Annotated in this window: 45 protein-coding genes, 3 tRNA genes, 9 pseudogenes and 1 riboswitch (2 of these 58 only partly in view); of the genes and pseudogenes, 25 read left to right on the top strand and 32 right to left on the bottom strand. The window is 55.8% G+C overall.

Annotated elements, in window-relative coordinates:
* Positions 1–509: the 5' portion of a Yip1 family protein gene (locus HA45_RS04320; protein WP_100702473.1), read on the bottom strand. The gene continues 79 nt to the left of window position 1, outside the view; the window shows 509 of its 588 coding nt (coding positions 1–509); it begins with the start codon at positions 507–509; its stop codon lies beyond the left edge, outside the window.
* 167 nt (positions 510–676) lie between these two features.
* On the opposite strand from HA45_RS04320, the gene HA45_RS04315 reads away from it, so the two are divergent.
* The gene (locus HA45_RS04315) at positions 677–1,252 is read left to right on the top strand and encodes a DedA family protein (protein ID WP_100702472.1); all 576 of its coding nucleotides are present in this window, start codon (positions 677–679) and stop codon (positions 1,250–1,252) included.
* Here HA45_RS04315 and HA45_RS04310 read toward each other — a convergent pair.
* Positions 1,249–2,028 (bottom strand): SDR family oxidoreductase, encoded by a 780-nt coding sequence (locus HA45_RS04310; protein WP_100702471.1) that lies wholly within the window; start codon positions 2,026–2,028, stop codon positions 1,249–1,251. The two genes, HA45_RS04315 and HA45_RS04310, sit on opposite strands and share 4 nt — an antisense overlap.
* 118 nt (positions 2,029–2,146) lie before the next feature.
* Here HA45_RS04310 and HA45_RS04305 point away from each other — a divergent pair, with 118 nt between their 5' ends.
* Together HA45_RS04305 and HA45_RS04300 are read left to right on the top strand one after the other, a co-directional pair.
* On the top strand, positions 2,147–3,961 hold the full coding sequence (locus tag HA45_RS04305; RefSeq protein ID WP_100702470.1) for a glycoside hydrolase family 15 protein: 1,815 nt from the start codon (positions 2,147–2,149) through the stop codon (positions 3,959–3,961).
* A gap of 198 nt (positions 3,962–4,159) precedes the next feature.
* Positions 4,160–5,242, top strand: a complete 1,083-nt coding sequence (locus HA45_RS04300) for a L,D-transpeptidase family protein (protein WP_100702469.1) — start codon at positions 4,160–4,162, stop codon at positions 5,240–5,242.
* A gap of 154 nt (positions 5,243–5,396) precedes the next feature.
* On the opposite strand, the gene HA45_RS04295 is transcribed toward HA45_RS04300, so the two are convergent.
* On the bottom strand, positions 5,397–6,422 hold the full coding sequence (locus tag HA45_RS04295) for a transporter (protein WP_100702468.1): 1,026 nt from the start codon (positions 6,420–6,422) through the stop codon (positions 5,397–5,399).
* A 165-nt stretch (positions 6,423–6,587) separates the two neighbouring features.
* Between HA45_RS04295 and HA45_RS04290 the strand changes: the two genes are divergently transcribed.
* Positions 6,588–8,204 carry an inorganic phosphate transporter gene (locus tag HA45_RS04290; RefSeq protein ID WP_100702467.1) on the top strand — a complete coding sequence of 539 codons (1,617 nt, stop codon included), beginning with the start codon at positions 6,588–6,590 and terminating at the stop codon, positions 8,202–8,204.
* 12 nt (positions 8,205–8,216) lie between these two features.
* Positions 8,217–9,137, top strand: coding sequence for a polyphosphate kinase 2 (ppk2, locus tag HA45_RS04285; protein ID WP_100702466.1), 921 nt, complete (start codon positions 8,217–8,219; stop codon positions 9,135–9,137).
* Here ppk2 and HA45_RS04280 read toward each other — a convergent pair.
* Positions 9,134–10,339, bottom strand: coding sequence for an MFS transporter (locus tag HA45_RS04280; protein ID WP_100702465.1), 1,206 nt, complete (start codon positions 10,337–10,339; stop codon positions 9,134–9,136). The two genes, ppk2 and HA45_RS04280, sit on opposite strands and share 4 nt — an antisense overlap.
* Positions 10,340–11,029: 690 nt before the next feature.
* On the opposite strand from HA45_RS04280, the gene HA45_RS04275 reads away from it, so the two are divergent.
* Positions 11,030–12,016 carry a glycosyltransferase family 4 protein gene (locus HA45_RS04275; protein WP_338064367.1) on the top strand — a complete coding sequence of 329 codons (987 nt, stop codon included), beginning with the start codon at positions 11,030–11,032 and terminating at the stop codon, positions 12,014–12,016.
* A gap of 7 nt (positions 12,017–12,023) precedes the next feature.
* Here HA45_RS04275 and dusC read toward each other — a convergent pair whose 3' ends face one another.
* The 3 genes from dusC to HA45_RS04260 all read right to left on the bottom strand — a co-directional run bounded on the left by dusC (position 12,024) and on the right by HA45_RS04260 (position 14,996).
* Positions 12,024–12,980: a tRNA dihydrouridine(16) synthase DusC gene (gene dusC / locus HA45_RS04270; protein WP_100702463.1), complete on the bottom strand. Its 957-nt coding sequence runs from the start codon at positions 12,978–12,980 to the stop codon at positions 12,024–12,026.
* 4 nt (positions 12,981–12,984) lie between these two features.
* Positions 12,985–14,400 carry an ATP-dependent RNA helicase RhlE gene (gene rhlE / locus HA45_RS04265; protein ID WP_100702462.1) on the bottom strand — a complete coding sequence of 472 codons (1,416 nt, stop codon included), beginning with the start codon at positions 14,398–14,400 and terminating at the stop codon, positions 12,985–12,987.
* Between the two features lie 203 nt (positions 14,401–14,603).
* On the bottom strand, positions 14,604–14,996 hold the full coding sequence (locus HA45_RS04260) for a YbhQ family protein (RefSeq protein ID WP_100702461.1): 393 nt from the start codon (positions 14,994–14,996) through the stop codon (positions 14,604–14,606).
* Between the two features lie 178 nt (positions 14,997–15,174).
* On the opposite strand from HA45_RS04260, the gene HA45_RS04255 reads away from it, so the two are divergent.
* The 3 genes and pseudogenes from HA45_RS04255 (at position 15,175) to HA45_RS04245 (ending at position 18,143) form a co-directional block, all read left to right on the top strand.
* Entirely contained in the window at positions 15,175–15,936 is a 762-nt protein-coding gene (locus tag HA45_RS04255; RefSeq protein ID WP_100702460.1) for an endonuclease/exonuclease/phosphatase family protein, read from the top strand.
* Complete coding sequence (gene clsB / locus HA45_RS04250) at positions 15,933–17,177, top strand: cardiolipin synthase ClsB (RefSeq protein WP_100702459.1); 1,245 nt, start codon at positions 15,933–15,935, stop codon at positions 17,175–17,177. Before HA45_RS04255 ends, clsB begins: the two co-directional genes overlap by 4 nt.
* Positions 17,177–18,143: pseudogene (locus HA45_RS04245) on the top strand (lysylphosphatidylglycerol synthase domain-containing protein). The gene clsB and the pseudogene HA45_RS04245 overlap by 1 nt, the downstream one beginning before the upstream one ends.
* Positions 18,144–18,243: 100 nt before the next feature.
* Here the strand turns inward: HA45_RS04245 and HA45_RS04240 are convergent.
* From HA45_RS04240 to moaA, 7 genes and pseudogenes are all read right to left on the bottom strand, one after another.
* Positions 18,244–18,951, bottom strand: coding sequence for a Bax inhibitor-1/YccA family protein (locus HA45_RS04240; RefSeq protein WP_100702457.1), 708 nt, complete (start codon positions 18,949–18,951; stop codon positions 18,244–18,246).
* Between the two features lie 57 nt (positions 18,952–19,008).
* The gene (locus HA45_RS04235; RefSeq protein WP_100702456.1) at positions 19,009–20,103 is read right to left on the bottom strand and encodes a DUF1615 domain-containing protein; all 1,095 of its coding nucleotides are present in this window, start codon (positions 20,101–20,103) and stop codon (positions 19,009–19,011) included.
* Between the two features lie 83 nt (positions 20,104–20,186).
* A complete protein-coding gene (gene moaE, locus HA45_RS04230; protein ID WP_100702455.1) occupies positions 20,187–20,639 on the bottom strand; it encodes a molybdopterin synthase catalytic subunit MoaE in 453 nt (150 codons plus the stop codon).
* Positions 20,640–20,641: 2 nt separating this feature from the next.
* The gene (gene moaD / locus HA45_RS04225) at positions 20,642–20,887 is read right to left on the bottom strand and encodes a molybdopterin synthase sulfur carrier subunit (protein WP_100702454.1); all 246 of its coding nucleotides are present in this window, start codon (positions 20,885–20,887) and stop codon (positions 20,642–20,644) included.
* The gene (gene moaC, locus HA45_RS04220; RefSeq protein WP_100702453.1) at positions 20,880–21,365 is read right to left on the bottom strand and encodes a cyclic pyranopterin monophosphate synthase MoaC; all 486 of its coding nucleotides are present in this window, start codon (positions 21,363–21,365) and stop codon (positions 20,880–20,882) included. The genes moaD and moaC overlap by 8 nt, the downstream gene beginning before the upstream one ends.
* A 2-nt stretch (positions 21,366–21,367) precedes the next feature.
* On the bottom strand, positions 21,368–21,883 hold the full coding sequence (moaB, locus tag HA45_RS04215; protein ID WP_100702452.1) for a molybdenum cofactor biosynthesis protein B: 516 nt from the start codon (positions 21,881–21,883) through the stop codon (positions 21,368–21,370).
* 17 nt (positions 21,884–21,900) lie between these two features.
* Positions 21,901–22,886, bottom strand: a pseudogene (gene moaA / locus HA45_RS04210) (GTP 3',8-cyclase MoaA).
* Positions 22,875–23,009: riboswitch (molybdenum cofactor riboswitch) on the bottom strand. (Overlaps the previous pseudogene by 12 nt.)
* A 194-nt stretch (positions 23,010–23,203) precedes the next feature.
* On the opposite strand from moaA, the gene HA45_RS04205 reads away from it, so the two are divergent.
* Entirely contained in the window at positions 23,204–24,106 is a 903-nt protein-coding gene (locus HA45_RS04205) for a gluconeogenesis factor YvcK family protein (protein WP_100702451.1), read from the top strand.
* Positions 24,107–24,118: 12 nt separating this feature from the next.
* Here HA45_RS04205 and uvrB read toward each other — a convergent pair whose 3' ends face one another.
* Entirely contained in the window at positions 24,119–26,140 is a 2,022-nt protein-coding gene (gene uvrB, locus HA45_RS04200) for an excinuclease ABC subunit UvrB (protein WP_100702450.1), read from the bottom strand.
* A gap of 909 nt (positions 26,141–27,049) precedes the next feature.
* Between uvrB and HA45_RS04195 the strand changes: the two genes are divergently transcribed.
* On the top strand, positions 27,050–27,766 hold the full coding sequence (locus tag HA45_RS04195) for an ABC transporter ATP-binding protein (protein WP_100702449.1): 717 nt from the start codon (positions 27,050–27,052) through the stop codon (positions 27,764–27,766).
* Positions 27,767–28,070: 304 nt separating this feature from the next.
* On the opposite strand, the gene bioD is transcribed toward HA45_RS04195, so the two are convergent.
* From bioD to bioB, 4 genes are read right to left on the bottom strand one after another with little or no spacing between them, the layout of a single operon-like run.
* A complete protein-coding gene (gene bioD, locus HA45_RS04190; RefSeq protein ID WP_100702448.1) occupies positions 28,071–28,742 on the bottom strand; it encodes a dethiobiotin synthase in 672 nt (223 codons plus the stop codon).
* Positions 28,739–29,494 carry a malonyl-ACP O-methyltransferase BioC gene (gene bioC / locus HA45_RS04185; protein ID WP_100702447.1) on the bottom strand — a complete coding sequence of 252 codons (756 nt, stop codon included), beginning with the start codon at positions 29,492–29,494 and terminating at the stop codon, positions 28,739–28,741. Before bioC ends, bioD begins: the two co-directional genes overlap by 4 nt.
* Positions 29,478–30,629, bottom strand: a complete 1,152-nt coding sequence (gene bioF, locus HA45_RS04180; protein ID WP_100702446.1) for an 8-amino-7-oxononanoate synthase — start codon at positions 30,627–30,629, stop codon at positions 29,478–29,480. Before bioF ends, bioC begins: the two co-directional genes overlap by 17 nt.
* A complete protein-coding gene (gene bioB / locus HA45_RS04175; RefSeq protein WP_100702445.1) occupies positions 30,629–31,660 on the bottom strand; it encodes a biotin synthase BioB in 1,032 nt (343 codons plus the stop codon). The genes bioF and bioB overlap by 1 nt, the downstream gene beginning before the upstream one ends.
* A gap of 87 nt (positions 31,661–31,747) precedes the next feature.
* On the opposite strand from bioB, the gene bioA reads away from it, so the two are divergent.
* The gene (gene bioA, locus HA45_RS04170) at positions 31,748–33,040 is read left to right on the top strand and encodes an adenosylmethionine--8-amino-7-oxononanoate transaminase (RefSeq protein ID WP_100702444.1); all 1,293 of its coding nucleotides are present in this window, start codon (positions 31,748–31,750) and stop codon (positions 33,038–33,040) included.
* 70 nt (positions 33,041–33,110) lie between these two features.
* Positions 33,111–33,587: a kinase inhibitor gene (locus tag HA45_RS04165; RefSeq protein ID WP_100702443.1), complete on the top strand. Its 477-nt coding sequence runs from the start codon at positions 33,111–33,113 to the stop codon at positions 33,585–33,587.
* 46 nt (positions 33,588–33,633) lie between these two features.
* On the opposite strand, the gene pgl is transcribed toward HA45_RS04165, so the two are convergent.
* Complete coding sequence (pgl, locus tag HA45_RS04160) at positions 33,634–34,629, bottom strand: 6-phosphogluconolactonase (RefSeq protein WP_100702724.1); 996 nt, start codon at positions 34,627–34,629, stop codon at positions 33,634–33,636.
* Positions 34,630–34,777: 148 nt separating this feature from the next.
* Between pgl and HA45_RS04155 the strand changes: the two are divergent.
* Positions 34,778–35,595, top strand: a pseudogene (locus tag HA45_RS04155) (pyridoxal phosphatase).
* Between the two features lie 185 nt (positions 35,596–35,780).
* Here HA45_RS04155 and modC read toward each other — a convergent pair.
* The 4 genes from modC to HA45_RS04135 form a co-directional block, all read right to left on the bottom strand.
* Positions 35,781–36,839, bottom strand: coding sequence for a molybdenum ABC transporter ATP-binding protein ModC (gene modC, locus HA45_RS04150; protein WP_100702441.1), 1,059 nt, complete (start codon positions 36,837–36,839; stop codon positions 35,781–35,783).
* Positions 36,839–37,531, bottom strand: a complete 693-nt coding sequence (modB, locus tag HA45_RS04145) for a molybdate ABC transporter permease subunit (protein ID WP_100702440.1) — start codon at positions 37,529–37,531, stop codon at positions 36,839–36,841. The genes modC and modB overlap by 1 nt, the downstream gene beginning before the upstream one ends.
* Positions 37,528–38,301, bottom strand: coding sequence for a molybdate ABC transporter substrate-binding protein (gene modA, locus HA45_RS04140; protein WP_100702439.1), 774 nt, complete (start codon positions 38,299–38,301; stop codon positions 37,528–37,530). Before modA ends, modB begins: the two co-directional genes overlap by 4 nt.
* A gap of 129 nt (positions 38,302–38,430) precedes the next feature.
* Positions 38,431–38,589 (bottom strand): AcrZ family multidrug efflux pump-associated protein, encoded by a 159-nt coding sequence (locus tag HA45_RS04135; protein ID WP_013508338.1) that lies wholly within the window; start codon positions 38,587–38,589, stop codon positions 38,431–38,433.
* Between the two features lie 117 nt (positions 38,590–38,706).
* Here HA45_RS04135 and modE point away from each other — a divergent pair, with 117 nt between their 5' ends.
* The 6 genes and pseudogenes from modE to gpmA all read left to right on the top strand — a co-directional run bounded on the left by modE (position 38,707) and on the right by gpmA (position 45,519).
* Entirely contained in the window at positions 38,707–39,489 is a 783-nt protein-coding gene (modE, locus tag HA45_RS04130; protein ID WP_100702438.1) for a molybdenum-dependent transcriptional regulator, read from the top strand.
* A 76-nt stretch (positions 39,490–39,565) separates the two neighbouring features.
* Positions 39,566–41,038 (top strand): molybdate ABC transporter ATP-binding protein ModF, encoded by a 1,473-nt coding sequence (gene modF, locus HA45_RS04125; protein WP_100702437.1) that lies wholly within the window; start codon positions 39,566–39,568, stop codon positions 41,036–41,038.
* A 356-nt stretch (positions 41,039–41,394) separates the two neighbouring features.
* Positions 41,395–42,437: pseudogene (gene galT, locus HA45_RS04120) on the top strand (galactose-1-phosphate uridylyltransferase).
* On the top strand, positions 42,438–43,586 hold the full coding sequence (gene galK, locus HA45_RS04115; RefSeq protein WP_100702435.1) for a galactokinase: 1,149 nt from the start codon (positions 42,438–42,440) through the stop codon (positions 43,584–43,586).
* Positions 43,580–44,614, top strand: a pseudogene (galM, locus tag HA45_RS04110) (galactose-1-epimerase). Before galK ends, galM begins: the two are co-directional and overlap by 7 nt.
* A gap of 152 nt (positions 44,615–44,766) precedes the next feature.
* Positions 44,767–45,519: a 2,3-diphosphoglycerate-dependent phosphoglycerate mutase gene (gene gpmA / locus HA45_RS04105; RefSeq protein ID WP_100702433.1), complete on the top strand. Its 753-nt coding sequence runs from the start codon at positions 44,767–44,769 to the stop codon at positions 45,517–45,519.
* A 63-nt stretch (positions 45,520–45,582) separates the two neighbouring features.
* Here gpmA and aroG read toward each other — a convergent pair whose 3' ends face one another.
* Positions 45,583–46,635, bottom strand: coding sequence for a 3-deoxy-7-phosphoheptulonate synthase AroG (gene aroG, locus HA45_RS04100; RefSeq protein WP_100702432.1), 1,053 nt, complete (start codon positions 46,633–46,635; stop codon positions 45,583–45,585).
* Positions 46,636–46,932: 297 nt separating this feature from the next.
* On the opposite strand from aroG, the gene HA45_RS04095 reads away from it, so the two are divergent.
* The 4 genes and pseudogenes from HA45_RS04095 (at position 46,933) to zitB (ending at position 51,978) form a co-directional block, all read left to right on the top strand.
* A complete protein-coding gene (locus HA45_RS04095; RefSeq protein ID WP_205960958.1) occupies positions 46,933–47,289 on the top strand; it encodes a YbgS-like family protein in 357 nt (118 codons plus the stop codon).
* 102 nt (positions 47,290–47,391) lie between these two features.
* A pseudogene (locus HA45_RS04090) lies at positions 47,392–47,975 on the top strand (response regulator).
* A 20-nt stretch (positions 47,976–47,995) separates the two neighbouring features.
* A pseudogene (locus tag HA45_RS04085) lies at positions 47,996–51,032 on the top strand (ATP-binding protein).
* Complete coding sequence (gene zitB / locus HA45_RS04080) at positions 51,010–51,978, top strand: CDF family zinc transporter ZitB (protein ID WP_100702429.1); 969 nt, start codon at positions 51,010–51,012, stop codon at positions 51,976–51,978. The pseudogene HA45_RS04085 and the gene zitB overlap by 23 nt, the downstream one beginning before the upstream one ends.
* Here zitB and pnuC read toward each other — a convergent pair.
* From pnuC to HA45_RS04065, 3 genes and pseudogenes are all read right to left on the bottom strand, one after another.
* Positions 51,972–52,693 (bottom strand): annotated as a pseudogene (gene pnuC / locus HA45_RS04075) (nicotinamide riboside transporter PnuC). The gene zitB and the pseudogene pnuC overlap by 7 nt on opposite strands.
* A 25-nt stretch (positions 52,694–52,718) precedes the next feature.
* Positions 52,719–53,779: pseudogene (nadA, locus tag HA45_RS04070) on the bottom strand (quinolinate synthase NadA).
* A gap of 135 nt (positions 53,780–53,914) precedes the next feature.
* Positions 53,915–54,421 (bottom strand): methylated-DNA--[protein]-cysteine S-methyltransferase, encoded by a 507-nt coding sequence (locus tag HA45_RS04065; RefSeq protein ID WP_100702426.1) that lies wholly within the window; start codon positions 54,419–54,421, stop codon positions 53,915–53,917.
* A 273-nt stretch (positions 54,422–54,694) separates the two neighbouring features.
* On the opposite strand from HA45_RS04065, the gene HA45_RS04060 reads away from it, so the two are divergent.
* Positions 54,695–56,155, top strand: coding sequence for an AlkA N-terminal domain-containing protein (locus tag HA45_RS04060; RefSeq protein ID WP_100702425.1), 1,461 nt, complete (start codon positions 54,695–54,697; stop codon positions 56,153–56,155).
* A gap of 620 nt (positions 56,156–56,775) precedes the next feature.
* Here HA45_RS04060 and HA45_RS04055 read toward each other — a convergent pair.
* From HA45_RS04055 to cpoB, 4 genes are all read right to left on the bottom strand, one after another.
* Positions 56,776–56,851, bottom strand: a tRNA-Lys gene (locus HA45_RS04055).
* 32 nt (positions 56,852–56,883) lie between these two features.
* A tRNA-Lys gene (locus HA45_RS04050) sits at positions 56,884–56,959 on the bottom strand.
* Positions 56,960–57,011: 52 nt separating this feature from the next.
* Positions 57,012–57,087 (bottom strand) — tRNA-Lys (locus tag HA45_RS04045).
* A gap of 165 nt (positions 57,088–57,252) precedes the next feature.
* Positions 57,253–57,671, bottom strand: partial view of a cell division protein CpoB gene (gene cpoB, locus HA45_RS04040; protein WP_100702424.1) — the 3' portion only. Its footprint extends 385 nt past the window's final position; the window shows 419 of its 804 coding nt (coding positions 386–804); its start codon lies off the right edge, out of view; it ends in the stop codon at positions 57,253–57,255.

The raw sequence follows: 57,671 nt of genomic DNA, 5'->3' as shown, positions 1-57,671 counted from the left end.
AAAGTTGAACCGGAGAAGCGCATGCTCTCTTCACGGTCAATATTCAGGAACACCGGAATACCGACATACAGCAGATAACCGGTGTACAGCAAGGCCACTGCGCCCGCGAATACGCACAGCCACACCAGCGGATACAGTGCCACCAGGCCACTGATAAACAACGGCGTGGCCACATAACCGGCAAAAACAGTACAGCGTGGAATGCTCGGACGCTGCGGATAATCGCGCGCCATCCAGTGAATGACGCGGCCCATCACCGCCACGCCGCCTAAGATAATCAGGTAAAACAGAATGCCGAGACCGATGCCGGTCAGCAGGTTGAGTTGTACGAACTGCCCTTCGCCCAGATTCCAGCCCAGCTGTGTGGTACCGATAAAGGCGCAGATCACCGGGATCGCCGCCATCATCAAAACATGGTGGGTGTAATGGTGCGAAACGCTCTCGTTTTCTTGCTTGATATCGCGCATTTCCTGGTTAGGATGCGCCAGAAGACCCCAGACATGATTCATAAAATCACTCCTCTGATGCGACGGGCTGCCCCTTCAGCTTTCAGGCCTTACCACTCAGGCAGCTTCCCTTCAAGTATAATCGGCGCGGCTGTTTTTGCGGACAGCGGCACAAAAAAGCCGCAGGCGTATAAACTGTTACCTGATTCACTCGCGACAGGGAGGATAATTTGCATCTCGATATCAATGGATTAATTACCCAATACGGCTATCTGGCACTGCTGCTCGGCTGCATTGCCGAAGGGGAAACTTTTACGCTGCTGGGCGGCGTGGCGGCGCATGAAGGCTTGCTGCACTTTGGCGGCGTGGTGCTGGCCGCGATGATTGGCGGGATTATTGGCGATCAGCTGCTGTTTTGGCTCGGTCGTCGTTACGGCACGCGCATCCTGCGTCGATTCCGCAAACATGAGGATACGATTCGTAAAGCCAACCATCTGATTCAAAAGCACCCCAGTCTGTTTGTGATTGGCGTGCGCTTTATGTATGGCTTCCGAATCGTGGGTCCGATTATTATCGGCACCAGCCGGCTCAAACCGCTGCGCTTCTTTGTGCTCAACGTTATCGGTGCCGCACTGTGGTCGGTGATTTTCGTTACCCTGGGCTATTTTGCCGGGGAGATCATCACGCCGTGGCTGCATAAACTCGATCAGCACCTGAAGCATTTGCTATGGCTGGTGGCGGCGATTGTGTTCGGCATTGCATTGCGTTTCATCATTCGCCGCTGGAATCACCGCCGCGCCGGTTAGTGGTGATAACCTTTAAATTGTGGATTGGCGAGCATAAAGCCGCCGTCCACAATGAAAGACTGCCCAGTGGTGTAAGTCGCCCATTCTGAACACAACCACGCCACTAAGCTTGCCACTTCTCGCGTATCGCCCGGACGACCAATTGGGATTTCCGGCATGCGCGTGGTGCGCGCCTGATCGTTACTCAGATGATTCATCGCTGTGGCAATCGCCCCCGGCGCCACGGCATTCACCAGAATATGATGCGGCAACAAACTCAACGCCATCGATTTGGTGAGCCCGCCGAGCGCATGTTTCGCCGCGGTATACGCTGTCGCATCCGGTAGCGGCGTGTGCTCATGCACGGAGGTGATATTGATAATGCGTCCGCCATCGCCCTGATCGACCATGTGGCGCGCGGCAATTTGTCCGCAGACAAATGAGCCATCCACGTCCACGCTGAACGTCTTACGCCAGTCTTCAAACGTCACATCGAGAAAATCGGCTTTCAGCATCACGCCCGCATTGTTGACTAACACGTCAATGCGCCCCAGCGAATTAATCAGCTGTGATAGCTGCTGTCCACCGGCTTGCGGATCGGAGAGATCGAGCTGTCGCACCTGCGCGGTTTGCCCTTTGCTCTCCACCAGCCGCGCGGTTTCCTGCGCGCCCTCTTCGTCTGAACGCCAGGTGATCCCTAAGGTATAACCGGCTTCTGCCAGCATAACGGCGCAGCTGCGACCAATGCCGGAATCGGATGCGGTGACCACGGCCACTTTCTGTTTGCCCAGTGCCATAACATTCTCCTGCGTGATGGGTGTCTTCACAGTATAGAAGTTATCGAAATGTGCCTCGCGTCAGCCGAAAAAACCTTTTCGTCTATAGTTAACAATCAGATGCAGTCAAGGAGGCAGGATGAGCAAAATTAAACGCAGAATCGATGATCACGGGGTTATAGGCGATTTACGCACCTGTGCACTGATTGCCAATGACGGCACCATCGATTATCTCTGCTGGCCGGAACTGGATAGTCCATCGGTATTTGCCGCCCTGCTCGACGGCGATGAAGCGGGTTTGTTTTCACTGGCGCCTGACTGGAAAAATGTCCGTCAGCAACAGCTGTATCTGCCTGATACCAATATTCTGCAAACCCGCTGGCTGGGTGATGAAGGCGTGGCGGAAATCACCGATTACATGCCGATTTGCGATCAGCCCAACAAAGTGCCGCGCCTGGTGCGCCGGGTGAAAATGGTGCGCGGCTGTGCCACCTTTCATCTGCTGTGCGCGCCGCGTCATGATTACGCCCGCGCCGAAACCACCACCGAGCTGCGGCCCGGCGGCATCGCGTTTCTGGCGGAAGGGCAGCCTACGTTGCGTTTGAGCGCCACGGTGGTGATGACGCGGGAAAACCACAGCGCGGTGGCGGAATTTACCCTCAAAGCGGGCGAGTCGGCTGAGTTTGTGTTTGGCAGCGATGAAGACCCGTTCGTTGCCCACATCGCCACCGATCAATGCTTCAATGATACCCTGGCCTATTGGCGTCTCTGGAGCAGCCACAGCACCTATCGCGGACGCTGGCAGGAGATGGTGACGCGCTCTGCGCTGGCGCTAAAGCTGCTCACCTCCAAACAGCACGGCTCGATTGCCGCAGCGGCCACCTTCGGCTTACCGGAAGAGTTGGGCGGCGAGCGCAACTGGGACTATCGCGCGTCATGGATCCGAGACGCTTCCTTCAGCATGTATGCATTGATGCGACTGGGCTACGTGGAAGAAGCGCGCGATTTCACCCATTGGGTTGGGCGCTGCGTCGAGCACAGCCATGATGACACGCCGCATCTGCAAGTGATGTATCGCCTGGACAGCGGCACCGAGTTGCATGAGACCGAACTGCTGAATCTCTCCGGCTATGCCAACTCGCGTCCGGTGCGCATCGGCAATGATGCGTGGCGGCAAACCCAGCTGGATATTTACGGCGAATTGATGGACGCGATTTATCTTGCCAATAAATACGGTGAGGCCATTTCCCAACGCGGCTGGCGGCATGTTTCCGACATGATTGATTATGTTTGCGGCAACTGGAATCAGCCCGATGCCGGTATTTGGGAGATGCGCGGCGAGCCGGAACACTTCCTGCATTCACGTTTGATGTGCTGGGTGGCACTGGATCGCGCCCTGCGCCTTGGCCTGAAGCGCTCACTGCCGATGCCCTATGAGCGCTGGGATCGGGCACGCAGCGCTATCCGCGATGATATCTGGCAGAATTTCTGGAACCCGGAACTCGGCCACTTTACCGCCACGCGCGGCGGTCAATATCTGGATGCCTCAATGCTGCTGATGCCGCTGGTGCGTTTTGTCAGCTCCACCGATCCCGACTGGATCGCCACCCTCGACGCGATTAAAACGCATTTGGTGAGCGACGGTTTAGTGCGCCGCTATAACATTAGCGAGACGCCTGCCGATGCATTAACCGGTGGAGAAGGATCTTTTGCCGCCTGTTCATTTTGGTATGTGGAGTGCCTGGCACGTGCCGGACGCGTGCAAGAGGCCCACTTTGAATTTGAGAAATTGCTGAGTTATGCCAATCCATTGGGGCTGTACGCCGAGGAATTTACCACCCACGGCGAAGCATTGGGTAACATGCCGCAGGCGTTGTCGCACCTGGCATTGATCAGCGCTGCTTTTTTCCTCAATCGTAAATTAAGTAACGAAGTGACGCTGTGGCAACCTTAAGAAAATTCACTTTTTGGGCGGTACGGCAACGAGACAGGTCGGGAATTGACCACTATTTAAGTAAAGTATCATCAGCCATTGAAAATCATGATTCCCATCCTGGCGCCTATGCACATATAATGCGCAGCCGGTCATGCTGACCGAGATGGATTCGACACACTGACAAGCCTGAAACACGGCTATAACGACTTGTAAAACATGAAAAAGAGCATTCGCGCGTTCGCTTCACTCGCCCTGGTACTGGCGGCGTTCAGCCAGTCGGCATTCGCAGTAGTGTATCCGCTGCCAGCGGCTAACAGCCGTTTGATCGGCGAAAACCTTGAAATCACCGTGCCTGATGACAGCCGACTTCCGCTGGAAGCCTTTGCTGCACAGTACCAGATGGGCCTCAGCAACATGCTGGAAGCCAATCCGGGCGTTGATGTGTATCTGCCTAAAGCGGGCACCAAAATGGTGATCCCACAGCAGTTGATTCTGCCTGACGCACCGCGTGACGGCATCGTGATCAACAGCGCGGAAATGCGTCTTTACTATTACCCGAAAGGCACCAAAACCGTGGTTGTGCTGCCAATCGGTATTGGCGAGTTAGGTAAAGACACGCCGGTTAACTGGACCACCACCGTTCAGCGTAAGAAAGCCGGTCCAACCTGGACGCCGACCAAAGGCATGCACGCGGATTACGCGGCACGCGGCGAAACCATTCCGGCGGTGTTCCCTGCTGGTCCGGATAACCCAATGGGCCTGTATGCGCTGTACATCGGTCGTCTGTACGCGGTACACGGTACTAACGCCAACTTCGGTATCGGTCTGCGCGTAAGCCACGGTTGTGTGCGTCTGCGTGCTGACGACATCAAATGGCTGTTCGACAACGTGCCTGTCGGCACGCGCGTGCAGTTTATCGATCAGCCGGTGAAAGCCACCGTGGAGCCAGACGGTTCTCGCTATGTCGAAGTGCATAACCCACTCTCGACTACCGAAGAGCAGTTCAACTCACGTGAAGTGGTACCGATTACGCTGACCGCTGCGGTGACCAAAGTGATTGCCGATGGCAGCACCAACCAGGATGCGTTGAACAACGCCATCAAGGCGCGTGACGGTATGCCAACCAAAGTTAATGGTCCACAGGGTGAAGTGATGCCTGATCCGGTGCCGGTACAGGAATCTTCTGACGCAACGCCGAAAGAAGAGCCAATGACCCCGCAAGGCGCCAGCGCCGTTGCACCACAGGGTGATGTGGCACCGGTTGCTCAGCCTGCGCCAGCGACCGGCAACAGCCTGTAATCGCTGATTCGCATGCAGTAAAAAAGCCAGCCCATTGCGGCTGGCTTTTTTGTGGGCGCTATCCATCAATGACAACCCTACGATGACATTGCGCGGTGTTCGAAATGCGCGGCGCTGAAAGATGCACATTGATGCGCGCCTGGATACAGAGAGGTTATTCCCGCCGCCGTCTCAATGCCAGCCATCCCGCCACCAGGGTGAACACCAGCACCACTATCACCAATAACAAAAAACCGTGGGGATTACTCGCCAGCGGAATGCCGCCCACGTTCATCCCAAAGAAGCCGGCGATGATGTTAATCGGCAGCGCCAGCACGGTGATCACCGTCAGCAAAAACAGCGTGCGGTTACTCTCCTCCATCAAGCTGGCGGCAATCTCTTCCTGCAACAGCCGAATGCGCTCCATCAGTCCCGCCAGATCGTTCAGTGCCACACTGAACTCTTCGGTAAAAATCCGCAGTTCACTCAGTGGGTCGCGTTTTAGCCATTTCGGTGGCCGGTTTAACAAACGAAACAGTGCAGCGGGTTCCGGTGCCAGCAAACGCTGTACGCGCAGCAGCATGCGACGTAAATGCCCCAGTTCACTGCGGTTGGTTTTGATCGCCGCACTCAATAACCGTTCTTCAATGGCATCGACTGCCTGGCTGGAACGGCGCACCACCTGCTCAAGCTGCGCTTCCTGCTCACCCAGCAGCCACAACAACATCGCATCCGGCTCGGCAAAAGTGAGTCGATCAATCTGCTGGTGCATACGTTCAATCATCCCCACCGGGCGATAGCGCGCGGTAACGATGATGTGTGCGCAGCACCAGATCCACAGCGTCGCGTTCTGCGTACTGCGTTCTTCTTTACTGAACGTCACGTCGTTGAGCACCGCCAACAGCGCATCGTTTTGATGCGCCAGACGGGTACGCGGCGAAGCGGAATGGATCTCGTCGAAGAAATCGCTGTCTACACCAAAATGGTCCTGAACCCAGCGCTCGGCACGAGCATGATTCAGGTTGATGTGCAGCCAAAGAAAATAGGATTCAGGCAGATCTTGCTGCGCTAACTGCGCCGCTTCACGCGCATTAAGCCGCTGTGGCGGTGCGTCTGGCGTGAACAGGTATCCATGAATAAGTCCGGCGACTTCGTTATTAAAGTCCGGCAATGAGGCAAGCGGCAAGACAGGCTGGAGCATGGCAGCGTGATGATCCCGGAGCGGTCAGATCCACAGACTGCGACAGCTGTGTTACAGCAAGATGACACAGTGTGATCGCCATCATCATTCTGTCATACAAACCCCGTATCACACTGCAAGTAACGGATGCCAATCGAGCATCGTCAATCCACACCGGGGTGTGTTATGGCTGAAAACAGTTTACCTGCATCTACATCGACATCATCGTCCCACAGCGGACGCCCGAATCTTAACCAAGGCAGCGGTCGAGTATCCCGCATCATCTTTCTGATATTGCTGTTCGGCGGCCTGCTCTTTACCGCCATCAATCTGTTTAATGATGTTGAAGAAACCGGTGCGCCAGTCACCAGCTATACGCCGTTCCTGCTGCTGGGCGTGGCATTGGTGATTGCACTCGGCTTTGAGTTTGTGAATGGCTTCCACGATACCGCTAATGCGGTCGCCACTGTGATTTACACCCACTCGCTCTCACCGGGCGTTGCGGTGGTGTGGTCGGGCTTCTGTAACTTTCTTGGCGTGTTGCTCTCCAGCGGCGTGGTGGCGTTTGGCATTATCTCGCTGCTGCCCGTAGAGCTGATTCTGCAGGCGGGTAGCGGCAACGGCTTCGCCATGGTGTATGCGCTGCTGTTCTCGGCGATTATCTGGAACCTCGGCACCTGGTATTTCGGCCTGCCCGCCTCCTCTTCCCATACGCTAATCGGCTCCATCATCGGCGTGGGCGTGGCGAATGCCCTGCTGCATGGCCGCAGCGGCACCAGCGGCGTGGACTGGGATCAGGCGATTAAAGTGGGTTATGCGCTGCTGCTGTCACCGGTGGTGGGCTTTATCTGCGCCGCGCTGCTGTTGCTGGCGATGAAAGCGCTGATCCGCAACCGTCAGCTGTATGAAGCACCCAAAGGCAACCAGCCACCGCCACCGTGGATCCGTGGTTTGCTGATCCTGACCTGTACCGGCGTCTCTTTTGCGCATGGCTCGAACGATGGTCAAAAAGGCATGGGTCTCATCATGCTGATTCTGGTCGGCACCATGCCGATTGCCTACGCGCTGAACCGCTCGCTGCCGCCCGATCAAATCCCACGCGTGGCCGCGTTAACCCAGGTGACCGAACAGCAACTGCTGACGCTGCAACCGGCCCCGGCTGCGATGCCCGCACCGCGTGAGGTGCTGACCGAATTCGTACGCACCAGCCAGAATCGTCCACAGGTATTGCCGGCCCTTGGCATGATGCTGGGCGATATCGGCGATCAGATCCGTCGTTATGGTGCAGTGGAGAATATCCCGGCACAGGCGGTGACCAACACCCGTAACGATATGTACCTCGCCTCGGAAACCATTAAACATCTGCAATCTGCCAAAGTGGCGTTGCCGGAAGACATTGCCAGCAATCTCGCCGCCGTGAAGAAGGAACTGGATGCCGCGACACGCTTTATCCCGATGTGGGTGAAAGTGGTGGTGGCGATTGCCCTGGGTCTCGGCACCATGGTCGGCTGGCGTCGTATTGTGGTCACGGTCGGTGAACGCATCGGTAAAACCCACCTGACTTACGCACAGGGTGCCAGTGCGGAGCTGGTGGCGATGGCGACCATCGGCGCAGCGGATATCTTCGGTTTGCCGGTCTCCACCACGCACGTGCTCTCATCGGGCGTTGCCGGTTCAATGGCCGCTAACAAATCTGGCCTGCAGCTCTCTACCATTCGCAACCTTGCGTTAGCGTGGGTATTAACGCTGCCGGTCTCGGTCTTACTTTCAGGGCTGCTCTACGCCCTGTTTATTCATCTGTAACGGGGAAAAGTCATGGCGACACACGACAACAGCTTCCACAGCGAGACTTTCAATGCGCGTCTGCTGCAGGAGTTTTACGACAGCTACGACGAAGAGCTGGAAATGGAGCTGGATGACCTGCGCTTTAATGATAACGGTGAACCGCAAGAAGAAGGCGACAAGGCATTCCGCCGCCGCTACTTCCGTGAGCTGCTGCATCTGCAAGGTGAACTGGTGAAGCTGCAGGATTGGGTGATGCGCACCGGTCATCGCATCGTTATTTTGTTTGAAGGCCGTGATGCGGCCGGTAAAGGCGGCGTGATTAAACGTATCACCCAACGCCTGAACCCCCGCACGTGCCGTGTGGCTGCCCTGCCCGCGCCTAACGATCGCGAAAAAACGCAGTGGTACTTCCAGCGCTACATCGCCCATCTGCCGGCAGCCGGTGAAATCGTGATGTTCGACCGCAGCTGGTATAACCGTGCTGGCGTAGAACGCGTGATGGGCTTTTGTAACGAAGCCGAAGTGGAAGAGTTTTACCGCAGCGTGCCGGAATTTGAAAAAATGCTGACGCGCAGTGGTATCCAAATCATCAAGTACTGGTTCTCGATCACCGATGAAGAGCAGGAGCTGCGCTTCCTGAGCCGTATTCACGATCCGTTGAAACAGTGGAAACTGAGCCCAATGGACCTCGAAAGCCGTCGTCGCTGGGAAGATTACACCGAAGCCAAGGAAGAAATGCTGGAACGTACCCACATTGATGAAGCGCCATGGTGGGTCGTGCAAGGTGTCGATAAGAAGCGTGCGCGCCTGAACTGCATCAGTCATTTGCTGCAGCAGGTGCCGTATGAAGAGAGCGAGTCGAAGACGATTATGTTACCGACGCGCGAACGCAATGAGGATTATCGTCGCGCGCCAGTACCTGAAAAAATGGTTGTGCCAGAGAAGTATTAATTAACCGTTTGCACGGCCGCTTGTCGGCCGTGCTGCTGATGCAAACGCAAGGTAATCACAAACGCCCCCAGCACCATTAATGCCGCGGCCAGATACACCGACTGCATCCCCCAGTGACCAATCAGCAAACCCGCCACCGGACCGGTTAATCCCAGCCCTAAATCGAGAAACGCCGAGTAAGTCCCCAGCGCTGAACCCTGATCCTGCTGCTGCACCCGCTTAACCGCTTCCACACCCAGCGCCGGGAACACCAGTGAGAAGCCACCGCCGGTCAGGAACGCGCCGACATCCACCAGCCAGCTGCTGTCGGCCTGCCAGATAAGCAGCAGTCCCGCACACTCCAACACAAACGACACCAGTGAGACTTTTAGCCCACCAAAACGGGTGATGTATCGGCCACCGGCCAGTCGCACCAGCACAAATCCGAGGCTAAACAGCGTCAGTGCAAAGGCGGCACCGCTCCAGTCGCGGCTGGCGAAATAGAGGGTGATAAAGGTGGAGATAACGCCAAAACCGATGGTGCCAAAGCCCAGTGCCAGCCCAAACAGCCAGACGCGGCTGACCACGCGATGAAAAGGAATGCGCACGCCAGCGGTAACACTGACCGCCGCTTTACGGCTCGCCATGCAGAAGCCGATGATGCCCATCAGCGCCACCAGGCCGGCAAAGCCGCTGATGCCGAACATTTGATTGAGCAGCACACCCAGCGGTGCACCAATCGCCATGGCGAAGTAAGTGGCCACGCCGTTCCATGAAATCACACGCGCGGTCTGGAGCGGCCCAACCATGTTCATGCCCCACAGCGTTGAACCGGTGCTGCTAAAGCTTTCGCCTACGCCGAGAAACAACCGTCCCACCGCCAATAACGTCAGGCTGAGCATCGGCGCATCGGTGAACATCGCGGCAAAAATCGACAGCACGCCGCTCATGCCGCAGCACACCAATCCCATCATCACCACGCGTTTTGGGCCATAGCGATCGGCCAGGCGACCCGAATGCGGACGGCTGAGCAGCGTGGCGAAGTACTGCAGGCTGATGATCAATCCGGCGATGAATGAGCTGAAACCCAGCTGGTTGTGCACAAATCCCGGCAGCACTGCGAGCGGTAATCCTACCGAGAGATAGCAGAAAAACGTGAAGACGATAACGGAGATGATGCGTTTATTTAACTGAGCATGACTCAGTACAGCGGCGTCAGACATGTGTGATGGCATTACAAATGAATATGAAACGCTACTATAGCGCAAATAGCCTTCAGCTTGAACCTCACTTTACCTGGAACTGTGTTATGGCGTAATTCTGTAATATCCGTTCAACGCAGCATTATAAATAGAGTCCAATTCTATGCCGGTTAAATAAATAATAACGTTCAATTCAATTTTATTAACTTATTGGCATGAAAAATCTGAAAAAAGACCGCCAGCAAAAATCAATTTAATGTATTGGCTTGGTAAAAGAGCTGTAAAACCAGTCGCTAACCGTTACAGGCTGCCAGGCTAGCGCCCTGTGCTTCTGTACTCATTCACATTAAGACATAGATTCTGCCGTCGAATACCTTTAGGTTACAGTTAATTAAAACAAACCCAACTCATTACTCCCAGTGCGTAATCTCATTGCTATCCACCCAACGCCCTCGCACCGGGCCATGCTCATCGCTGACGCTTTTATTTTAATCTGTACCCTACCTGCCAGGAGAGATTATGAAGATAATCACCAGTGGAAGCGGATATCCTGAAAAAAGAAATATCATGACGCATTCCCAGCATCAATATATAGATTGCCGAAAAAAGAACATCTACTTTTATTCAAATGCCATAAGATCAAAGATTCTACACAAAAATAAACAATTTATTTTTCGCCCCTTCCCCGGCTCACTGCCCCATGATGCGGATGTGATTCATCTCTTCAACGAAGTGGCTAACACCAAAAGAAATTGGATCGCTACTTTTGAAACCGAAATCCCACGCGTGCTGCCGGTGCCTGGCATGGCGAAAGTGGATAATCCTGAACTGCAGTCACAGTTGCAATTGATCGCCCGTGAGGAGTGCCTGACGTTAATTGCCATCTCGCAAGCCACCCTCAACATCCAGCTGAAACTGCTCGACGCTTTTCCCGCCATCAAAGCCGCGGTCAGCCACAAGCTGCACGTGCTGCATCCGCCGCAGCCGCTGCTGTGCGTTAAGCCCCGCCTGGTGTCGCCAGGCGAAATTCGGTTGGTGTTTATCGGCAGCGAGTTCTATCGCAAAGGTGGGGCGGAAGTGGTGCTGGCGGTTTCACAATTGACTGAAGAGGATGTTTTCACACGTGGCCAGATTCAGGTGACGCTGATTGGTGATATCACGCAGCGACATAATATTGCCCATCGACAATTTCAGGATGACGAGGCGTTTTATGCGCGCATTGAGCACTTAATTAAAATCTCGCCGCATATCCAGCATTTCACCAGCATGCCGAACCCTCAGGTGCTGACCTTGCTGCAGCGTTCGCACGTGGGATTACTGCCGAGCTGGCAGGATACCTACGGCTTCTCGGTGCTGGAGATGCAGGCCAGTGGATGCCCAGTGATCACCACCAACATTCGCGCCTTGCCTGAAATCAATCCGGAGGGCGCGGGTTGGCTGATTCATCAACCCTTGAATGACGAGCATGAATATGTGATTGACTCTCAGGAGAGCAAAATGCAGATACGCCGACAGATCGTGCAGCAGCTCAAAGCGCATATCACGGATATTTTGCGTAACCCGGGGGTGATTACCCAGTACTCTGCGCAATCACTGAAGAGAATTGCCGAACAGCACGACCCGGTGAAATTCAGTGAACAACTCGCCCGCTTCTATTCATCCAGCAAGCAGATTCACTATACAACGGCGTTTAAATGAGGAGGCGTTAAACCGCTACGGTTAGCTGTTGCGCATGGCGTTCAATGGCCGAGGCAATGTCTGAAGAGACGCGTAACGTGCGGATTTCACTGAAAAGCCCATCGGCTTCGTTGTAGGCTTTGCGCAGATAGCCCAGCCACTGTTTGATACGTGCGACGTGATACATGCCGGTATCACCCTGCTTTTCCAGCTGGGTATACTTGAGCAGCAGTTCGACCACTTGCGACCACGGCATTGGCGCTTCGTTGTATTTCACCACGCGGCCAAGGTTCGGGATATTGAGCGCACCGCGCCCTAACATTACCGCATCGCAACCGGTAATGCGCATACAGTCTTGCGCATCCTGCCAGCTCCAGATTTCACCGTTGGCGATCACTGGAATCGACAAGCGCTGGCGAATTTCACCAATCGCCTGCCAGTTGATGCTCTCGGCGCGATAGCCATCTTCTTTGGTGCGACCGTGCACCACCAGTTCGCTGGCACCGGCCTGCTGCACCGCATCCGCGATCTCAAAGCGACGCTCGCCGGAATCCCAGCCCAAACGCACTTTCACCGTCACCGGCAGATGCGCCGGAACCGCTTCTCGCATGGCTTTCGCACCGCGATAAATCAGCTCGGGATCTTTCAGCAGGGTTGCCCCGCCGCCGCTGCCATTGACCAGCTTTGACGGACAACCACAGTTGAGATCGACGCCCCAGGAGCCAAGCTCCACGGCGCGCGCCGCATTTTCTGCCAGCCACTCGGGATATTGCCCGAGCAGCTGCATACGCACACGCGTTCCTGAGGGCGTTCGGCTGCTGTTATGCAGCTCAGGACATAAACGGTGAAAGGATTTTACCGGCAGCAGTTGATCGACCACGCGCAGAAACTCAGTGACGCACAGATCATAATCATTGACCCCGGAGAGCAGCTCACGCACCAATGAATCGAGCACGCCCTCCATCGGCGCCAGTAACACCCTCATCGCGTTAGATGTTCCCGCTCTTTTTCGCTGCCGGACGACGACGACCGCTGTTTGCGGCTGGCGCAGTCTGGCTGGCTGCGCCACCCTGACGACGTGCAGCGGCTGGACGCGCTTCACCTTGTGGTCGCGCACCGTTGCTGCCCTGCGGGCGCTGGCCGTTGCCGCTGTGCGGACGAGAAACGTTACCGCCCTGACCGCGACCCTGGCTTTGTCCACGGCCCTGGCCCTGTCCGCGCCCTTGCTGCTGGCGACCATTCTGGATCGGTTCCGCTTTGATGCTTGGGTCCACTTCGAAACCTTCAAGCTCAATGCGCGGAATCTCACGCTTCAGCAAACGCTCGATGTCACGCAGCAGTTTGTGTTCATCAACACACACCAGTGACAGCGCCGCGCCGGTTGCCGCAGCACGCCCGGTACGACCAATACGGTGAACGTAATCTTCTGCCACGTTAGGCAGTTCATAGTTCACTACGTGTGGCAGCTCTTCGATATCCAGACCACGTGCAGCGATATCGGTTGCCACCAGCACGCGAATGCCACCGGATTTAAAGTCAGCTAATGCACGCGTACGCGCGCCCTGGCTTTTGTTACCGTGGATAGCCGCAGCGGTGATGCCATCTTTGTTCAGCTGCTCAGCCAGATGGTTAGCGCCATGTTTGGTACGGGTGAACACCAGCACTTGCTGCCAGTTATCGCGACCAATCATCAGCGACAGCAGTTCCCGCTTACGCTTCTTATCAACGAAATGCACTTGCTGCGAAACCTGCTCTGACGCGGTGTTACGACGCGCCACTTCCACCTGTTCAGGGTTGGTGAGCAGTTTTTCCGCCAGGGTTTTGATCTCATCAGAGAAGGTGGCAGAGAACAGCAGGTTCTGACGTTTGGCCGGCAGACGCGCCAGCACGCGACGAATGTCGTGGATGAAGCCCATATCGAGCATGCGATCCGCTTCGTCCAGAACCAGAATCTCAACCTGGGACAGATCCACCGCATTTTGATGCGCCAGATCCAGCAGACGGCCAGGCGTTGCCACCAGCACATCCACACCACCGCGCAGTTTCATCATCTGCGGGTTGATGCTCACGCCACCGAAGACCACCAGTGAACGAATATCCAGGTACTGACTGTACTCACGGACGTTCTCGCCCACCTGCGCCGCCAGTTCACGGGTTGGGGTGAGGATCAACGCACGCACCGGACGACGGCCGCGCGCGTTTGAAGGATTTGCCGTAAGACGCTGCAGCAATGGCAGCGTGAAGCCGGCGGTTTTACCGGTACCGGTTTGGGCGCTCGCCAGCAGGTCACGACCCGCCAGCACCACGGGAATAGCCTGACGCTGAATCGGCGTCGGTTCCTGGTAGCCTTGTTCCGCTACCGCACGCAAAATATCGGCACTTAAGCCGAGAGAGTCAAATGACATGCAGGTGTATTACTCCGAACCGCCCTGTTCGCCGTGAGCGATGTAGTTTTCAGGGGGTATATGACGCAAGCCCGGGGCTCACGTGTGAAAAGGGCACAAACTACCATGCGTAAGGGCGAGAGTTTAGCAGGTTTCCGCTGCCACCGCGACCAACAAAAAAGGAGCCGCATTCGGCTCCTTTCTCTTCACAGCGGCACGTCGGCTTAGCTGCGCTTTTTCTCTACGCGATGGGCGGGTTCTTTCGCCAGCAATGACACCAGCGCTGGCCCCACCAGCATCACCACACCCAGACAACCAATCAGCAGGTTGTTATGGATGAAGCGAGAAATCAGGAATAGCGTTAGCATCGCCGCACCAAAATAATAGGTGGTGGTGACTTCCTCAAGGGCGTCACCCATGCGGCGTAAACGGGCACTACGCTGCAGAGCCAGCATGGCGATAAACACCAAGGCATAAGCTGCTACCAGGGTACTGCTCACTTCAACCAGCGCCTTATGCTTCCAGCCCCAAACCAGCGCAGCAATCACCAACAGGTGCATCGCAATGTGCAAACAGGTTTGACCGGTAACAATCTGAACACGATTAGACCATTTCATTCTTTTCTCCTGGCAGACCCAACAGAGGTCGCCCAAGTGTATCTGGCTGCGGCCAGACGGATTTCCTCAATGTAAAGCAAATTTCGGATAACACCCTAATTTTCTACGCTGCTTACCATCCATTTGTGACAAAGACTACACTTTGTGCTCTTGATGATGAAAAGGAGCGCGTCGAAGTATGCCACAAAATACGCAAGGATTTTCATTTAAAGTCCTGACGATCAACACCCACAAGGGTTTCACCAGCTTTAACCGCCGCTTTATCCTGCCGGAATTGCGTGATGCTGTCCGCGCCACGTCGGCGGATATTGTCTTCCTGCAAGAGGTGATGGGCACCCACGATATCCATTCGCTGCACATTGAGAACTGGCCTGAAAACTCTCATTACGAGTACCTGGCCGATACCATGTGGCATGATTTTGCCTATGGCCGTAATGCGGTTTATCCCGAGGGACATCACGGGAACGCGATATTGTCACGTTTTCCTATTGTTGAATATGAAAACCTCGATATTTCTGTGGCAGGAAGTGAAAAGCGCGGCATGTTGCACTGCCAGATTCGCTTGCCGGATCGGCCCGAGCTACTGCATGTGATCTGCGTGCACTTAGGGTTGAAAGCACAGCATCGTCAGGCGCAGATGAAGATGATGAGCGACCGCATCAATGCGCTACCGCACGATGCTCCGCTGGTGGTTGCCGGGGACTTCAACGACTGGCAGGTGCAGGCTAACCGCTTCCTGAAGCGCAGCGCTGGACTGCAAGAGGTGTTCAGCATGAAAAACGGCCGCCCCGCTCGAACCTTTCCGGCGCGGTTTCCATTGCTGCGACTCGATCGCATCTATATTCGCAACGCCACCGTCAGCCAGCCGTGGGCGCTGCCGGTCAAACCCTGGTCACACCTTTCCGATCACGCCCCACTGGCCGTGGAGATATTTATATGAATTTCAGCTGGCGTGAAGGTAACCAGCTGCGGCTGCTGGAGAATGGCGATCAGTTTTTCCCCCGCGTTTCCGCTGCCATTCAGCACGCCGAACGTTCGCTGCTGCTGGAGACGTTTATCCTGTTTGAAGATGACGTCGGAAATGCGCTGCATGGCGATCTGCTGGCGGCAGCACAGCGCGGCGTGAAGGTCGAAGTGATGGTGGATGGCTACGGTTCGCACGATTTGTCCGACCGCTTTGTCAACAGCCTGACCGAAGCGGGCGTGCGTTTTCTTTATTACGATCCTCGTCCGCTGGTGATGGGCATGCGTACCAATGTGTTCCGGCGCCTGCACCGTAAAATCGTGGTCGTGGATAACACGCTGGCCTTCGTTGGCGGCATCAATTTTTCTGACGAACACAACACCGATTACGGTCCGCAAGCCAAACAGGATTACGCCGTGGAGGTGACGGGCCCGATCGTGTTGGATATTGCGCGCTATGTGCAGCAGGCGATGGGCAGTGAGCAGGTGACGCGACGCTGGTGGGGAGCACGTTCGCAGCGGCTGGCGGTCAATGCCATGCCTGGTGACGCGCAGGTGCTGTTTGTTTATCGCGACAATGACGATCATCGTGATGATATTGAGCAGCATTACCTCGATATGCTGCGCAAAGCCAAACAGGATGTGATTATCGCCAACGCCTATTTTTTCCCCGGCTATCGACTGCTGCGGGAAATGCGCAGTGCCGCGCAACGCGGCGTACGCGTGCGGCTGATCGTGCAGGGTGAACCGGATATGCCGATTGTCAAAGTCGGCGCCGAGATGCTCTACAACTATCTGGTGGATGCCGGAGTTGAGGTGTACGAATATTGCCGCCGTCCGTTGCACGGCAAAATCGCGGTGCAGGATCAGCACTGGTCAACGGTCGGTTCCAGCAACCTCGATCCGTTGAGCTTGTCGCTTAACCTTGAAGCCAATCTGATTGTCCACGATCGTCACTTCAATCAGACGCTGCGCGACAATCTTGAAACCTTGATCCAGCACGATTGCGAGCGCGTGCAGGATGACAAACTGCCACCGCGCACCTGGTGGCATCTGACCAAAAGCGTGCTGGTGTTCCACTTCCTGCGCCACTTCCCGGCCATTGCCGGTTGGTTGCCCGCCCATACGCCGCTGCTGGCACAAGTTGATCCTCCGGTACAACCGGAAATGGAAACTCAGGATCGGGTTGAAACCGACAATGAAGGAGCCAAACCCTGATGAGTAACAAACATTCACGCTGGCAATGGGCCAAGAAAATCCTCACCTGGCTATTTTTTGTCGCGGTGATTGTACTGCTGGTGATTTATGCCCGCAAAGTGAACTGGCAGGACGTCTATCAGGTGATCGTAGGCTATAACCGCTACGTGGTGCTGGGCGCAGCGGCGCTGGTGGTGGTCAGTTATCTCACCTACGGTGTGTATGATTTGATCGGCCGCGCCTACTGCGGGCACAAACTGGCGAAACGTCAGGTGATGCTGGTGTCGTTTATCTGTTACGCCTTTAACCTGACGCTCAGCACCTGGGTCGGCGGCGTAGCGATGCGCTATCGTCTCTATTCACGGTTAGGCCTGCCCGGCAGCACCATCACGCGCATTTTTCCATGAGTATCGCCACTAACTGGCTGGGCTATCTCCTGCTGGCTGGCGTGGTGTTTGCAGCCGGAATGGTGCCGATTCCGCCGCGCTGGTTTATCGGTGAAAACACCCTGCGCATTATTGGTGCCGTGCTGTTGGTGCTGGTGGCGATCTATTTATGGGCCTGTGCTTTTGCGAAGAAACGCCACTGGACCATTAAGGGCCAGCATTTGCAGCTGCCGTCGCTGCGCATGGCACTGATCCAGTTTGCCGTCTCCAGCGCCAACTGGCTGGTGATGGGCACTATTATCTGGCTGCTGCTGGCGCGGCAGGTGGATTTTCCGCAGGTGCTTGGCGTGTTGCTGATCAGCAGTATTGCGGGGTGATCATTCATATCCCGGCGGGGATTGGCGTGCTGGAAGCGGTGTTTCTGGCGCTGCTGGGCGGCGAGCAGGTGTCGCACGGCACGATTATCGCCGCGCTGCTGGCGTATCGCGTGCTGTACTTTATTTTGCCGCTGCTGCTGGCGCTGGTGTTGTATCTGGTACTGGAGAGTCGCGCAAAACATCTGCGGCAGAAGAATGAGCGCAAGATGGCGGCACGCTCATAGGGTCTGCATGTAGTAGCGGCGCGATTTATTGCGCATCGTTCAGCCTGACCAGCGCTGCGGATGCGCGCGATAAATCGCGCCGCGACAGAAAGTGCTGTAATTAACGGCGGTTGCCGAAAATACGCAGCAGCATCAGGAACAGGTTGATGAAGTCGAGATACAGCGTCAGTGCACCCATGATCGAGTAACGACGCAGGTTCTCTTTGTCATTGACGTTGATGGTCTCACCAATCGCCTTCAGCTTTTGGGTGTCATAAGCGGTCAGACCGACAAACACCACCACACCGATATAAGTAATCGCCCACATCAGCGCCGGGCTTTTCAGCCAGAAGTTCACCAGTGATGCCAGTACGATACCAATCAGCGCCATAAACAGCAGGCTACCCATGCGGCTGAGATCGCGCTTAGTGGTGTATCCGTAGAAGCTCATCGCACCGAACATCCCTGCCGTCACAAAGAAGGTGCTGGCGATGGATGAATAAGTGTAAACGAGGAAAATGCTCGCCAGCGTCAGCCCGGTCAGCGCCGAATAGAGCATAAATAGCCCGGTTGCCAGAGTACTGCTCAGACGATGCACCATGCCCGACAGCACAAAGACGACCCCCAGTTGCACGATAATCAGTCCAAAGAAGGTGATGCGATTGGCAAACACCAGTTCCATCACCGCTGGCGTGCTCGCCGCAAACCACGAGACAAACGCAGTCAGCAACAAGCCGCAGGTCATCCAACCATAAACCTGCGCCATATACGTTTGCAGCCCGGTTGACGCCTGCTGCACAATTGAATCATTACGTGGATATCGGTCCATGATGCACCTCTTTAAGTTAGACAAACGCTCTAAGTGTGGAGTCTACACTTCGTTGCGTCAACGGCGCGTCAAGCACTGTTGATATCGGCCATTTACGCGCTGGGCGAACCAGGCGGTGGTCAGGTTGCGAGTGATTTTTGGGCTCTCCAGTTTGATGCCCGGCAACATCTCGCGTGGCAGGCGTTTACCGGCCATTTTGTCGGCGAGGATAAATGTCTGCTTCCATAATGTGCTGTTGCTGAAGCTTTCGCTATCCCCCTTTACCAAATCGCGACGGATTTCCCGATCGCTCATGTCCAACTGCTTGCTCAGAGTGCGTACCGCTAATTCGGTGGAACCCGCTTGCTCGCTGCCGTACATAATCAAATCGCCGTCCAGCGCCAGTTTAATGCCGCTGGCACGGGCTATCGCCGCCTGGAATGCGGCGTTACGACTGGCGTACCAGCCGGCATTGAAATCGGCAAAGCGATACAGCGGCTGGCTGTAGTCCGCCGGATAACCCAACAGATGCAGCGTGCCAAAGTAGATGCCGCCACGGCGGGTAAACACTTCGCGACGAATCGAGCCATCAATCGGGTACGGATAGCCTTTGGCGTGTGCTTCGGCAAATTCGATGCTGACCTGCATCGGGCCGCCAGTGTGAATTGGATTGAGATTGCCAAACAGCTTCTGCCCCATCGGCACCATATCGATAAAGTCATCGAAAATGGCACTCAGCTCTTTCTCGCTGTGCACTTTATCGAGGCGCGCAGCATAGCTTTCACCGTTGGACGATTTGATCAGCAGCGCGGTCCGCACTAAAAAGGCCGGGACATGCACTTTCGCGGCGCGGCGATCGATTTCACCCCAGGCAATTTTGGGTAAGCCCGGCACCGGCGCATCAGCGTTGAAGTTGGATTCCTGGTCGGCCACCGCGATCACCGCGCAGATATTACTGGCGCTGGGATCGATTTGCTGGACGCGAAAGGCTGTGTAGATGTCATCTGCCCAGACGCTTTTTTGCGTTACGTCACTGGGCAGCAACTGCTGAATTTGGCTCTTTACATCGTCGGGTTGGCGCGCGGGCGCCTGGGGCTCTTTTTTGGTACTGCATCCAGCCAGTATCAGCGCAGTGAGCAGCGCCGCGCCTTTCAGCATTCTGTTGTTTTTCATCCGGTTCCCTGACATGCCAGCAAAAAACGCTACCTTAACGTTTTCAGTGAGCTGCGGCTATCGGTGCAGGCGGATTTTACACGCTACTTCCAGCGTTCAGCGGCCTGATGGTCGCTGTCACGCGCATCTACCCAACGATCGCCCTGCTCAGTGGCTTCGCGCTTCCAGAACGGTGCGCGGGTTTTCAGGTAATCCATGATGAATTCGGTGGCGGCAAAGGCGCTACTGCGATGGGCGCTGCTGACGCCGACAAACACGATTTCATCACCGGGGAACAATTCACCCACGCGATGAATCACCGTCACCTGTTGTAACGCCCAGCGCTGACGCGCCTCTTCGACAATTTCCGCCAGCGCCTTTTCCGTCATGCCGGGATAATGTTCCAGCGTCAGTGCCGCTACGCTGTCACCCAGATTATGGTTGCGCACTTTGCCGGTGAAGGTGACGACCGCGCCGTCACTGTCGTGGGCAGCGAGTTGCTGATACTCGTGGCCGACATCGAAAGGTTCAACGCCGACGCGAATCCGGGTGGTCATGCTCATCCTCCGGTGACCGGTGGGAAGAACGCCACTTCATCGCCAGCGCGCAGTGGATGGCTCATCGGCACCAGCGTTTGATTGACCGCTGCCAGCAATTTGCCGGATTCCAGCGCCAGCGCCCAGCGATCGCTCTTGCCTGCCAGCGCCGCACGCAGTGTGGCAACGTCCTGATACTCTGGCGCCAGTTCCAGCGCGCTGGTTCCCGTCAATTCGCGTACCTGGGCAAAAAACAGCACTTTAATCATGCGTCACCGCCTGGAAATCACCGGATTTGCCGCCGGTCTTGGTGAGCAAGCGCAGTTGATCGATGACGATGTCTTTCTGCACCGCTTTGCACATGTCGTAAATCGTCAGTGCGGCCACCGATGCGGCGGTCAGCGCTTCCATCTCAACGCCGGTTTTACCGGTCAGTCGACAGCGCGAGGTGACCCGCACGCGGCTGTGTTCAGGTTCCGCCACCAGCGACACCTCGACTTTGCTGAGCATCAGCGGATGGCAAAGCGGGATCAGCTCCCAGGTGCGTTTGGCGGCCTGAATCCCGGCAATCCGCGCCGTGGCAAAAACGTCGCCTTTATGATGGCTGCCGTCGATGATCATTTGCAGCGTTTCCGCGCTCATCAGCACCAGCGCTTCGGCCTGCGCTTCACGCACCGTTTCGGTTTTGCCAGAGACATCCACCATATGGGCTTCGCCGGCGGCATTGATATGAGTTAATGATGACATGCTTACAACTTCTTCAAATGAGAGACAAAATTACACGGGCGCGTGCGCGCATCCAGCTGTTCTTCAATAATGCGTTCCCAGCCGCTGCGGCAGGCATTGGTCGAACCCGGCACGGCGAAAATCAGCGTCTGATTCGCCAGCCCGGCGACCGCACGCGATTGCAGCGTTGAACTGCCGATCTCTTCGTACGAGACCATGCGGAACAGTTCACCAAAGCCGTCAATTTCACGGTCAAACAGCGGCAGCAGCGCTTCAGGCGTGCTGTTTTTGCTATTGAAGCCCGTGCCGCCGTTAACGATCACCACCTGCACATCGTCACTGGCAATCCAGCGCGATACGGTGGCACGGATGCGATAGCGATTATCCGGAACGATGGCGCGATCCACGACCTGATGCCCGGCTTCCGCCAGCGCCTCTCGCAGATAATCCCCTGAGCTGTCATTGCTGGCATCACGACTGTCCGAGACGGTCATCACCGCCACATTCAAGGCGACAAACTCGCCGGTAGGTTTACCCATGGCTGTAACTCCTGTGTTTAGCCGCCAATGAAGGAGAGATTTTGTGTAATGCCGGTGTTGCCCTGATGCAGGAAGTGCGTCTGCTTTTTCTGGCCGAGGCTGTGGGCGATGCGGGCCTGTAGCTCGCCTTGTTGTGCATCAGAGGCCAGTAAATCGCGCAGTGATACCCCGCCGTCGCCGAACAGGCACAGGTGCAAATTGCCCATTGCCGATACGCGCAGACGATTGCAGCTGGCACAGAAGTCTTTTTCATAAGGCATGATCAGGCCAACTTCGCCCTGGTAATCCGTATGCCGAAACACCTGCGCCGGACCGTCACTGCGCCCACGCGGCTGAAGCTGCCAACCCTGCATGAGCAGCTGGTCGCGGATCACTTCGCCAGAAATATGATGACGACGGAACAGATCGCCGCCCTCGCCGGTTTCCATCAACTCAATAAAACGCAGCTGAATGGGACGGGTGCGAATCCAGTCGAGGAAGGTACTCAGGCTGTGGCTGTTAAGGTCGCGCATCAGCACGCTGTTAACTTTGACCTTCTCAAACCCGGCGTCAAACGCGGCATCAATACCGGCCATCACTTCGGCAAATTTATCCTGGCCGGTGATGGCATGAAACTGGCGCGCATCGAGGCTGTCGACGCTAACGTTGATGTTGGTGAGTCCCGCATCACGCCACGCTCGCACATCACGTGCCATGCGATAGCCGTTAGTGGTAACAGCGATCTGGCGGATAGCGGCGTTTCACGCACCGCCGCGATGATATCGGTGAAGTCGCGGCGCATAGAGGGTTCGCCGCCGGTCAGGCGCACTTTTTCAGTGCCCGCGGCCGCAAAGGCACGCGTCACGCGGCGGATCTCATCCAGCGAGAGAAAACTTTTGTTGTGATTACCGTTCGGTTTATAACCGTCAGGCAAGCAGTAGGTACAACGGAAGTTACACACATCCGTGACCGACAGGCGCAGATAGTAAAAGCTGCGCGCATAGGCATCTGTAAATTGTGGCACCTGAACACCTTTCCAAATACGGGAGATGCAGTCATTTCTTTCTGCACCCTGGCAGCTACGCTGCGGCCAGGCATCCATATCAATATGACTTAGGCATGCAAGGCTTGGGAGTCTGTTGTCATTATGGACAACACGGTTACGACGAATGGTAGCGCGATTTGTCCCTCGCATCCATCAGTGAATTTCGCTATATATATTGATACATAACGTATTTTCACCGCATTTTCGCCGCAGGATACGGTAAAATGCGCGACAGATATTGATATACATCAGTTCAACTGCACCTCAATGTGCCGTTGTCAGCAATAAGGAAAAGCATGAATCGTACCCTGGCAGATTTGGATCGCGTGGTGGCGCTTGGCGGCGGCCATGGACTTGGCCGCGTGATGTCAGCATTGGCACCGTTAGGTTCGCGCCTGACCGGTATCGTGACCACCACCGATAACGGCGGATCCACCGGGCGCATTCGTCGTTCAGAAGGCGGTATTGCCTGGGGTGACATGCGTAACTGCCTCAACCAGCTGATCATGGAACCCAGCGTGGCGTCGGCAATGTTTGAATACCGTTTTGCCGGTAACGGCGAACTGGCGGGACACAACTTAGGTAACCTGATGCTGAAGGCGCTCGATCACCTCAGCGTGCGTCCGCTGGAAGCCATCAACATCATCCGCAACTTGCTCAAAGTCGATGCATTTTTAATCCCGATGTCGGAGCAGCCGGTGGATCTGGTGGCACAGGATTGCGAAGGCAATATGGTGTACGGCGAAACCGCGATCGATGAGATGAAGCAGCCACCGCAGGAGCTGATGCTGCATCCCGCCGTGACGCCCACTAAAGAAGCGCTGGATGCGATTGCTGAAGCGGATTTGATTCTGATTGGCCCCGGCAGCTTCTACACCAGCCTGATGCCGAGCCTGCTGATGGAAGAGATGGCGCGAGCGCTGCGCCGCACCCCCGCCACCATGGTGTTTATTGGCAATCTCGGGCGCGAGTTAAGCCCAGCCGCGGCCAGTTTAACGGTGGCCGATAAGCTGGCCATGATGGAAAAAGCCATCGGTAAGCGCGTGATCGATGCGGTGGTCGTCAGCCCGGCGGCGGATATTGTTGGCGTAGAAGATCGTTTGATTGTGCGTGAACCGCTGGAGGCCGCCGATATCAAATATCGTCACGACCGCCAGCTGTTGCGGATTGCGCTGGAGCATGCCATTCAGGCAGTTTGATTAAACACTCTATCAAGAGGCGGCGATAAACAGTTCGCGCAGCTGGTGTAACTGGTCGCGCACGCTAGCAGCCTCTTCAAACTCCAGATTTTGCGCATGCTGCTGCATCTGCCCTTCCAGCTCACGGATTTTCTTCTGCATTGCCTGCGGGGTAAGCGCCATGTAGTTGGCTTCTTCTTCCGCCGCCACGCGTGATGCCGTTTTGCCTTTGCCGCGGGTTTTCACCACGTTTTTGCCCAACTCAAGAATATCGGTGATTTTCTTGTTGAGTCCCTGCGGCACAATGCCATTCTCTTCGTTGTACTGCTGCTGCTTCTCGCGACGGCGCTCGGTTTCGCCCATCGCGCGTTCCATCGAAGGGGTGATTTTATCGGCGTAAAGAATCGCTCTGCCGTTAATGTTACGCGCCGCACGGCCGATGGTCTGGATCAGTGAACGTTCAGAACGCAGGAAGCCCTCTTTATCCGCATCAAGAATCGCCACCAGCGACACTTCCGGCATATCTAACCCTTCGCGCAGCAAGTTGATGCCGACCAGCACATCAAACTCACCCAGACGTAAATCACGGATGATCTCCATGCGCTCCACGGTATCGATGTCAGAGTGCAGATAGCGCACCTTCTCGCCGTGCTCCACCAGATATTCAGTGAGGTCTTCCGCCATGCGCTTGGTCAACACCGTCACCAGCACACGCTCGTTGATTTCCACGCGTTTGCGGATTTCAGACAGCAGATCATCCACCTGAGTAGCAACCGGGCGCACTTCCAGAATGGGGTCTAACAGCCCGGTGGGACGCACCACCTGATCGATAACGTCATCACCGGATTTTTCCAGCTCATATTTACCTGGTGTGGCCGAGACATAAATCGTTTGTGGCGCGGCCGCTTCAAACTCTTCAAAGCGCATCGGACGGTTGTCCAGTGCCGACGGCAGGCGGAAACCGTATTCCACCAGCGTCTCTTTACGTGCACGGTCACCGCGATACATGCCGCCGATCTGCGGAATAGTCACGTGGGATTCATCCACCACCAGCAAACCGTCCGCGGGCAGATAGTCGAACAGCGTTGGCGGGGGTTCGCCCGGCCCGCGACCGGAGAGATAGCGTGAGTAGTTCTCTATGCCTGAGCAGTAGCCGAGTTCGTTCATCATTTCGAGATCGAACTGGGTGCGCTGGCTAATACGCTGCTCTTCCAATAGCTTATTGTTGTCCATCAGCGATTTGCGGCGATCCACCAGCTCAACTTTGATCTCTTCCATCGCCTGCAAAATACGTTCACGTGGGGTGACGTAGTGCGTTTTCGGATAGATGGTGAAACGCGGGATCACCGAGTCGATTTGGCCAGTGAGCGGATCGAACAGGGATAAGCGCTCCACTTCTTCATCAAACAGCTCGACGCGCAGGCCAATATCATCGGACTCAGCCGGGAAGATATCGATCACCTCGCCACGCACGCGGAAAGTGCCGCGCTGGAACACCTGGTCATTGCGGGTGTACTGCAGTTCTGCCAGACGACGCAGAATACTGCGCTGATCGATAATCATGCCGCGCGTTAAGTGCAGCATCATCTTCAGATAAAGATCGGGATCGCCCAGACCATAAATGGCGGAGACGGAAGCCACGACAATGACATCACGGCGTTCCAGCATCGCTTTGGTGGCAGAGAGACGCATCTGCTCAATGTGTTCGTTAACCGCCGCATCTTTCTCAATAAAAGTGTCGGAGCTGGGAACATAAGCTTCAGGCTGATAGTAATCGTAGTAAGAGACAAAAAACTCCACCGCGTTATCCGGGAAGAACTCTTTCATCTCTCCGTACAGCTGTGCTGCCAGCGTTTTATTGGGTGCCATCACCATGGTCGGCCGATTGAGATCGGCGATGACGTTGGCAATGGTAAATGTTTTGCCCGACCCGGTAACACCTAACAAGGTCTGATGCGCGAGCCCATCTTCGAGCCCCTCTTCTAGACGACGAATCGCCTCAGGCTGATCGCCTGAAGGTTTGAAATCAGAGTTGAGTTTAAAGGCTTTACTCATGGTTTTGCGGTTCCTGCGGAAGAAGTCAGCGGGCAGGCTGGTAATTCTACTCTGCTACAGCGAATTTGCCAGAAAAAAATACTGGATATAATTACAGATATCTTGCACGATAACGGGGAAAACACCTGTTTCGCTTCAGTGCAATTTAAGCGGCAGCGGGCAAAAGGTTGTTGCGCAAGGTTATCCCCAGAGCCGTGACGCTTTTAACATTTGTCAAGAGAGCGTCATTAAATTGCAGTCAGATGACAAGGCAGAAAATCCTTAGGCTTGCTTTTAAACAACGTACTGATTTAATTGATAATCATCCTAAAGTCCAGTTTCTCAGCATAATGTGGACAAGCCGCGTATTTCCTCGCTTCCGCCCGGTTGTCAGTCGCTAATGCACAAGGTTATCCACAGGAATAGTGGATAACTGAATCCAGCCCCGAGCCCATCAGCTGTGTATAATTTTCCCCAGCCTTGTTCATGCGTGCGAAATATTTTTTTTGCGTTTTTTTTCCGCCTACCTCAACTCGCTTTAACTATTCTTTTTGCAAGTCAAGCCCCCTATGTTGTCGTAAAAACCGTACGTTAAGGCCATTTATTTCTTCAGTGATTGCCTTATGAACGAACAGATGCACCAGAAATGTTAAGCAGTCAGCACCGTCAAAGTGCAGTGCGTTTATTACCAGGTGGAATTATTAAGCATTGCTCACCTTTTGAACGCGATTTCACCCCAATCTGCGTCATTTATAGCGCTTCCTCTAACCTGGCCTGAGAATTGCAACATCTTTCCCATGGAGTGACGAGTCCATACGGCCTGCCTGGCAGGTCATCAACAGCGGTGTCCACCCTTAATCGTGCACAACTGTATGCCAGACGACACAGAGCGTGAGCATTCAGGCAAATAATCTGGAAGGAGTATGTCAGATGCTGAGTTTACGTTCGGTGAATCAGTTTTACGGTCAAAACCATATCCTGTGGGATGTGGATCTCGATCTGCCACCAGGCACCTGTACCGGTGTGCTGGGCAGTCCTGGCATGGGCAAAACCACGTTGGTGAACTGCATAATGGGTCGCTTGCCGATCAACAGCGGTTCGATGATCTGGCAGGAAGATGGCTCGCCCCCTGAGGATTTGCTGCTGCAACCCACCGAGCAGCGTGCGCGCATGGGCATTGGCTATGTGCCACAGGGGCGCCATATTTTCTCGCAGATGAGCGTTGAAGATAACTTAATGATTGCGTTGATGGCCGCGCAGGACGGTCGCAGCCGCGCGATCCCGGAGATGGTGTTTGATCTGTTTCCGGCGCTGTATTCGTTACGCCATCAGCGCAGTGGAGAACTGCCGATGGATCAGCAGCAGCAGCTGGCGCTGGCACGAGCGCTGGTATTGCAGCCTAAGCTGCTGATTTTGGACGAGCCTACCGAAGGAATGTCGCCATGGCTGGAAGAGGAGATGGGAAATATGATCCGTCGTCTCAACCGCGATTACGGTTTGACGATCTTGCTGCTGGAACAGCATCTGTCGTTTATTCGCCGCGTGGCTGATTATTTTCTGCTGCTGCACCGGGGCCGCAATGTGGCGCAGGGGAAAGTCGCCATGCTGGATGATGTCACCGCCAGTAAGTGGTTAACCGCGACCTGATGTGGTGGTGATAATGCCGATCGGTCAAGCCATGAACGGATTAACGGCTCATACGGTAGCGGCGAGATTTATCGCGCATCCTTGCTCAGCGGATTGGCTGTCCGGAGCGCAATAAATTGCGCCGCTACCGATAAATGTGATCGTTTAAGCGGTTAACTGGCAAGCATTGCGCGATAAATGGCGACCCTGCAGACGATATTACGTCAGGTGCGCATTGATGCGCACCTTGAGCCCCGACGACGTAAATAGCGACCGTGCAGGTGATTTTTAGCTACGTATTGAAACGCACTTGAGGGTCGGTGCGTTACTGCGGCAAAGTCAGATACTGCCCACACTCGGCCTGCTGTGCTTCGCTTGCCAGATAGGGGATTTCACCGAGGAACGGTGCATCAATCCGCTGGCGCAGCGTGGCCATATACTCGGCATGGCGTTTACCCGGTGGCTGTATATCATTGGCAATCCATCCCGCTAAGCGTAATCCGCTGGCTTTCACCGCTTCTGCGGTGAGCATCGCATGATTAATGCAACCCAGCTTCACGCCTACCACCAAAATCACCGGCAGCTGTTCCTCGATCACCCAATCTGCATAGGTTTGGGTTTCCGATAACGGCGTAAACCAACCGCCTGCGCCTTCCACGAGCACCCATTCCGCCTGCTGCTCCAGCGCACGCAGTCCGGCTGACAGCGCAGAAAATTCAATCGGCCTGCCCTCTTCCGCACTGATGATATGCGGTGATGTCGGCTCAACGAACGCCAGCGGGTTGACCTGCTCATAGCGCAGTTCAAGGCTACTGTAGCGCTGTAATGCCAGCGCATCGCTGTTGCGCACGCCCAGTGGCGTAATCTCACTGCCTGATGCCACCGGCTTATAGCCTGCAGTGCGCAAACCAGTGGCGTTTGCCGCCTGCAACAGCGCGCCGCTGGCGACGGTTTTGCCCACTTCAGTGTCTGTTCCGGTAATAAACCAGCGTGTCATTTGTGTAAAACTCCGTACATCAGGTGATAGCTAAGGCGATAACCGTGCGCATCCTGCGGCCAATACTGCTCAAGCTGGGCCAATTGGCTGCGTGTCAGCATCCCGGCGCTGCGTCCATCGTGCAAATGCGTCGCGCCAATGCCTTTAAGGGAGCGCATAGCGCTGAGCGCGCTGGGGAAATGCAGCGTGATGGTTTGCTGCTGGCCGTCGAGCGGCAAATCACGGGTCGCATCAGCGAACTGCGCTTCGCTCAAAAAGCGATTGGCATGCGTTCGGCCATCCAGCCGAGCCCAGGCGTGGTGCACTTCATGCAGTGATCCCGCCAGTAAAGTCGAAAATAATACCGAGCCGCCCGGTCGCGTTACGCGCAAGAACTGCTGCAGTGCATGACGCAGATCGCTGCTCCACTGCACCGTCAGATTGCTCCACACGCCATCTACGCTGCTGTCTGGCAACGGCAAATCATCGATGTCGCCTTGAACGTAGTGCTGTGCAGAACGCTGCTCACGTGCGGCATCCAGCATGCTGCTGGAAAGATCGAGTGCGGTGAGTGTGCGCCCGCGATCGCGCCAGTAACGGCTGTACCAGCCCGTGCCGCAGCCAGCATCCAGCAGATGAGGGCCAAAGCCAGAAGGTGCCAGCGCCAGCAACCCGTCGCCGCATTGGCGTTGCAGCTCGGCATGTTTTTCATAATGCTGTGCTGCACGACCAAAAGCCTGTGCCACCGCCTGCTTGTTAACCTGCAGCGTCATACAATGCCTCCAGCAAACGGTCGATATCGTCAGTATGATGGGCGGCCGTCAGAGTGATCCGCAGTCGCGCAGTGCCCGGTGGCACCGTTGGCGGCCGAATGGCACTGACCCAACATCCCGCTTGTGCCAGCTGCTGCGACAGCGCTAGCGCCGCACTGTTCTCGCCAACAATTAGCGGTTGAATCGCACTATTAGATGACATCAACGGCCACGGCAAATCGGCAGCACCCGCGCGGAACCGTGCGATATGGCGGTTAAGGCGCGCGCGTAACGCATCGCCTTGCTGAATCTGCTGCAATGCCGCCAGCAGGGCACAGCACTGGGCTGGAGGCATCGCCGTGGAGTAGATCAGATGGCGGGAAAACTGCTCAACGTAATCCGCTGTGGCGTCATCACACAACAACGCCGCCCCGCTGACGCCGAAACCTTTGCCAAACGTCACGATCAGCAATTCCGGCTTCACGCCTTGCTGCCAGCAGCTGCCGCGCCCCTGTTCACCGCATACGCCGATACCATGTGCATCATCCACCAGCAGCCAGCCGTTAGCGCGTCGCGTGTGCTCTGCAAGGGCGGCGAGCGGTGCACTGTCGCCATCCATGCTGAATACCCCTTCCGTTACCACCAGCGTGCCGCCCTCAGCGGGTGTAGCCAGCAGTTTTGCCAGACTCTCCGGCTGATTGTGGGCAAAACGCCGTAAGGTGGCAGGACTGTGACTGGCCGCATCGAGCAGGGACGCATGCGCCAGCTTGTCCGCGAAGATGCGATCCTGCTTCTCAGCCAGCAGATGGATCACCGCCTGATTGGCAGCAAAGCCAGAGATAAACAGCAGCGCACGTCGGTACCCCAACCAGTCAGCCAGTTGCTCTTCTAACTGCGCATGATGGCGGCTATATCCGGTCACATGGCCCGAAGCCCCAGCGCCTGCGCCCGCTTCCGCGGCGCCTTGCTGCCAGGCGGCAATCACCGCCGGATGCTGGCTCAAGCCGAGATAATCGTTGCTCGAGAAGTGACGATAAGCGCGACCGTCGAGCGTAATTTCACGCACGCTGTTGTGGTCCACCCGGCGACGCACACGCCAGCCATCGGCGTCACGTCGCGCGGTTAACGCCTGTTCGATGCGTTGTGACCAGCCCATCACACCGCCGCGTTGTAGAACTGCTCAGTATCGGCGTACACCAACTGCTCGCTGAGCTGATATTGCTGTTCTTTATCACCGGCGGTGGTGGCGGTGTGCTCTGGATTGAGGCCCAGCTTGCGGAACAGGATCAGATCTTTGTCCTCTTCCGGGTTCGGCGTGGTCAGCAGTTTGCAGCCGTAGAAAATCGAGTTGGCGCCGGCCATAAAGCACATCGCCTGGGTTTGCTCGCTCATCTGCTCACGCCCTGCAGACAGGCGGACATGCGAGGAAGGCATCATGATGCGCGCCACGGCGATGGTGCGGATAAAGTCGAATGGCTCGACGTCGTCATTATCGGCCAACGGCGTGCCTTTGACTTTCACCAGCATGTTGATCGGCACGCTCTCTGGCGGTGTCGGCAGATTGGCCAACTGCACCAGCAAACCGGCGCGATCTTTCACCGTTTCACCCAGACCGACGATACCGCCAGAACAAACTTTGATGCCCGCGCCACGCACGGTATCCAGCGTATCCAGTCGTTCCTGGTAGCTGCGTGTGGTAATGATGCTGCCGTAAAATTCCGGCGAGGTATCAAGGTTGTGGTTATAGAAATCGAGTCCCGCTTTGGCCAGGCGTGCCGCTTGCGTATTTTCCAGCGTGCCCAGCGTCATGCAGGTTTCCATGCCCATCGCTTTGACGCCCTGCACCATTTGCTCCAGATACGGCATGTCACGTTCGTGGGGGTTTTTCCACGCGGCACCCATGCAGAAGCGGCTCGATCCTGCCGCTTTGGCTTTGCGCGCCGATTCCAGCACGGCTTCTACTTCCATCAGGCGCTCGGATTCTAATCCGGTCTTGTAACGCGCACTCTGCGGGCAGTATTTACAGTCTTCCGGGCAGGCACCGGTTTTAATCGACAACAGTGTACTGACCTGCACCTGGCGCGGGTCAAAATGCTGACGGTGAACTTGCTGCGCTTCGAACATCAGCTCAAGGAAAGGTTTATCGAACAGTGCCTGAGCTTGTGTCAGTGTCCAGCGGTTTGCCATTGCTTACTCCAAAAAAAGGGGTTCATCCCGACGATTAACGTGGTTATACTTGTAAACTAAATCTTTTCAAAATGGTTTACAAGATCGATGTTCACCTCAGACGACCTCAACTTTGACCGCCAGCACATCTGGCATCCTTACACGTCGATGCGCGATCCCCTGCCCTGTTATCCGGTGGTCGCGGCGCACGGTTGCCAGCTCCAGTTGGCCGACGGACGTGAACTGGTCGACGGCATGTCGTCTTGGTGGGCAGCGATTCACGGCTATAACCATCCGCGCCTTAATCAGGCGATGCAGAACCAAATGGCGCAGATGTCGCACGTGATGTTCGGCGGCATTACCCATCCGTCGGCAGTGGCGTTAAGTCGCCAATTGGTCGAGATGACCCCTGAGGCGCTGGAGTGCGTGTTCCTCGCCGATTCGGGGTCGATTGCCGTCGAAGTGTCGATGAAAATGGCGTTGCAGTACTGGCTGGGACGCGGTGAAACGCGCCAAAAATTCCTGACGCTGAAACGTGGTTATCACGGTGATACCTTTGCCGCGATGTCCGTGTGCGACCCGGAAAATTCGATGCACAGTTTGTGGCGCGGCTACCTGCCGGAGCATCTGTTTGCGCAAGCGCCACAGTGCGGTTTTGATGACGAATGGAATGAAGCGGACTTCGCGGATTTCGCTCGTTTAGCCGAGACGCATCACCGCGAAATTGCCGCCGTAATCCTTGAACCGATTGTGCAAGGTGCAGGCGGCATGCGTTTCTATCATCCGCGCTACCTGCAACAGGTGCGCGAGCTGTGCGATCGCTACGGCATCCTGCTGATTGCCGATGAGATTGCCACCGGCTTTGGCCGCAGCGGCAAGCTGTTTGCCTGTGAACACGCCGGGATTACGCCAGATATTCTCTGCCTCGGCAAAGCATTGACCGGCGGCACCATGACGCTTTCCGCCACGCTGACCACGCGGGAAGTGGCCGATACCATCAGCCGCAGTGCGGCTGGCTGCTTTATGCATGGCCCCACCTTTATGGGTAATCCGCTGGCCTGTGCGGTCGCCGCAGAGAGCCTGAAGATGATCAACGAAGGGCACTGGCCTGCGCAGGTGGCAGCGATTGAACAGCAACTGCGTCGTGAGCTGTTGCCGTTGCGTGAGCATCATGCGGTGGCGGATGCCCGCGTGCTCGGCGCCATTGGTGTGATTGAAACGCGTTCACCGGTGAATATGGCGGCGCTGCAACAGTTCTTTGTCGAGCGCGGCGTGTGGATCCGCCCGTTCGGCAAGCTGATTTACCTGATGCCACCTTATCTGATTTCTGCCGCAGAGCTGGCGCAGTTAACCCAGGCGGTGCGCGCGGCATTGGACATTGAAGCGCATTTCCTGCCCTGAGCTGACTGGAAGTGCCACGCGTTTTCCACCATGATGGGGAACACACTGCACAACGGAAAAAGGAGAAGTCATGCGCGTAGTTAGCCAGGATTTTAACGATGGCGATAAGATGCCAGAGCGACACGTATTCAACGGCATGGGTTATCAAGGCGATAACCTGTCACCGCATCTGGCGTGGGATGATGTGCCTGCGGGAACCAAAAGTTTTGTGGTGACCTGTTACGATCCCGATGCACCCACCGGTTCTGGCTGGTGGCACTGGGTGGTGGCAAATATTCCGGCTGAAGTCACTGAGTTGCCACAAGGTTCCGGTTCAGGGCTGGTCGAACTGCCGCAGGGTGCTATCCAAACCCGTACCGACTTCGGCCAAACTGGCTACGGCGGCGCAGCGCCACCGCAGGGCGAATCCCATCGCTACATCTTTACCGTGCACGCGCTGGGCACCGATAAGATTGAGGTTGATGAAGGTGCGAGCGGCGCGTTGGTGGGCTTTAATGTGCACTTCCATGCGCTGGCGAGTGCTTCGATCACGGTGATGTACTCGTAATACGCAAACGGCGCCAAAAGGCGCCGTTTCTCTACATGAATTCAGATCAATCCAGTGCGTGAATCACCACCCACATCGGACCTTGTCCCACCGCGTAGCGCGCCAGCGGCTGCAACAGACCGCGATCGGCAATCTTGTACACTTCGATATGATGCGACTTCTGTCCTGCCGCCACCAGATACTGACCGCTGTGGTCGATATTGAAGCCGCGCGGCTGGGTTTCCGTTGGCTGATAGCCTTCAATCGCCAGCACTGAACCATCTTCGCTGATACTAAACGCGGTAATGGTGCTGCTGGTACGGTCACAGGCGTACAGGAAACGGCCATCTGGCGTGATGTGAATATCCGCCGCCCAGCGCGAATCGCTGAAATCTTTCGGCATCATATCCAGGCTCTGCACACGCTCAACCTGACCGTGCACGTTGTTCAATGCCCACACATCCACGGTGCTATCAAGCTCATTCACCACATAGCCGTAAGCGCCATTTGGATGGAACGCCATATGACGCGGGCCTGCGCCTTCAACCGTGGTGACCTGCGCTTGATCGCGCGGTGCCAGAGTGCCATCCGCATTAAGCTGGAACAGGCAGATACGATCCTGCTTCAGGGCTGGCACAAACAGCGTATGGTTGCTGAGATCGATATTGGCTGAGTGGCAGCCATCCATCCCGCCAATCACCTGGCTTGGGGCTTGCGGCAGGCCATCACTGTCAATCGGGCTGATGCTGACACAGGCATCGTTATAGGAACCGCAGAACAGGTAATTGCCCTGACGATCGGTAGAAATATGCGTTGGGCTGCCCGGCAACGGGGCTTCACCGGCCAGACTCAGGGAACCGTCGGCCGCAATGCGATAGGCCAGCACGCGAAAATTCGGACGGACGCCAACATAGAGGAAATCTTTCTTCGGGCTCACCACCATCGGCTGCACCTGGCCGGCCACGTCCGTGACCTGCAATAACGTCAGTGCGCCATCTTCCTGCAACTGCCACGCATGGATCTGCTGGCTCTCGGGACTGGCGGTATACACGACTTGTTTCATGCGTTTTTCCTTATTCGCTGCCTGATGAAAGGGATAACTGTAGCGCGTTTCATTTTGCCGCGCTGGATTCATTTGTGCCCTGTTTTTGTCTCAGGGCCGCTGCCGGGTGTAGACTCAATGCTTTGCTAACTCCCGGATGGAAAGAGTAATGAGCTACCGCGTAATCGCCCTTGACCTCGACGGCACCCTGCTGACCCCAACAAAAACCATTTTGCCTGAATCAATTGAAGCTCTGGCCCGCGCGCAACAAGCGGGTGTCAAAGTGTTGATTGTCACCGGTCGCCACCACTGCGCGATTCATCCTTTTTATCAGGCGCTGCAGCTGGATACACCCGCAATCTGCTGCAATGGGACCTACTTGTATGATTATCAAGCGAAAAAGGTGCTGGCATCCGACCCGCTGGAGAAATCCCAGGCCACGCGCGTGATTGAAATGCTCGATCAGGAGAACATTCACGGCCTGCTGTATGTGGATGATGCCATGTTGTATCAGGAGCCGACCGGCCACGTAACGCGCACCCTGAACTGGGCACAATCGCTGCCAGAAGCACAGCGTCCGCTGTTCCTGCAGGTGCCAAGCCTGGCGCAGGCGGCGCTGGATGCTGACTCCATCTGGAAGTTTGCCCTTTCCCATCCTGATACCCGCGCATTACAGCAGTTCGCTGAGCGCACGGAAGCGGAACTCGGTCTGGCGTGTGAGTGGTCATGGCACGATCAGGTGGATATCGCCCAGGCAGGCAACAGCAAAGGCAAGCGTCTGGCGCAATGGGTGGAGAGTCAGGGCTTCAGCATGCAAGACGTGCTGGCGTTCGGCGATAACTACAACGATCTCAGCATGCTGGAACAGGTCGGTTTAGGTGTGGCGATGGGCAATGCCGACGATGCGATTAAAGCGCGCGCCAAAAGGTGATTGGCACCAATCTGGAGCCGGGCATTGCTGAAGTGATTTATCAAGAGGTGTTGTAAGCGCGATTTAATGCGCGCGCGACAAAGGTGATGGGCACCCACGTGGTGCCAGTCATTGCCGAAAACACAGTACGTAGCAGCGCACTTCATTCATTGCGCGTCTGTCAGGCGGCCGTCGCTTAGCCACGGATTAAACGGGTTAGCGGGTACAGCCGCTAATGCCCGTTCAAGCCGCGTCGCGCCATTTACGCCGTGATCGACACGCTCTTAATTTGCGCATACAGCCACTGATCGGCACGGATACCCAGTTCGTCACGCGCCCATGGTGAGATGCGCGCCCACAATTCGCTGATGCCAATCCGCAGCTTCACTTCCACCTGATCGTCGATCTCCAGCAACTCCACCACCTGCGCCGGTAAAATATTGCGGATCGAGGTATTTTGCGGCGGTTGCAGCGCCAGCGAAACATCCGCCGAGGCGATGCGAATGCGCAATGCCGTTTTAAGCGGCTGATTCACCCGACTGACCCAGATATGCTGATCGCCGAGCGACAGTGCCGTCATCGGGTAATCCGGATGCTGCTCCAGCACCTGCACGCGCAGTACACTGCTGCGTTCTGCCGGGGGCAGCCACGGGCGCATCGCTGTGCTGCTCCACACTTTCTCCAGCGATCCAAACGCTTTCACCTGGCCGCCGTCCAGCACCAACACGTTATCCGCTAATTGCAGAATCTCATCCAGGCTGTGCGACACGTAAAGCAGGGGAATATCGACCTGCTTTGCCAGCTTTTGCAGATAGGGCATCAGTTCACGTTTGCGGGGCAGATCCAGCGATGCCAGCGGCTCATCCATCAGCAAAATATCGGGCGCGCTCAGCAGAGCGCGGCCAATGGCTACACGCTGTTTTTCTCCTCCCGACAGCGAGGCAGGATAACGACTTAACAGTGGTTCCAGGCCCAGCAACGCCACCAGCGCATTGAACTGCGCCTTCATCGATGGAGCCATGCCATATTGCAGATTGCCGCGTACCCGGTAATGCGGGAACAAACGCGCATCCTGGAATACGTAGCCGATGCGGCGCTTTTCTGGCGGAAGGTTCACGCCGCACGCGGCATCAAATAATACACGATCGTTAAGCTGGATCTGCCCGCTTTGCGGCTGCGTCAATCCACAGATCGCGTTGATCAGCGAGGTTTTCCCAGCACCCGACACCCCAAAAATAGCGGTGATGCCGCTGCCAGGAATGCGCACATCGACGTCTAGCTGGTGATCGCCCAGCCGTTGGGAAATGTTCAGGTTGAGCATCAGACCGCTCCCAGCCGCTTGCGGCCCCAGCGTGCCAGCATTTCCGACGCTACGAGCGATAACAGCGCCAGCGCAATCGCCACCGCACACAACCGCGCGGCAGCGCCTTCTGCGCCGGGCGTTTCAATCAGGGTGAACATTGCCGAGGGAATGGTGCGGGTTTCGCCAGGGATATTAGAAACGAAGGTGATGGTAGCGCCAAATTCACCGAGTGAACGTGCAAAGGCCAGCACAGTGCCAACGATAATGCCGGGCAGCGTGAGCGGCAGCGTGATAGTAAAGAACACGCGCCAGCGACCGGCACCCAGCGTGCGTGCCGCCTGTTCGAGTTTGGTATCTACCGCTTCCAGCGCAAGGCGAATGGCTCGTACCATCAGCGGAAACGCCATGACGGCGGAAGCCAGAACAGCACCGCGCCAGCTAAAGGCAAAGGTGAAGCCGAACCAGTCGTATAGCCATGCGCCGATAAATCCGCGTCGGCCTAGCGCAATCAGCAGCAGGTAACCCACCACCACCGGCGGTAACACCAGCGGCAGATGGATTACGCTATCGAGCAGGGTTTTGCCCGGAAACCGGCAACGCGCCAGAATCCAGGCCATCATGATGCCAAATGGCAGGCTGCACAGCACTGCAATAGAGGACACTTTTAAGCTGAGAAAAACGGCCTGCCATTCGGGATCGCTAAGTATCATTTCTTCGGCGCAAATCCATACTGTTTAAACACTGCAGCGGCGTCTGGCCCCTGCAAGTATTTGTAGAAGGCTTCAACCGTTGCGTTCTGATGTTCTTTCACCACCGCCATTGGATATTCTACCGGCTTGTGGCTCTCTTCCGGGAAGCGCCCGACTACCTGCACTTTGTCACTGGCAACCGCATCGGAACCGTACACGATGCCATACGGCGATTCATTGCGTTCGACCAGCGCCAGTGCCGCACGGACATTGTTTGCCGGTGCCAGCTGCGGCGAGACGGTATCCCACGCGCCCAGCTTTTGCAGGGCTTCTTTGGCGTAAATCCCGGCCGGAACATGATCCGGATCGCCCACCGCCAAACGCTCGCCTTTTAACAGGGTTTTCCAGTCGGTTTTGGCATTAATGGTCACCGCTTTCGCACTGTCGCTTTTGGGTGCCACCAACACTAAATCATTGCCCAGCAGCGTGTAGCGGGTGTTCTCCACCACACTCTTTTTATCCACCGCGTAGTCCATCCACTGCTGGTCAGCAGAGATAAACAGATCGGCCGGCGCGCCCTGTTCGATCTGGCGTGCCAGCGTGGAGGAAGAGGCAAAGGACGATACCACTTCAACGCCGCTCTTTTTCTGATATTGCGTGGCAATATCCTGCATCGCGTTGGTTAACGATGCCGCAGCAAACACGGTGATCTTCTCTGCAGCCACGGCGTGACCCGCCATAGAAACAGTGAGTACGGTAACAGCAGCCCAGCGGTAATTGATTTTCAGCATTTTTTACTCCTTGTTACGTTATATATTCGATAATACAACGTAGGAACAAATGCTGTCATGAACTTAATATCGGCAGGATTGGGGGGAAGTTAAAGAAAAAACGCCCGCTGAGTGCGGGCGCTTATAAAATCAGTGTTGCGAGCTGTTGGCAGGACGATCGTCGCGGCGGCCAAATTTGGAGATGACGTTGAACACTTCACCCAGGCCGTAAATCAGACCGAGCATAATGGCCATCACAATTGGCACCATGATGACAGCCACAGCCAGGCTTTTAAGCAGTTCCAGCATGGAAACCTCACGCAGAAAATAAAAAAGTGATTGTAACGTTTAGGGAAAAAAACGCACTGCCCTTTTCGTGCTTTTACTTTTGGCCTTACACTTGTCGCACTCACTTAAGGAGCTGACATGCAGGCAGAACTTTCTCTTCACATTCGTCTTCAGCAGAAGTTGTTTGCCGACCCACGCCGCATTGAACTGCTGAAACGCGTGCAGGAAACCGGCTCCATCAGCCAGGGCGCTAAACTGGCTGGCATCAGCTACAAGAGTGCCTGGGACGCCATCAACGATATGAATCAGATGGCTGATCAAACTTTAGTTGACCGCGCCACCGGTGGCAAAGGCGGCGGTGGCGCGCAGCTAACGCGTTACGGTGAACGCCTGATTCAACTGTTTCAATTGATGGAACAGATTCAGCAGAAGGCCTTTGATGCGCTGCAAAACGACAGCCTGCCACTGGACAGCTTGCTGGCGGCCATCGCGCGATTCTCGTTGCAAACCAGCGCGCGAAATCAGCTGTTCGGTACCGTGATGGCGCGCGATCATCAGCAGGTGCAGCAACATATTGATGTGCTGCTGGCCGACGGCGTGACGCGCTTGCAGGTGGCGATCACCGAACGCAGCGCCGAACGGCTGCAACTCGACAGTGGCAAAGAGGTGCTGGTGCTGATTAAAGCGCCGTGGATTCAGGTGAGCCGCGATGCCGCACACAGTGACAATCAGCTCGCGGTTCGCATCAGCGCGATCGAGCCAGGTGAACAGGTCAGCGAAGTGCTGATGACACTGCCAGGCGGTGAAACCCTGTGCGCGACGGTGAATAACCTCGCAGTGCAGCAGCAGAATCTGCAGGTAGACGACGCGGTCATCGCCAGTTTTCATGCCGAACATGCCATCATCGCCACACTGCTCTGAAAACCAGGCCATGATTTGACTTCGTCTGCGTCGCTCGCTACAACTGAGTAACACGATGCATAAAACGGAATGAATCATGGCTTCATTGCAAATTTCGCAAGGCATATTTCACCTTAGCGACACCCGAGCACTGTCCCTTAACGATTTAACACTTAACAGCGGCGAAAGCTGGGCCTTTGTCGGCGCCAACGGCAGCGGCAAATCTTCTTTAGCGCGTGCCCTCTCCGGCGAACTCTCGCCGGGTAAAGGCACGGTCACGCAGGACTTTCAACGTCGCACGCGTCTCTCGCTGGAGCAGTTACAGAAGCTGGTGGCGCAGGAGTGGGAACGCAACAACACCGATCTGTTGAGTGAAGGCGAAGACGATACCGGCCGCACCGCCGCACAGATCATTCAGGATGAAGTGAAAGATGAGGCGCGTTGCCAGGCACTGGCCCAGCAGTTTGGTATCACTTATCTGCTCGATCGCCGCTTCAAATACCTCTCCACCGGTGAAACCCGCAAAACCCTGCTGTGTCAGGCGCTGATGGCGCAGCCGGATTTATTGATTCTCGATGAGCCTTTCGATGGGTTAGATGTCGCCTCACGCGCCAGCCTGGCGGAGACGCTGAGCGATTTGCATCGGCATGGTTTCAGCGTGGTGCTGGTGCTCAACCGCTTTGACGATATTCCTGACTTTGTGCAGCAGGTCGGTGTGCTCGCTGAGTGCACCCTGACCCACGTGGGTGAGCGTAAGGCGATTCTGGCGGAAGCGCTGGTGGCGCAACTGGCACACAGCGAAAAGCTCGATGGCATGGCGTTGCCTGAAGCCGATGCACCCGATCAGCTGCCGCAGCTGGCAGAAGACGCGCCGCGCGTGATTTTGCGTAATGGCGTGGTGTCGTATAACGATAAAGCGGTGATTGATGGGCTGAGCTGGCAGGTGAATCCTGGCGAGCACTGGCAAATCGTCGGTCCCAACGGCGCAGGAAAATCGACCTTATTAAGCCTGGTGACCGGCGATCATCCGCAAGGTTATAGCAACGATCTCACCCTGTTTGGCATTCGTCGCGGCAGCGGTGAAACCATTTGGGACATCAAGCAGCACATCGGCTACGTCAGCAGCAGTTTGCATCTCGATTATCGTGTCAGCTGTAATGTGCGCACTGTGGTGCTATCCGGCTTTTTCGATTCGATTGGTTTGTATCAACCCGCTTCGGATCGGCAGAAAGCGCTGGCGCGCCAGTGGCTGGCACGGCTCGGCATGGATAATCATCTGGCCGATGCACCGTTCCACGGTTTGTCATGGGGCCAGCAGCGATTAGTGCTGATTGCTCGTGCGCTGGTCAAACATCCTACCCTGCTCATTCTGGATGAGCCGCTGCAGGGGCTGGATCCGATTAACCGCCAGCTGGTGCGCCGTTTTGTCGATGTGCTGATTGGTGAAGGACGAACGCAGTTGCTGTTTGTCTCGCACCACGCCGAAGATGCGCCACAGTGCATTACCCATCGTTTGAGCTTTGTGAAACAAGATGAAGGGTATGGATTCCAGCAGGACGATTTGCGCTAATTTCATCCTTCGTGGCGCAATAAATTGCGCCGCTACCCTTCTTCTGCACATTCGTGGCGGCGTGATTTATCGCACAACTGGATTAATTTCATCCCACCTGGCGCGACAAATGCCCGGCTAACCTTCTTTGCTCACATTCGTGGCGGCGCGATTTATCGCGCGATTCCCTGGAATGTAACCGCTACCATTTACTCGCCTGGTATTTCAGCAAACACGCGCTATAACCCCACAAAATGAGAATCGTCACCTTGTGTAAACGATACCATTTATCCAAACTGGATCACGCTTTCACGCTGGCCTCTGTGCTACTTTTATCGCAGTCATTTTGATCTGTTTGCCGTTTACCAGGACTCGTTATGGAAAAATTTAATCCGGTTGATCATCCGCATCGCCGTTATAACCCATTGATCGATCAGTGGGTGCTGGTCTCGCCGCATCGCGCTAAGCTCCGTGGCAGGGTGCACAGGAAACGCCTGCGCTGGAGCAACTGCCTGCGCACGATCCTGACTGCTTCCTGTGCGCTGGAAACACCCGCATCACCGGGGATAAAAACCCTGATTACAAAACCACCTATGTCTTCACCAACGACTTTGCCGCGTTGATGACTGACACGCCCGATGCGCCGCAAAGCGACGATCTGCTGATGCGCTGTGAGAGCGCACGCGGCACCAGCCGGGTGATCTGCTTCTCTCCTGACCACAGCAAAACGCTACCGGAATTACCGCTCAGCGGTCTGGAAGATATCGTACGCACCTGGCAGGAGCAGACCGCCGATCTCGGTCAGCACTATCCGTGGGTGCAGGTGTTTGAGAACAAAGGCGCGGCGATGGGCTGTTCGAATCCCCATCCGCACGGTCAGGTTTGGGCCAACAGTTTCCTGCCAAACGAAGCGCAAAAAGAAGATGATAATCAGCGCCAGTATTTTGACGAGAAAGGTTCGCCGATGCTGGTGGATTACGTGGCGCGCGAACTGAAAGACGGCAGCCGCACCGTAGTGGAAACCGAACACTGGCTGGCCGTGGTGCCGTGGTGGGCGGCGTGGCCATTCGAAACCCTGCTGCTGCCCAAAGCACACATCAAACGCATCACGGATCTGACGCCTGCCCAGCGCAGCGATCTGGCACTGGCGCTCAAGCAGTTGACCAGCCGCTACGACAACCTGTTCCAGTGTTCCTTCCCCTACTCGATGGGCTGGCACGGCGCGCCGTTTAACGGTGAAGCCAACGATCACTGGCAGCTGCATGCTCATTTCTATCCGCCGCTGCTACGTTCAGCCACGGTGCGCAAATTTATGGTTGGCTATGAAATGCTGGCCGAAACCCAACGTGATTTAACGGCGGAACAGGCAGCAGAACGTCTGCGTTCTGTCAGCGATATCCATTTCCGCGAGGCGCAATAAATGTCATTAAAATCCATTACTCAACAGGTTTTCGCTGACACCTTTGGCTATCAACCGACGCATAGCATTCAGGCGCCGGGCCGCGTGAATCTGATTGGTGAACACACCGATTACAACGACGGCTTTGTGCTGCCGTGCGCGATTGATTACCAGACGGTGATTGCCTGCGCCAGGCGTGACGACCGTCAGGTGCGTGTGGTCGCCGTCGATTATGACAACCAGCAAGACAGCTTCTCATTAGATGCGCCGATTGAAGCGTTAAAAGAGCCGATGTGGGCCAACTATGTGCGCGGGGTGGTGAAACATCTGCAGAAGCGCGATGCGAGCTTCGGCGGCGCGGATCTGGTGATCAGCGGCAACGTGCCACAAGGTGCGGGCCTGAGTTCATCGGCGTCGCTGGAAGTGGCGGTCGGCACCGTGTTCCAGCAGCTGTATCAGTTGAAGCTGGATGGCGCAGCGATTGCGGTCAACGGGCAGGAAGCGGAAAACCAGTTCGTCGGCTGTAACTGCGGCATCATGGATCAGCTGATTTCCGCCCTGGGCCAACCCGACCACGCCATGCTGCTGGATTGCCGTACGCTCGGCACGCGTGCGGTTTCCATGCCAGAAGATGTCGCGGTGGTGATCATCAACTCTAACTTTCGCCGCAGCCTGGTGGGCAGTGAGTACAACACCCGCCGCGAGCAGTGCGAAACCGGAGCACGCTTCTTCAACAAACCGGCGCTGCGCGATGTGACGCTGGAAGAGTTTACAGCGTCGGAATCGCAGCTCGATGCGCTGGTGGCGAAACGTGTACGCCACGTGATCACTGAGAATGCCCGTACACTGGAAGCCGCTGATGCTCTGAGCCATGGCGACCTGAAGCGCATGGGCGAACTGATGGCAGAATCCCACGCTTCAATGCGTGATGATTTCGAAATCACCGTGCCGCCTATCGACCAACTGGTTGAGATCGTTAAGGCAGAAATCGGTCCGCGTGGCGGCGTGCGCATGACCGGCGGCGGCTTCGGCGGCTGTATCGTGGCGCTGATGCCAACCGATTTGGTGGATCAGGTAAAAGCGGCGGTGGCAAAACAGTATGAAGCGCAGACTGGCATCAAAGAAACCTTCTACGTCTGCAAAGCGTCAGCAGGAGCGGGCCAATGGTAAGTGACGTCAATTCCCATGCGCCAGACGGGCAACCGTGGCGCATCACCGTGCTGCGCAATCAGCATGGCATGGTAGTGACTTTTATGGATTGGGGCGCGACCTGGCTCTCCGCGCGCGTGCCGATGCGGGATGGCAGCGTACGTGAAGCGCTGCTCGGCTGCGCCACACCTTCGGATTATCTTCATCAGGATGCTTATCTGGGCGCGACCGTTGGCCGCTACGCCAACCGCATCGCTTCGGCTGAGCTTAAGCCGCTGAATCTGCTGCTGGCGGCCAATCAGGGCGCACATCAGCTGCACGGCGGCCCGGAAGGCTTCGATAAACGCCGCTGGCAGATTGTTCGCCAGAGCGAAACCGAAGTGCACTACCGCATCGATTCACCCGATGGCGATCAGGGTTTCCCCCGGCAACCTGATTGCCGATGTGATTTACCATCTTGACGATGATAACTGCCTGTCGATCACCTATGACGCCCAGACCGATAAGCCGTGCCCGGTGAACCTGACCAACCATGCTTACTTTAACCTTGATGCGCATCATGGCGATGCGCGCCAGCATCGCTTACAACTGCACGCGGATCGTTACTTGCCGGTCGATAGCGAAGGGATTCCCAACGCGCCACTGAAAGCCGTGGCCGGCACCAGCTTCGATTTTACGCAGCCGAAGCCGGTGATGGATGACTTCCTCGCCGATGACGACCAAAAAGCGGTGAAAGGCTATGATCATGCGTTTCTGCTTAACACCGCCGGCGACAGCAGCCAACCTGCAGCCGAACTCTGGTCGGCCGATGGCAAGCTGGCGTTGACCGTGTTTACCGCCGCACCGGCGCTGCAGTTCTACTCCGGCAACTATCTGGATGGAACGCGCGCCCGTGAACAGGGCAGCTATACTGCTTTCCAGGGCATCGCGTTGGAGAGTGAGTTTTACCGGATTCGCCCAACCATACCGAATGGCCGCAGCCTGATTGCTGGCTGCAACCCGGCGACCGCTGGCAGTCTGTGACGCGTTATCGCTTCACACCGCAGTAAGCCAGCGGATGAAAAACGCGCACTGCGTTAGCGACAGGCTTACGCCGTGCGTTGTTTTCCGCTATGGTATGGCGCTATCAGTGTGCCGCTTTTCAGGTGGCCGCAGCCGGTTTCTATAATCATCGAAACATCAAGCATTAAGGAGTTAAGCTATGGCCGTAACTAAGCTGGTTCTGGTGCGACACGGCGAAAGCCAGTGGAACCAGGAAAACCGCTTCACCGGATGGTATGACGTGGATCTGTCAGACAAAGGTCGCACTGAAGCCAAAGCAGCCGGTCAGCTGCTGAAGAAAGAAGGTTTCGTGTTTGATTTCGCTTATACCTCCGTGCTGAAACGCGCCATCCACACCCTGTGGAACGTGCTGGATGAGCTGGATCAAGCGTGGCTGCCGGTTGAGAAAACCTGGCGTCTGAACGAGCGTCACTACGGTGCGCTGCAGGGTCTGGATAAAGCTGAAACCGCCGCTAAATACGGCGACGACCAGGTTAAACAGTGGCGTCGTGGCTTTGCCATCACTCCACCAGAACTGGATCGTGCCGATGAGCGTTTCCCGGGCCACGACCCACGTTACGCATCACTGACCGATGCACAGCTGCCAACCACCGAAAGCCTGGCGCTGACCATCGAACGCGTTATCCCTTACTGGAACGAAAACATTCTGCCGCGCATCAAAAGCGGTGAGAAAGTGATCGTTGCGGCACACGGTAACTCACTGCGTGCGCTGGTAAAATACCTTGATAACCTGAGCGAAGATGAAATCCTCGAGCTGAACATCCCAACTGGCGTGCCGTTGGTGTATGAGTTCGATGAGAACTTCAAACCGCTGAAGCGTTACTACCTGGGTGATGCAGACGAGATTGCCGCGAAAGCCGCAGCCGTTGCTAACCAGGGTAAAGCCAAGTAATTCCCGGCTTAAAAACAAAAAGGCCAGACGCGAGTCTGGCCTTTTTTATTGCGCGTTAAGCGATTAGCCGCGGCGCTGTTTGATCGCCTGTGCCAGTTGACGCAAGGCTTTCTCGGTATCATCCCAACCAATGCAGGCATCGGTCACGCTCTGGCCGTACACCAGCTCTTTACCGCTGTCGAGGCTCTGATTCCCTTCAACAAGATGACTCTCGATCATCACGCCAGTAATCGCCTGCTCACCGCCCGCGATCTGCTGCGCCACGTCATCAGCTACAACCATCTGACGCTGGAACTGCTTGCTGCTGTTGGCATGGCTAAAGTCGATCATCACCTGCGGACGCAAGCCCGCTTTCTCCAGACCGGTTTTCACCGCAGCCACGTGTTCTGCACTGTAGTTCGGCTCTTTGCCGCCGCGCAGAATGATATGGCAATCTTCGTTACCGCTGGTTTCGACAATCGCCGAATGACCGAACTTGGTGACGGAGAGGAAGCAGTGCGGCGCGCTGGCGGCACCAATGGCGTCGATGGCCACTTTGATGGTGCCATCCGTGCCGTTTTTGAAACCGACCGGACAAGATAAACCGGAAGAGAGTTCACGATGCACCTGGGATTCAGTGGTACGCGCACCAATCGCGCCCCAGCTCATTAGATCAGCCATGTATTGTGGAGTGATCATATCAAGGAACTCGCCTGCCGCTGGCAGACCGATGTCGTTGATGTCCACCAGCAGCTTACGCGCCAGACGCAGGCCTTCGTTGATCTGGAAGCTGCCATCCATAAACGGATCGTTGATCAGCCCTTTCCAGCCCACCGTGGTGCGCGGCTTTTCGAAATAAACGCGCATCACCACTTCCAGCTCACCTTTCAATTCGTCACGCAGCGTCAGCAGACGGCTCGCGTACTCTTTGGCGGCTTCGGTATCGTGGATTGAGCAAGGACCGATCACCACCAGCAGACGATCGTCCTGGCCATGCAGAATGCGGTGAATCGCCTGACGTGCCTGAGCAACAGTTTCAGCGGCTTTATCGGTAGCGGGGAATTTTTCGAGCAAAGCAACAGGCGGTAATAATTCTTTGATTTCTCTGATGCGTAAATCGTCGTTCTGATAATCCATACATAATTCCATTCAAATTTCTGGCCCCGCGTTCGCCGGGCGCAACCCGTTAAATGTATCCCTTCAGGCTGCGGGTGTAAATTCCACGCTCGCGTAAATGCTTTTGTTAAATTTGCATTTATCCGTTCATGAACTAAGCTTTTTAAACGTAAGCACTGAGGAATGAGGTTCTTGCGATATTTAATTTTTAAGCGAAGCGTTAAAGATGGAATTATATTCCGTCACGGGACGTTATTTTCGCCATTCAGCACCAGTGGTGTTTGACGGCTACTCTCCATCGATTAAAGGAGCATAATGATGAATAAGCTTGCACTTATCTTTCTGACGGCAGCGATGACCTTGGGCAGCGGCGCAGTCATGGCTGCAGATAATAACAACGGTGACGCCAACGCATCAGCAGAAGCTGGCGCGGCTGCAGGCGGCGCTAAACAGAATCTGCCACCGAATAATGTTGATAACAGCAAAATCAACAACGGCAGTACCAATACCAACAGCGCTGCGACGTCTGGCACCAGCTCAGGCAATATGACAGCCGAGCAAATTCACAAAAATACCATGTGTAAAGACGGTAAGTGTCCGGACATGAATAAGAAGGTCCAGACCAAAGAAGGTGGCGGCCACGTGAAACACAAAACTGATGGCACCACCCAGTAAAGGTGGGTAGATCACACAAAGGGAGAGCTTCTGCTCTCCCTTTGTATTTCCGCTCCTGCTTTTCCGCTATGCTAAAACCATGAAATTCAGAGGAACTGTTTCATGGCTTCACTGCTGCTTATTGATGATCATCCGTTAGTTGAAGTCGCGCTGGAAGCGGCCTGTATTCACTCCCCTATTACGCTCACCCTGCGCGCCGCCGCGGATGAAGCCCAGGCACGGCAGCTATTGCAGCACCATCAATTTGATCTCATCGTGCTGGATATCGGCTTGCCGGACAGTGATGGCCTTGAGCTGCTGCGCCGGTTACGCGCCCGCGACCCGAATTGCCCGGTGTTAATTTATTCCGCGCAGCAAAACCGCCATACGTTGCTGAGCGCCGTTTCGCTTGGTGCGGCGGGCTATGTGGTAAAGAGCCAAAGTATGGCGCAATTACTCAGTGCGATTCTGGCGGTCCTCGGCGGACAGCAAGCGTTTCCACCGCTGCCCGAACGTATCGAACTGCCGCTCACCGACAAGGAGCAGCAAATTGTTGCGCTGCTGGTGCGTGGCCTCTCCAATCTGCAGATTGGCGAACAGCTGCATATCAGCAATAAAACCGTCAGCACCCACAAAAAAATATTCTGGAAAAAACCGGTGTGCAGTCGGTGGTCGAACTGGCTGAACTGTGGAAGGCGCAGCAGTGAGAGTGATTTTGCTGGTGTGCATGTTGCTGGTCAGTTTGCTGGCCCGTGCAGACTTACAGCCCGCCAGCAGCGTGATGCTGCCCGCCATGATGCCCGCGCCTCATGCTGAGCCATGGCCTGAACCCACCCTGCGCGTGGCCGTACCGGCGCAAAACAGCGCGCCTTGGGCCATGCGCATCGGCGATCGCATCTGGGGAATCGATGCGGATTATCTCAGTGCCTTAAGTCAGCTCACCGGTACGCACTTTATCCTGCAAAGTTACGCCGATCGCGCGCTGCAGTTGGCCGCTCTGGCACGCGGTGAAGTGGATTTTGTGCTGAGCACTGAGCATGCGCAGCTGCCAGAAAATGTCCTGGCCAGTGACAGCTGGGTGAACAGTCCAATCCGCATTTATCGCAATCGTGATAATCAGCGCGCGGTGATGTTTAACAGTGAAAACGCCCAACTCACCATCGCGGAAGCCACGCTGGCGCAGTTACCCAGTGCCTTTGTGCAAAGCCATCGCTGGCGCAGCCTGCCAGGCGATTTGCAGGCGCTGTATGCATTGCTGAATCAACAAAGTGACTATCTGGTGGCTGACGAAGCCAGCGCCGGATTCCTGCTCAACCAGCTGCAACAAGGTCAGATTTACCAGATTACGGCCGATCCCGGTGCCGGCGAACTGTCGCTGCGTGCTCTGGCGCGCGATCCCACGCTGGTTCACTGGCTCAACTCGCAGCTGCGTCTGCTGCCCGCAGAATTCAGCAATCGCGTGCAGCAGCGCTGGAGCCCTCCTTTGCTGCGCTATCAGGATACGCAAACGCTGATGCTGTCTGCGGCTGAGAAGCAGTGGCTGGCCGGGCAGAATGACATTCCTTACGCCGCTGAAGTGGATAATGCGCCCTGGAGCTATCGTGATGGCAACGGCAATGCGCGCGGTTTGGCATTGACCTCCTCAACGCATTAAGCCAGAGCACCGGGCTGCACTTCACGCCGCGCTGGGTCAATAACCCGCAACAGGCAAATGCCTTGCTGCAACAACATCAGGTCATGCTGAATCTGCTGCAGCCGCTGGAAGGCGACGATGCCAGCAGCAACACGCTGCCGGTGTGGCGCGCGATTTGGGGCATCTATACGCTCAATACCCAACAGCCGATGGGATGGCAATCGTTGCAGAATCGACGCGTTGGCATATTGCGTGACGATTTGGCGCAACGCTTGTTACCGGCGGGCATCACACCACAGCTGTTCGACGACCGTGCGCAATTATGGCAGGCCCTCAACGGTGGCCAGATTGATGCACTGGTGGATAACGTGCTGTCGGCGCGCTGGCGTATGGCGAGCCACACCGATAATCGTGTCCATCTGGCATTTGCCGCCAGCGATATTGCGTGGCCGCTGGCACCGCAGGTCAGCCGCGACCAACCGCAACTGCAGGCGCTGTTGGATCATGCGTTACAGCAGATTCCGCCCGATACGTTAAATCAGATGCGCATCAACTGGTCGCAACCGCCCCAACCTGGCACCAATATGACCATGCGCAATGTGCCGCTGCTGATTCTGATCGCCGCAGGGATCACCATTCTGCTGCTGCTGATTTTGCTGTTGCGGCGCTATCTGCAACAGCGGCGTGAACGCTTGCAGCGCGAACAGGCTGAGCGCGCCAACGCCGCTAAGGGCCAGTTTCTCGCCACCGCCAGCCATGAACTGCGAACGCCGATGCAGGCCATTCTGGGCCTGCTGGAGCTTGAACAGCAGCAACATCCCAGCGAGCGGTTGGCGTTGATGCACAGCAGCGCCCGTTCGCTGATGGCGCTGCTCAACGATCTGCAAGACCATGCGCGGATTGAGAACCAAAGTTTTCGTCTCTCCCCGCGTCCGCTCAATCTGGCCCACTGGTTGCAGCAACAACAGCAGTTTTATCATCCACTGATGCGTGAATCGGGCCCGGTGTTGGTGGTCGAAGCGCTGACGCCGCTGCCCTCGCCGGTGATGCTGGATGGCGATCGCCTTCAGCAGGTAGTGAATAATCTGGTGGCCAATGCGCTAAAGTTTACTCGCCATGGCGAAGTGCGATTGTCTCTGGCCGTGAAGGAAGAGATTGTGCTGACCGTGGCCGACAGCGGCAGCGGGATTCCCCTCAGTGAACAGGCTCAGCTGTTTGAACCCTGGTATCAAGCGCCTTCCGGCAAAAGTCATGCGGTGCAGGGCAGCGGTTTGGGCCTGTTTATTTGCCGTGAAATTGTAATGCGCATGGGCGGCACGCTGACGCTCACCTCTGCGCCCGATCAAGGCACCACGGTGAGCGTGCAGCTGCCGCTGGATATTTGCGATGACGTTCCCACCGATCATCAAACCGCCTGGCCGCATTATCCACAGCTGCGCGTCGCGATTGTTGATGATCATCCGACCAATCTGCTGGTGCTGCAGCAGCAACTGGCTGTTTTGGTATCACGGCGGCCCTGTTCGAAGAGGGCCGCAGCCTGTTGCGTGACGACGCGCTTCAGCCGTTTGATGTCCTGTTGATCGACCAAATGATGCCGCGACCCGATGGATTAACGCTGCTGAAAATTTTGCGCCGCCGTCAGCGAGGTCGTGCCAAACCGGCACTGCGCGTACTCTGCTCTGCCGATGTGCAACTGCTGAAAATCACATTACAGGACGACGAAGCGCTGTTATTAAAGCCGATAGAGCTGGAGCATCTGGCCCCCTTACTGGCGCGCGCAGTTCAAGACCCGTTGAGCCGATTGCCCGACAGCCTGCTGATTCTGGCCCAGCACAATGAGGCTTTTATCCCGCGTATTTGTCACACCCTGCAACGCACGCTGCAACAAGATCGGGATGCCCTGCTCACCGCCAGCGCGAACCAGGACTGGCCCGCTCTGGAGCATGCTGCGCATCGCATGAAAGGCAGCTGGCTGCTACTCGGGATGGATGAGATCGCTGGTCATTGCCAGCAGTTGACGAACAGTGCCAGACTGCAACAGCCTGACGCTGAAGCACTCAATTTACTGATATCATTAACGAACAGGTTACTGGAACAACTGGAAAGTTATGGCACACACTCATTCTCATAGCGCGCACAATGGCAACCGCACGCGTCTGGCGGCGGCATTTGGCGTAACCGTCGTGTTTATGGTTGCCGAAGTGATTGGCGGCGTGGTTTCCGGCTCTCTGGCGCTGCTGGCCGATGCCGGACATATGTTAACCGATGCGGCAGCCTTGTTGATGGCGCTGCTGGCGGTGCAGTTTGCTCAGCGTAAACCCAATGCCCGTCATACCTTTGGTTTACTGCGGCTCACTACGCTGGCCGCGTTCGTCAATGCTATCGCGCTACTGGTGATCACCGTGTTGATCGTCTGGGAAGCGCTGCGCCGTTTCTATCAACCACAGCCGATAGCCGGTGGGTTGATGCTGGGGATCGCCATTGCCGGGCTGCTGGCGAATCTGCTTTCTTTCTGGCTGCTGCATCGCGGCAGTGAAGAGAAGAATCTTAACGTGCGCGCGGCGGCGCTGCATGTGTTGGGCGATTTGCTCGGCTCGGTTGGCGCGATTGTGGCCGCCGTCATCATTATGCTCACCGGCTGGACACCCATCGATCCGATTCTGTCGCTGCTGGTTTCACTGCTGGTGGTGCGCAGCGCGTGGTCATTGCTACGGGAAAGTCTGCATGAGCTGCTGGAGGGCGCGCCGAGCCACATTAACGTGGATAAACTGGCGCGTGAGCTGACACGTAACATTGCTGAAGTGCGCAATGTACATCATGTGCATGTGTGGCAAGTGGGAGAAAAACCGGTGCTGACACTGCACGTGCAGGTGATACCGCCTTACGATCATGATGGATTGCTGCGCAGTATCCACAGCTATCTGCACCAGCATTATCAGATTGCCCATGCGACGGTGCAGATGGAATATCAGCCTTGTATCGGCCCCGATTGCGAGCTGTGCGCCGATAACGGCTCAGCGCAGCACGATCACTCTGAGCATGCTGCGCTGGATGGTCACGCCCATCACCATCACTGATTAGACAGCGCGCGCGAGCCGTGTTCGCGCGCGCTTTGCATCCACAAGCGTGAGCCATTAAGCGCAATCAACGTCAGAATCGCATACTCCAGCGACATTGCGTATACGCCCTGACGCGCAAAGATCATCACGCTAATCACGTTGATCACCACCCACAGTAACCAGTTCTCAACGTATTTCCGCGTCATCAAAATCATCGCCACAATCGACAACACCATCATGCAGGAATCCCAGAACGGGAACGCATCCGGCTGTAGCTGCGGCATGGCCACGTTCAAGCCGAGGCTCTGCATCAGGCCCACCGCTGTTTTGGTCAGGAAGGCAAATACCGGGTCGATATACAGCGTCATCAGCGCAATCGCGATCACGCACGCCGCGCCCCACCCGAGCGCTTTCGGCAACGGCAACCAGCGAATTTTCAACGCCGCTTCGTTGCCGTTGGTTTGCCGGCTCCATGCGTACCAGCCGTAAACGTTGGCGACAAAGAAGAACAGCTGTAACAGCAAGCTGGCATACAGCTGGATCTGGAAGAAGATCACCGCAAACAGCGCGACGTTGATCAGCCCGAAGAAGTAGTTGATGATTTTTCCTGGCTGGCGAGCCAGATGCACAGCAGGCCCGCAATCGTACCTACCGCCTCGATCCATGACAGGTCGTAACCCCCCACGCCGATAGGAATGTGAACCAGAATATTTTGTGTGCTGAAGAAGTCCATGATCTGCACCTGTATGAAAGCCGCGTTATGCGTTCCCTTTCACCTTGAGTTTGAGTTGTGCTGCAAAGTCTAGCATGCGGTTAAGCGGTATCAATGCGGCTACACGCAGCGCATCATCTACATGGATTTCATGCTCGCTGCCGCCGTGTTCCAAGCCTTCGGCAATCGCTTTCAGGCCATTCATCGCCATCCACGGGCAATGCGCGCAGGTGCGACAGGTGGCGCCCTCACCTGCCGTGGGTGCCTCAAGCAGTTCTTTATCCGGCACCGCCTGCTGCATTTTGTAGAAGATGCCGCGATCGGTGGCGACGATCATTTGCGGGTGCGGCAAGGTTTTCGCTGCCTGAATCAGCTGGCTGGTCGATCCCACGGCATCAGCCAAATCCACAATCGCCTGGGGTGATTCCGGGTGCACCAATATCGCCGCATCCGGATAAAGTTCTTTCATACGCTGTAACGCCTGGGTTTTGAACTCATCATGCACGATGCACGCACCCTGCCAGCACAGCACATCCGCTTTAGTCTGTTTGGTGACGTAACGGCCCAGATGGCGATCCGGTGCCCAGATGATTTTCTCGCCGAGGCTGTCGAGATGTTCGATTAACTCTACCGCAATACTCGAGGTCACCACCCAATCCGCCCGCGCTTTTACCGCTGCCGAGGTATTGGCATACACCACCACGGTGCGATCCGGATGCGCATCACAGAAGCGATTAAATTCCTCAATCGGACAGCCGAGATCGAGCGAACACTCGGCGTGCAAGGTCGGCATCAATACGGTTTTTCCGGGCTGAGGATTTTGGCGGTTTCACCCATAAAACGCACGCCCGCCACCAGCAAGGTTTTCGCCGGATGCGCGCTGCCGAAGCGCGCCATCTCTAAGGAGTCGGAGACGCAGCCACCGGTCTCTTCTGCCAGCGCCTGAATTTCAGGATCGGTGTAATAATGAGCGACCAGCACCGCATCACGCTCGATGAGTAAGCGTTTGATTTCGGCGATATAATGCGATTTTTCATCCAGGCTGAGACGCGCTGGCTTCGGCGGGAAAGGATAAATCGCGCTTTCAGGATCGAACATCAGACTCATGACACGGCTCTCGTTTTCTCAATTTAACAAAATCGCCTGTTACAGCGATGATGCGGCATCAAAACCGCCATCGTGTTTTATATGCTAAACACGATAGCCGAATTGCACGAGAGTGTCGTCTCTTTTTTATGCGACTTATAACAGCAGTGAGCCACCTGACATTTTTTGCGGGCTTTCGAGGGCGAGAAGAAAGGCTTTCACGTCCAATCCGCCGGCAAACCCGGTGAGCTTGCCGTTACTGCCAATCACCCGATGGCAAGGCGCCATGATCGACAGGGGATTTTTGCCATTCGCAGCGCCGACCGCGCGTACCGCTTTCGGGTTGCCTATCTGCTCTGCAATTTGCAGATAGCTGCGGGTCTCGCCAAACGGAATCGTCAGCAATGCTTGCCAGACCTTCTTCTGAAACTCGGTGCCCACGGTGTCGTAGGGCATGTCGAATTGCTGACGCTCACCGGCGAAATATTCACGCAGCTGGCGCTCCGCTTCGCACAGAATCGGGTGCTGATCGTTACGACTGACAGGCTTGAGTGGCACACGCTGAGCGCCTTCGTTTTCCCATAGAATCGCCGATAATCCCTTATCCGTTGCGATGAGCGTGAGTTCTCCAACCGGCGTTGGAATGATTTTGGCATGATACATCGGGCACCTCCGGCATAAATCAGTGCGTCATTATCGCACTTTTATTGCGATAAACTGGCTGTTTTCGGTCATCGGCATAAACTGGTTAGCTGTCCGAAAGCAGCGAGTTTTGCTGAGTCAGTTGCGCGACTATAGCCAAAATAATTCAAGGCGCACGAAGGCGGCAAACGAGAGAATCCCGATGAGCTTACTTAAGTCAGTGATTCGGAGCAGCCAACGCATCTGTGCTTTGAAGTATGAAGGGTATATGCGGTTTATTTGCTGGAGACGATGATGTTCGATCCTGAGATTGCTTACGAGGCACTGACCTCGCGCGACAGTCGCTTCGATGGCCTGTTCTATGTCGGCGTGACCTCAACCGGCATTTATTGCCGGCCCATTTGTCCGGTGAAAGCGCCGATGCAGAAGAATTGCCTGTTTTTCAACAGTGCTGAAGCCGCCGAGAAAGCCCACTTCAGACCCTGCCTGCGCTGCCGCCCTGAGTTAGCGCCAGGCTTTGCACCGGTGGATAGCCACCACCGCATTGCCGATCGTTTGATTCGCCGCATTGAAGAGGGCTTGCTGGAAGAACAGGAGACGCTGGCAGACATCGCGGGCGAGTTTGCCTTGAGCGAACGTCAATTACGCCGTGTGGTGCAGCAGGAGTTGGGCGTATCGCCGATGGAGTTGCGCCAAACGCGGCGCATGCTGCTGGCGAAACAGTTGCTAACCGAGACATCATTACCGGTTACGGAAATCGCTTATGCCAGTGGCTTTCGTAGCCTGCGGCGTTTTAATGATGTGTTTCAGACGCGCTACCGTATGACGCCCTCTCGTCTGCGTAAGCAGAGCCAACCCGATACCCCCACCAGCATGCAGGAGAGCGCTGAGCTGCGTCTCAGTTATCGTCCGCCTTATGACTGGGATACGATCCTCGATTTCCTGCAGCAGCGCGTGATGAAAGAGGTGGAATGGGTCAATGAGGGGGCGTATCACCGCACCGTGGCGTTAGGCCACTGTCGTGGTTGGGTGCGTATCAGCCATCTGGCGGAGAAACAAGCACTCAAAGTACAGTTCACCACCACTTTAACGCCGGTTTTACCTGCCCTGCTGCGTCGTCTGCGCGACCTGTTCGATTTGGATGCCCAACCACAGCGCATCAGCGAGCATCTAAGCCAGGATCCGCTATTAGCTGAGAGTCTGGCTCGTTATCCTGGTTTACGCGTTCCTGGCGCGTTTGACGGCTTTGAATTGGGGGTGCGGGCAATTCTCGGCCAACAGGTGACCGTAAAAGCGGCCACCACGCTGAGCAGTCGTGTCGCTCAACGTTTCGGCCAGCCGCTAGCGACGCCATGGCCTGAACTATCCCGACTGCCGCCCACCGCAGAATCCCTCGCTGCGGCAACGATTGATGATATCGCCAGCCTCGGTATCGTTAGCGCCCGCTCGCAGGCGATTCAGTCACTGGCTCAGGCATGCGCCTCCGGTGCATTGCGGTTTAATGGCGCGGTGAATCCTGACGTGGTTCAGCAACAACTGTTGGCATTAAAGGGCGTTGGGCCGTGGACCGCGAGTTATATCGCCATGCGTGCGCTACGCTGGCCCGATGCGTTCCCCAAAGAGGATATTGCGATTCGTAATAATCTCGGTGGCGTGAGTGCCAAAGTGGCTGAAACGTTATCGCAGGCCTGGAGACCGTGGCGCAGCTATGCGGTGCTGCATATCTGGAAGAGTTTGACGCCAGGTAAGAAATAAACCTGAACGCTACAGTCGGCAGTAAAACAACGACAGTGCGTTTCAGTCGGTAATAAGGGGCGGTTGCGTAAAGTCGCCGTAAATACATCCCTGTAGGCTCTGGCGGCGCATCCCTGCGCCGCAAGCTTTACTCCACCGCCCCTTATTGCCGCCTTCATGCCACATCTGTGCACTTTTCACAAAGCAGCAACCAAGCCACATAAGCCCGTCAAGGCGGGAGCGGAAAGCGAAGCGTCCGAGCCATGGATGGCGAGGCCGATCCACAGGGATGTGAGATTCCTTCGCGATCCGGCCCGCCTTGACGGGTTGACGCACGGACCCACAGCAACCCCACCAAACAATTCGATATTGAAGAACGCAGTCCCTTCCAAAACAGATGTGCGTTTTAATAAAGCAGCAACCAGGCCACATAAGCCCGTCAAGTCGGGAGCGGAAGAGCGAAGCGTCCGAGCCATGGATGGCGAGGCCGGTCCACAGGGATGTGAGATTCCTTCGCGATCCGTCCCGCCTTGACGGGCTGACGCACGGACCCACAGCACGTTCAGCTGAAGTTTTGACAAGCACAGATTTAAGAAACGCAGAAAAGCAAAAAGGCGCCTTTAGGGCGCCTTTCTACATAGTGGTGGGTCGTGCAGGATTCGAACCTGCGACCAATTGATTAAAAGTCAACTGCTCTACCAACTGAGCTAACGACCCGCTCGAGGAGCGGCTTACAACTTTAAACTTGATGGTGGGTCGTGCAGGATTCGAACCTGCGACCAATTGATTAAAAGTCAACTGCTCTACCAACTGAGCTAACGACCCATCAAGGTTGTGAAGCTTCTGAAGAAAACATCTAACATACAGCTGGTTAAGATGGTGGGTCGTGCAGGATTCGAACCTGCGACCAATTGATTAAAAGTCAACTGCTCTACCAACTGAGCTAACGACCCATCTTCAGGCTGCCGGACGCTTTGTTAAACTGCCCGGGCAACGGCGGCATATATTACTGATTTAGCGGGAGGGCGCAACCCTTATTTATCACCAAATCACTCAATTGCTTACCTTTCATGCTGCAAGACCAGAAATCATACGAAATCCGGTCATTGCTGCACAAATTACATCCCAGCCAGACGCTTTTGCGCCAGCTTGGCAGATTCGCTTGTCGGGTATAATTTGATCACTTGTTGATAGACCGCTTTGGCTTTCGCCGTGTCGTTCTTCTCTTGCATGATCACGCCAACCTTAAACAGCGCTTCTGGGGCTTTCGGTGATTTCGCATAATTTTTTACCACAGTGGCAAAATAGTAAGCGGCATCGTCCTTCTTGCCCTTGTTGTAATTCAACTGACCCAGCCAATAATTAGCATTGGGCTGATAGGTGGAGTCAGGATATTTCTTCACCCACGCCTGCAGGGCCGTTATTGCTTGATCGAACTGCTTCTTCTCGAGAATCAGCGCGACTGCCGCATTGTAATCGGTATTTGCATCGCCGGTTTGCGCAGGGGCAGCGGTATTTCCGCTTGCATTGCTACCAC

Origin of the sequence: Pantoea rodasii (assembly GCF_002095465.1) — a bacterium.
Taxonomy (GTDB): Bacteria; Pseudomonadota; Gammaproteobacteria; order Enterobacterales; family Enterobacteriaceae; genus Pantoea; species Pantoea rodasii.
The sequence above is the reverse complement of the archived record's forward strand: the minus strand, read 5'-3'. Positions and strand labels throughout refer to the sequence as shown.

Bases quoted from the DNA above. Each gene is read 5' to 3' on its own strand.
- gpmA (WP_100702433.1), top strand. From the start codon at position 44,767: ATGGCCGTAACTAAGCTGGTTCTGGTGCGACACGGCGAAAGCCAGTGG.
- HA45_RS04260 (WP_100702461.1), bottom strand. From the start codon at position 14,996: ATGAAATGGTCTAATCGTGTTCAGATTGTTACCGGTCAAACCTGTTTG.
- moaD (WP_100702454.1), bottom strand. From the start codon at position 20,887: ATGATTAAAGTGCTGTTTTTTGCCCAGGTACGCGAATTGACGGGAACC.
- modF (WP_100702437.1), top strand. From the start codon at position 39,566: ATGGCTTCATTGCAAATTTCGCAAGGCATATTTCACCTTAGCGACACC.
- bioA (WP_100702444.1), top strand. From the start codon at position 31,748: ATGTTCACCTCAGACGACCTCAACTTTGACCGCCAGCACATCTGGCAT.
- ppk2 (WP_100702466.1), top strand. From the start codon at position 8,217: ATGGCGACACACGACAACAGCTTCCACAGCGAGACTTTCAATGCGCGT.
- HA45_RS04310 (WP_100702471.1), bottom strand. From the start codon at position 2,028: ATGGCACTGGGCAAACAGAAAGTGGCCGTGGTCACCGCATCCGATTCC.
- aroG (WP_100702432.1), bottom strand. From the start codon at position 46,635: ATGGATTATCAGAACGACGATTTACGCATCAGAGAAATCAAAGAATTA.
- zitB (WP_100702429.1), top strand. From the start codon at position 51,010: ATGGCACACACTCATTCTCATAGCGCGCACAATGGCAACCGCACGCGT.
- HA45_RS04240 (WP_100702457.1), bottom strand. From the start codon at position 18,951: ATGGACCGATATCCACGTAATGATTCAATTGTGCAGCAGGCGTCAACC.
- HA45_RS04255 (WP_100702460.1), top strand. From the start codon at position 15,175: ATGCCACAAAATACGCAAGGATTTTCATTTAAAGTCCTGACGATCAAC.
- modE (WP_100702438.1), top strand. From the start codon at position 38,707: ATGCAGGCAGAACTTTCTCTTCACATTCGTCTTCAGCAGAAGTTGTTT.
- modB (WP_100702440.1), bottom strand. From the start codon at position 37,531: ATGATACTTAGCGATCCCGAATGGCAGGCCGTTTTTCTCAGCTTAAAA.
- HA45_RS04290 (WP_100702467.1), top strand. From the start codon at position 6,588: ATGGCTGAAAACAGTTTACCTGCATCTACATCGACATCATCGTCCCAC.
- bioD (WP_100702448.1), bottom strand. From the start codon at position 28,742: ATGACACGCTGGTTTATTACCGGAACAGACACTGAAGTGGGCAAAACC.
- HA45_RS04280 (WP_100702465.1), bottom strand. From the start codon at position 10,339: ATGTCTGACGCCGCTGTACTGAGTCATGCTCAGTTAAATAAACGCATC.
- moaE (WP_100702455.1), bottom strand. From the start codon at position 20,639: ATGACCACCCGGATTCGCGTCGGCGTTGAACCTTTCGATGTCGGCCAC.
- HA45_RS04065 (WP_100702426.1), bottom strand. From the start codon at position 54,421: ATGTATCATGCCAAAATCATTCCAACGCCGGTTGGAGAACTCACGCTC.
- galK (WP_100702435.1), top strand. From the start codon at position 42,438: ATGTCATTAAAATCCATTACTCAACAGGTTTTCGCTGACACCTTTGGC.
- modA (WP_100702439.1), bottom strand. From the start codon at position 38,301: ATGCTGAAAATCAATTACCGCTGGGCTGCTGTTACCGTACTCACTGTT.
- uvrB (WP_100702450.1), bottom strand. From the start codon at position 26,140: ATGAGTAAAGCCTTTAAACTCAACTCTGATTTCAAACCTTCAGGCGAT.
- moaC (WP_100702453.1), bottom strand. From the start codon at position 21,365: ATGTCATCATTAACTCATATCAATGCCGCCGGCGAAGCCCATATGGTG.
- HA45_RS04135 (WP_013508338.1), bottom strand. From the start codon at position 38,589: ATGCTGGAACTGCTTAAAAGCCTGGCTGTGGCTGTCATCATGGTGCCA.
- HA45_RS04165 (WP_100702443.1), top strand. From the start codon at position 33,111: ATGCGCGTAGTTAGCCAGGATTTTAACGATGGCGATAAGATGCCAGAG.
- clsB (WP_100702459.1), top strand. From the start codon at position 15,933: ATGAATTTCAGCTGGCGTGAAGGTAACCAGCTGCGGCTGCTGGAGAAT.
- HA45_RS04295 (WP_100702468.1), bottom strand. From the start codon at position 6,422: ATGCTCCAGCCTGTCTTGCCGCTTGCCTCATTGCCGGACTTTAATAAC.
- HA45_RS04235 (WP_100702456.1), bottom strand. From the start codon at position 20,103: ATGAAAAACAACAGAATGCTGAAAGGCGCGGCGCTGCTCACTGCGCTG.
- HA45_RS04205 (WP_100702451.1), top strand. From the start codon at position 23,204: ATGAATCGTACCCTGGCAGATTTGGATCGCGTGGTGGCGCTTGGCGGC.
- dusC (WP_100702463.1), bottom strand. From the start codon at position 12,980: ATGAGGGTGTTACTGGCGCCGATGGAGGGCGTGCTCGATTCATTGGTG.
- HA45_RS04195 (WP_100702449.1), top strand. From the start codon at position 27,050: ATGCTGAGTTTACGTTCGGTGAATCAGTTTTACGGTCAAAACCATATC.
- HA45_RS04300 (WP_100702469.1), top strand. From the start codon at position 4,160: ATGAAAAAGAGCATTCGCGCGTTCGCTTCACTCGCCCTGGTACTGGCG.
- bioC (WP_100702447.1), bottom strand. From the start codon at position 29,494: ATGACGCTGCAGGTTAACAAGCAGGCGGTGGCACAGGCTTTTGGTCGT.
- bioB (WP_100702445.1), bottom strand. From the start codon at position 31,660: ATGGCAAACCGCTGGACACTGACACAAGCTCAGGCACTGTTCGATAAA.
- HA45_RS04305 (WP_100702470.1), top strand. From the start codon at position 2,147: ATGAGCAAAATTAAACGCAGAATCGATGATCACGGGGTTATAGGCGAT.
- pgl (WP_100702724.1), bottom strand. From the start codon at position 34,629: ATGAAACAAGTCGTGTATACCGCCAGTCCCGAGAGCCAGCAGATCCAT.
- rhlE (WP_100702462.1), bottom strand. From the start codon at position 14,400: ATGTCATTTGACTCTCTCGGCTTAAGTGCCGATATTTTGCGTGCGGTA.
- HA45_RS04095 (WP_205960958.1), top strand. From the start codon at position 46,933: ATGAATAAGCTTGCACTTATCTTTCTGACGGCAGCGATGACCTTGGGC.
- modC (WP_100702441.1), bottom strand. From the start codon at position 36,839: ATGCTCAACCTGAACATTTCCCAACGGCTGGGCGATCACCAGCTAGAC.
- moaB (WP_100702452.1), bottom strand. From the start codon at position 21,883: ATGGGTAAACCTACCGGCGAGTTTGTCGCCTTGAATGTGGCGGTGATG.
- bioF (WP_100702446.1), bottom strand. From the start codon at position 30,629: ATGGGCTGGTCACAACGCATCGAACAGGCGTTAACCGCGCGACGTGAC.
- HA45_RS04060 (WP_100702425.1), top strand. From the start codon at position 54,695: ATGTTCGATCCTGAGATTGCTTACGAGGCACTGACCTCGCGCGACAGT.